Annotated in this window: 55 protein-coding genes (2 of these 55 only partly in view); 22 read left to right on the plus strand and 33 right to left on the minus strand. The window is 64.4% G+C overall.

The genetic code is table 11. The features are described 5' to 3' along the window. The 4 genes from AC04SF_RS00950 to AC04SF_RS00965 all read right to left on the minus strand — a co-directional run. Positions 1–57 carry the start of a hypothetical protein gene (locus AC04SF_RS00950; protein ID WP_488476110.1) on the minus strand. The gene continues 570 nt to the left of window position 1, outside the view, so the window shows 57 of its 627 coding nt (coding positions 1–57); it begins with the start codon at positions 55–57; its stop codon lies beyond the left edge, outside the window. 25 nt (positions 58–82) lie between these two features. Continuing rightward, positions 83–787, minus strand: a complete 705-nt coding sequence (locus AC04SF_RS00955; RefSeq protein ID WP_488476111.1) for an SOS response-associated peptidase — start codon at positions 785–787, stop codon at positions 83–85. 75 nt (positions 788–862) lie between these two features. Next, positions 863–1666 carry a FadR/GntR family transcriptional regulator gene (locus AC04SF_RS00960; RefSeq protein WP_488476112.1) on the minus strand — a complete coding sequence of 268 codons (804 nt, stop codon included), beginning with the start codon at positions 1664–1666 and terminating at the stop codon, positions 863–865. A 3-nt stretch (positions 1667–1669) separates the two neighbouring features. After that, a complete protein-coding gene (locus AC04SF_RS00965) occupies positions 1670–3112 on the minus strand; it encodes an FAD-binding oxidoreductase (protein WP_488476113.1) in 1443 nt (480 codons plus the stop codon). Positions 3113–3273: 161 nt separating this feature from the next. Here AC04SF_RS00965 and gloA point away from each other — a divergent pair, with 161 nt between their 5' ends. Further along, a complete protein-coding gene (gloA, locus tag AC04SF_RS00970; RefSeq protein ID WP_019856614.1) occupies positions 3274–3684 on the plus strand; it encodes a lactoylglutathione lyase in 411 nt (136 codons plus the stop codon). Positions 3685–3755: 71 nt separating this feature from the next. Here gloA and AC04SF_RS00975 read toward each other — a convergent pair whose 3' ends face one another. The 4 genes from AC04SF_RS00975 to AC04SF_RS00990 all read right to left on the minus strand — a co-directional run bounded on the left by AC04SF_RS00975 (position 3756) and on the right by AC04SF_RS00990 (position 8461). Further along, entirely contained in the window at positions 3756–4724 is a 969-nt protein-coding gene (locus AC04SF_RS00975) for an ABC transporter permease (RefSeq protein WP_488476114.1), read from the minus strand. Between the two features lie 4 nt (positions 4725–4728). Further along, entirely contained in the window at positions 4729–6231 is a 1503-nt protein-coding gene (locus AC04SF_RS00980; RefSeq protein WP_488476657.1) for a sugar ABC transporter ATP-binding protein, read from the minus strand. A 5-nt stretch (positions 6232–6236) separates the two neighbouring features. After that, entirely contained in the window at positions 6237–7220 is a 984-nt protein-coding gene (locus AC04SF_RS00985; protein WP_488476115.1) for an ABC transporter permease, read from the minus strand. A 158-nt stretch (positions 7221–7378) separates the two neighbouring features. Continuing rightward, entirely contained in the window at positions 7379–8461 is a 1083-nt protein-coding gene (locus AC04SF_RS00990) for a sugar ABC transporter substrate-binding protein (RefSeq protein ID WP_488476116.1), read from the minus strand. Positions 8462–8676: 215 nt separating this feature from the next. On the opposite strand from AC04SF_RS00990, the gene AC04SF_RS00995 reads away from it, so the two are divergent. Further along, positions 8677–10281, plus strand: a complete 1605-nt coding sequence (locus tag AC04SF_RS00995) for a GMC family oxidoreductase (protein ID WP_488476117.1) — start codon at positions 8677–8679, stop codon at positions 10279–10281. On the opposite strand, the gene AC04SF_RS01000 is transcribed toward AC04SF_RS00995, so the two are convergent. Continuing rightward, the gene (locus tag AC04SF_RS01000; protein ID WP_488476118.1) at positions 10278–11105 is read right to left on the minus strand and encodes an NAD-dependent epimerase/dehydratase family protein; all 828 of its coding nucleotides are present in this window, start codon (positions 11103–11105) and stop codon (positions 10278–10280) included. The genes AC04SF_RS00995 and AC04SF_RS01000 overlap by 4 nt on opposite strands. 155 nt (positions 11106–11260) lie before the next feature. On the opposite strand from AC04SF_RS01000, the gene AC04SF_RS01005 reads away from it, so the two are divergent. Next, on the plus strand, positions 11261–11992 hold the full coding sequence (locus AC04SF_RS01005; protein ID WP_488476119.1) for a FadR/GntR family transcriptional regulator: 732 nt from the start codon (positions 11261–11263) through the stop codon (positions 11990–11992). A 36-nt stretch (positions 11993–12028) separates the two neighbouring features. On the opposite strand, the gene kdgD is transcribed toward AC04SF_RS01005, so the two are convergent. The 4 genes from kdgD to AC04SF_RS01025 all read right to left on the minus strand — a co-directional run bounded on the left by kdgD (position 12029) and on the right by AC04SF_RS01025 (position 16169). After that, positions 12029–12961, minus strand: coding sequence for a 5-dehydro-4-deoxyglucarate dehydratase (gene kdgD, locus AC04SF_RS01010; protein ID WP_488476120.1), 933 nt, complete (start codon positions 12959–12961; stop codon positions 12029–12031). A gap of 82 nt (positions 12962–13043) precedes the next feature. Beyond that, positions 13044–13871 (minus strand): ATP-binding cassette domain-containing protein, encoded by an 828-nt coding sequence (locus AC04SF_RS01015; protein ID WP_488476121.1) that lies wholly within the window; start codon positions 13869–13871, stop codon positions 13044–13046. Continuing rightward, positions 13868–14935 (minus strand): ABC transporter permease, encoded by a 1068-nt coding sequence (locus AC04SF_RS01020; protein ID WP_488476122.1) that lies wholly within the window; start codon positions 14933–14935, stop codon positions 13868–13870. Before AC04SF_RS01020 ends, AC04SF_RS01015 begins: the two co-directional genes overlap by 4 nt. 142 nt (positions 14936–15077) lie before the next feature. Further along, entirely contained in the window at positions 15078–16169 is a 1092-nt protein-coding gene (locus tag AC04SF_RS01025; RefSeq protein ID WP_096455274.1) for a sugar ABC transporter substrate-binding protein, read from the minus strand. A gap of 184 nt (positions 16170–16353) precedes the next feature. Between AC04SF_RS01025 and AC04SF_RS01030 the strand changes: the two genes are divergently transcribed. Continuing rightward, positions 16354–17388, plus strand: coding sequence for an aldo/keto reductase (locus tag AC04SF_RS01030; RefSeq protein ID WP_488476123.1), 1035 nt, complete (start codon positions 16354–16356; stop codon positions 17386–17388). An 18-nt stretch (positions 17389–17406) separates the two neighbouring features. On the opposite strand, the gene AC04SF_RS01035 is transcribed toward AC04SF_RS01030, so the two are convergent. From AC04SF_RS01035 to AC04SF_RS01120, 18 genes are all read right to left on the minus strand, one after another. Beyond that, positions 17407–18219 carry an NAD-dependent epimerase/dehydratase family protein gene (locus AC04SF_RS01035; RefSeq protein WP_488476124.1) on the minus strand — a complete coding sequence of 271 codons (813 nt, stop codon included), beginning with the start codon at positions 18217–18219 and terminating at the stop codon, positions 17407–17409. A 3-nt stretch (positions 18220–18222) separates the two neighbouring features. Then, positions 18223–19425 carry a pyridoxal phosphate-dependent aminotransferase gene (locus AC04SF_RS01040; RefSeq protein ID WP_488476125.1) on the minus strand — a complete coding sequence of 401 codons (1203 nt, stop codon included), beginning with the start codon at positions 19423–19425 and terminating at the stop codon, positions 18223–18225. Continuing rightward, the gene (locus tag AC04SF_RS01045) at positions 19422–21041 is read right to left on the minus strand and encodes a hydantoinase B/oxoprolinase family protein (RefSeq protein ID WP_488476126.1); all 1620 of its coding nucleotides are present in this window, start codon (positions 21039–21041) and stop codon (positions 19422–19424) included. Before AC04SF_RS01045 ends, AC04SF_RS01040 begins: the two co-directional genes overlap by 4 nt. Beyond that, positions 21038–23134 carry a hydantoinase/oxoprolinase family protein gene (locus AC04SF_RS01050; protein WP_488476127.1) on the minus strand — a complete coding sequence of 699 codons (2097 nt, stop codon included), beginning with the start codon at positions 23132–23134 and terminating at the stop codon, positions 21038–21040. Before AC04SF_RS01050 ends, AC04SF_RS01045 begins: the two co-directional genes overlap by 4 nt. Beyond that, complete coding sequence (locus AC04SF_RS01055; RefSeq protein WP_488476128.1) at positions 23131–24801, minus strand: thiamine pyrophosphate-dependent enzyme; 1671 nt, start codon at positions 24799–24801, stop codon at positions 23131–23133. Before AC04SF_RS01055 ends, AC04SF_RS01050 begins: the two co-directional genes overlap by 4 nt. Before the next feature lie 116 nt (positions 24802–24917). Next, positions 24918–26324 carry an FAD-binding oxidoreductase gene (locus AC04SF_RS01060; RefSeq protein WP_488476129.1) on the minus strand — a complete coding sequence of 469 codons (1407 nt, stop codon included), beginning with the start codon at positions 26322–26324 and terminating at the stop codon, positions 24918–24920. Positions 26325–26378: 54 nt separating this feature from the next. Beyond that, on the minus strand, positions 26379–27143 hold the full coding sequence (locus AC04SF_RS01065; RefSeq protein WP_488476130.1) for an amino acid ABC transporter ATP-binding protein: 765 nt from the start codon (positions 27141–27143) through the stop codon (positions 26379–26381). Positions 27144–27155: 12 nt separating this feature from the next. Continuing rightward, positions 27156–28229 (minus strand): amino acid ABC transporter permease, encoded by a 1074-nt coding sequence (locus AC04SF_RS01070; RefSeq protein WP_488476131.1) that lies wholly within the window; start codon positions 28227–28229, stop codon positions 27156–27158. A 3-nt stretch (positions 28230–28232) separates the two neighbouring features. After that, positions 28233–29396: an ABC transporter permease subunit gene (locus AC04SF_RS01075; RefSeq protein WP_488476132.1), complete on the minus strand. Its 1164-nt coding sequence runs from the start codon at positions 29394–29396 to the stop codon at positions 28233–28235. 81 nt (positions 29397–29477) lie between these two features. Then, positions 29478–30512 (minus strand): amino acid ABC transporter substrate-binding protein, encoded by a 1035-nt coding sequence (locus tag AC04SF_RS01080; protein ID WP_488476133.1) that lies wholly within the window; start codon positions 30510–30512, stop codon positions 29478–29480. 88 nt (positions 30513–30600) lie between these two features. Next, complete coding sequence (locus AC04SF_RS01085; protein WP_096455296.1) at positions 30601–31548, minus strand: LysR substrate-binding domain-containing protein; 948 nt, start codon at positions 31546–31548, stop codon at positions 30601–30603. 81 nt (positions 31549–31629) lie between these two features. Then, positions 31630–32379, minus strand: a complete 750-nt coding sequence (locus tag AC04SF_RS01090; protein ID WP_488476134.1) for an SDR family NAD(P)-dependent oxidoreductase — start codon at positions 32377–32379, stop codon at positions 31630–31632. A gap of 12 nt (positions 32380–32391) precedes the next feature. Next, the gene (locus AC04SF_RS01095) at positions 32392–33102 is read right to left on the minus strand and encodes an SDR family oxidoreductase (RefSeq protein WP_488476135.1); all 711 of its coding nucleotides are present in this window, start codon (positions 33100–33102) and stop codon (positions 32392–32394) included. A gap of 306 nt (positions 33103–33408) precedes the next feature. Beyond that, positions 33409–34197, minus strand: coding sequence for a FadR/GntR family transcriptional regulator (locus AC04SF_RS01100; protein ID WP_488476136.1), 789 nt, complete (start codon positions 34195–34197; stop codon positions 33409–33411). A 47-nt stretch (positions 34198–34244) separates the two neighbouring features. Beyond that, positions 34245–34592 (minus strand): RidA family protein, encoded by a 348-nt coding sequence (locus tag AC04SF_RS01105; RefSeq protein WP_244735202.1) that lies wholly within the window; start codon positions 34590–34592, stop codon positions 34245–34247. Between the two features lie 14 nt (positions 34593–34606). After that, a complete protein-coding gene (locus tag AC04SF_RS01110) occupies positions 34607–35413 on the minus strand; it encodes an SDR family NAD(P)-dependent oxidoreductase (protein ID WP_488476137.1) in 807 nt (268 codons plus the stop codon). Next, positions 35406–36218, minus strand: coding sequence for a shikimate dehydrogenase family protein (locus tag AC04SF_RS01115; protein ID WP_488476138.1), 813 nt, complete (start codon positions 36216–36218; stop codon positions 35406–35408). The genes AC04SF_RS01110 and AC04SF_RS01115 overlap by 8 nt, the downstream gene beginning before the upstream one ends. Before the next feature lie 4 nt (positions 36219–36222). Continuing rightward, on the minus strand, positions 36223–36408 hold the full coding sequence (locus tag AC04SF_RS01120; protein ID WP_488476139.1) for an NAD(P)-binding domain-containing protein: 186 nt from the start codon (positions 36406–36408) through the stop codon (positions 36223–36225). A gap of 118 nt (positions 36409–36526) precedes the next feature. On the opposite strand from AC04SF_RS01120, the gene AC04SF_RS01125 reads away from it, so the two are divergent. Continuing rightward, a complete protein-coding gene (locus AC04SF_RS01125; RefSeq protein ID WP_488476140.1) occupies positions 36527–37291 on the plus strand; it encodes an HpcH/HpaI aldolase family protein in 765 nt (254 codons plus the stop codon). Between the two features lie 14 nt (positions 37292–37305). Then, entirely contained in the window at positions 37306–38523 is a 1218-nt protein-coding gene (locus AC04SF_RS01130; RefSeq protein ID WP_488476141.1) for an NAD(P)/FAD-dependent oxidoreductase, read from the plus strand. Between the two features lie 57 nt (positions 38524–38580). On the opposite strand, the gene AC04SF_RS01135 is transcribed toward AC04SF_RS01130, so the two are convergent. Both AC04SF_RS01135 and AC04SF_RS01140 read right to left on the minus strand, forming a co-directional pair. Further along, the gene (locus tag AC04SF_RS01135; RefSeq protein WP_488476142.1) at positions 38581–39081 is read right to left on the minus strand and encodes a peptide deformylase; all 501 of its coding nucleotides are present in this window, start codon (positions 39079–39081) and stop codon (positions 38581–38583) included. A 74-nt stretch (positions 39082–39155) separates the two neighbouring features. Further along, positions 39156–39746, minus strand: coding sequence for an amino acid synthesis family protein (locus AC04SF_RS01140; protein WP_202351067.1), 591 nt, complete (start codon positions 39744–39746; stop codon positions 39156–39158). A gap of 162 nt (positions 39747–39908) precedes the next feature. Between AC04SF_RS01140 and AC04SF_RS01145 the strand changes: the two genes are divergently transcribed. The 16 genes from AC04SF_RS01145 to AC04SF_RS01220 form a co-directional block, all read left to right on the plus strand. Then, complete coding sequence (locus tag AC04SF_RS01145) at positions 39909–41708, plus strand: helix-turn-helix domain-containing protein (protein ID WP_488476143.1); 1800 nt, start codon at positions 39909–39911, stop codon at positions 41706–41708. A gap of 177 nt (positions 41709–41885) precedes the next feature. After that, a complete protein-coding gene (locus AC04SF_RS01150; RefSeq protein ID WP_488476144.1) occupies positions 41886–42863 on the plus strand; it encodes a flavin reductase family protein in 978 nt (325 codons plus the stop codon). 22 nt (positions 42864–42885) lie between these two features. Continuing rightward, entirely contained in the window at positions 42886–44397 is a 1512-nt protein-coding gene (locus tag AC04SF_RS01155; RefSeq protein ID WP_488476145.1) for an aldehyde dehydrogenase, read from the plus strand. Positions 44398–44426: 29 nt separating this feature from the next. Beyond that, positions 44427–45503 carry an LLM class flavin-dependent oxidoreductase gene (locus AC04SF_RS01160; RefSeq protein ID WP_488476146.1) on the plus strand — a complete coding sequence of 359 codons (1077 nt, stop codon included), beginning with the start codon at positions 44427–44429 and terminating at the stop codon, positions 45501–45503. Between the two features lie 2 nt (positions 45504–45505). After that, positions 45506–46333, plus strand: coding sequence for an alpha/beta fold hydrolase (locus AC04SF_RS01165; protein WP_202351062.1), 828 nt, complete (start codon positions 45506–45508; stop codon positions 46331–46333). A 238-nt stretch (positions 46334–46571) separates the two neighbouring features. Beyond that, a complete protein-coding gene (locus tag AC04SF_RS01170) occupies positions 46572–47405 on the plus strand; it encodes a transporter substrate-binding domain-containing protein (RefSeq protein ID WP_202351061.1) in 834 nt (277 codons plus the stop codon). Between the two features lie 56 nt (positions 47406–47461). After that, the gene (locus tag AC04SF_RS01175; RefSeq protein ID WP_488476147.1) at positions 47462–48436 is read left to right on the plus strand and encodes an amino acid ABC transporter permease; all 975 of its coding nucleotides are present in this window, start codon (positions 47462–47464) and stop codon (positions 48434–48436) included. Continuing rightward, positions 48433–49176: an amino acid ABC transporter ATP-binding protein gene (locus tag AC04SF_RS01180; protein WP_488476148.1), complete on the plus strand. Its 744-nt coding sequence runs from the start codon at positions 48433–48435 to the stop codon at positions 49174–49176. The genes AC04SF_RS01175 and AC04SF_RS01180 overlap by 4 nt, the downstream gene beginning before the upstream one ends. A gap of 331 nt (positions 49177–49507) precedes the next feature. Next, a complete protein-coding gene (locus tag AC04SF_RS01185; RefSeq protein WP_488476149.1) occupies positions 49508–50497 on the plus strand; it encodes an ABC transporter substrate-binding protein in 990 nt (329 codons plus the stop codon). Positions 50498–50630: 133 nt separating this feature from the next. Further along, positions 50631–51443: an ABC transporter permease gene (locus AC04SF_RS01190; RefSeq protein WP_488476150.1), complete on the plus strand. Its 813-nt coding sequence runs from the start codon at positions 50631–50633 to the stop codon at positions 51441–51443. A gap of 13 nt (positions 51444–51456) precedes the next feature. Further along, a complete protein-coding gene (locus AC04SF_RS01195) occupies positions 51457–52260 on the plus strand; it encodes an ABC transporter ATP-binding protein (protein ID WP_488476151.1) in 804 nt (267 codons plus the stop codon). A gap of 62 nt (positions 52261–52322) precedes the next feature. Continuing rightward, on the plus strand, positions 52323–53927 hold the full coding sequence (locus AC04SF_RS01200) for a GMC family oxidoreductase (RefSeq protein ID WP_488476658.1): 1605 nt from the start codon (positions 52323–52325) through the stop codon (positions 53925–53927). A gap of 146 nt (positions 53928–54073) precedes the next feature. Further along, positions 54074–55348 carry a flavin-containing monooxygenase gene (locus AC04SF_RS01205; protein WP_488476152.1) on the plus strand — a complete coding sequence of 425 codons (1275 nt, stop codon included), beginning with the start codon at positions 54074–54076 and terminating at the stop codon, positions 55346–55348. A gap of 43 nt (positions 55349–55391) precedes the next feature. After that, complete coding sequence (locus tag AC04SF_RS01210) at positions 55392–55808, plus strand: RidA family protein (protein WP_183456870.1); 417 nt, start codon at positions 55392–55394, stop codon at positions 55806–55808. Positions 55809–55813: 5 nt separating this feature from the next. Beyond that, entirely contained in the window at positions 55814–56488 is a 675-nt protein-coding gene (locus AC04SF_RS01215) for a DUF1028 domain-containing protein (protein WP_488476153.1), read from the plus strand. Positions 56489–56527: 39 nt separating this feature from the next. Next, positions 56528–57671, plus strand: partial view of an aldehyde dehydrogenase gene (locus AC04SF_RS01220; protein WP_488476154.1) — the 5' portion only. It continues 347 nt past the right edge of the window; the window shows 1144 of its 1491 coding nt (coding positions 1–1144); its start codon is at positions 56528–56530; its stop codon lies beyond the right edge, outside the window.

The following is a 57671-nucleotide window of genomic DNA, read 5'->3' on the forward strand; positions in this document are numbered from 1 at the left end:
CGACGCCTCTGATACACCTGACCTCTTCCTGAATTTCTCGAACAAGCCTTTAAACACTTAGCCCTCACGTTCCGCTTCAACCCTAGAAAAGCGATCCTTGCACCGGAGGTTCCTGCGGAAACTTGATCTGTGTGGCCGGCTTCTCGACAACCACAAGAGCATCGTCGGGCGCCGTGCGCTGGAGCCGCTTCGCTTCCGACCAAGGAGCGGTAAGCCACGTCTCGGTCTCCTCTTGCGTCCTCAGGATCACCGGCATGGCCTTCTCGTGGATCGGCTTGATGAGCGCGTTGGGCGCTGTCGTCATGAAGCCGTAGAGCTCGAAGTCGCCGGGGCCGTCCTTGACCTTGCGCACCCCCTGCCACGGCGTCCACAGGCCAGCGAAGAAGAACAGCGGGCGGTCCTCATTGAGCGCGAACCAATAGTTCCGCTGGATGCCTGTCTCAGGGTCCTTGTCGCCGGGGGTCGGGCTGGGCTCAGCAAAACTCGTCACCGGCACCACGCAGCGGTTCTCGACGCCGACATACTGTTGCCAATGGCCATACTGTGGATTGCGTATGTTGGTGGTGCCGTAGTCGGCCTTGCCCTTCATCCGCTCAACGGGTGTCGGCATGCCCCACAGCAGATTGGCCAGTTCCCGCTGCCCGTCCAGCGCATTGCGCACCACCGGGCCGGGCTGGTTGGGATAGATGTCAATGGACGGCTCAAGGTTGCCCAGGATGTCCCGCAACGTCCGGGTCCATTGGCGAACGGCTTCTTGCGACGTGGTGATGTTGTAGAGGTTGCACATGGTCACACTCTGCCGTGAGTGTGCACCGCCGACCAGCAGAAAAATTCGGACAAAATAGCAGCGAGGACGAACCTGCTACCGCGTAGCCTGCCCCCGCACAGCCTTCCGCAGTCGTGAGTGCCGCACCGGAGAAGCCACCTCCTGCGCCGGAGACACCGGCTCAGCCGCCTCCCCATCATGCAGCCCCACCCGCAGAGCCGCGCCCGCCAGATGGTCACGCATCGCCGCTTGCGCGCCCTCGGCGTCGCCGGCGCGGATGGCGGTCAGGATGCGCTCGTGCTCGCCGAGCGTAATGCGCGCCATGTCGTCCGATTTCTGCTGGTTGCCGGCGGCAAGAATGCTTTCGCGCACGCGTTCGGACACGAAGACCAGGAACTGGCCCATATAGGAATTGCGCGTCGCCTCGGCGACGGTGCGGTGGAATTCGAGGTCGCTGCGCAGCCAGGCGACGCTGCCGTAGGGGGCGGCGCGCATGCCGGCCAATGCGTCGCCCATGGCGGCGAGATCGGTTTCCGAGCGCCGCTTGGCGGCAAGGGCGGCGGCCTGCACTTCGAGGATGCCGCGCAGTTCGAACAGATTGCGGAAGGAATCGGCGCGCTGCAGCGCCTCGTAGTCGATGGTCAGCACCGTCGGGTTGGTGCTTTCCACCACGAAGGCGCCGCGCCCTTGCTGCGACCAGATGCGGCCTTCCGAGCGCAGCCTGGCGATCGCCTCGCGCACGACGTTGCGGCTGACCCCAAAAGTGGTCGCCAGCGCCTGCTCGGTCGGCAGCTGGTCGCCGGGCTTCAGCCGCCCTTGCGCGATCTCGCGCGAGATGGAACTGGCCACCAGAGTGGAGAGGTGTGGGCCGCGATTGACCTTGTCGAGTTTCAGCGTCATCGCTCACCTATAGTCGACGGCGGATGCGGACGCCAGAATGCGGCCATTGCTCAGGAGATGGCGCGGATCGAACGCCTCCTTGATGCCCGCGGCAAGGTCCAGCGTCACCGGATCGATGCGTTCGAGGAATGCCTTCTGCTTGACCCGGCCGATACCGTGCTCGGCGCTGATCGAGCCGCCATAGCGGTCGACGACGGCAAAGATCTCGGCTTCAGCCTCCTCGAACAGATGCTCGATCGCTTCAGCGCCCATGCCTTCCGGCGGCACGACGTTGAGATGGATGTTGCCGTCGCCGACATGGCCATAGGTGACGGCCAGGGCGTCCGGGCGCGCCTGCTCCAGCGCGGCCAGTGAGTCGGTGACGAAATCGGCGAGTTTCGAGATCGGCACCGAAACGTCGGTGCGCAGATAGCGGCCGCCGCGGCCCTGCCGCTCGACCATGATTTCGCGGTAGAGCCACAGCCGCTCGGCCTGCGCCCGCGTCGATGCGACGATGCCGTCCTCGACGAGATCGGCGACGCCGCCGAGAAACCCGAGCAGCATGGCCGACAGGTCGATCAGCCCGCCGGAGGACACCTCGATCAGCACATAGGCCGGGTAGGGCCTATCAAGCGGATCGGGAAAATCCTTGCCCTCGCGCATGGTGATCTCGATGCCGCCGCGCAGGATCAGTTCGAAGGCGGTGAGCAGGTCGCTGCAATCGCGCCGGGCGCGGGCATAGAGCGCCATCGCGTCCTCGACGGAGCGCAGGCCGACCAGGGCGGTCTCGATCTGCGTCGGCTTGGGGAACAGCTTCAGTGCCGCCGCGGTGACGATGCCGAGCGTGCCTTCCGAGCCGATGAAGACCTGCTTGAGGTCGTAGCCGCGATTGTCCTTGCGTAGCACCTTCAGCCCGTTCCAGATGCGGCCGTCGGCCAGCACCACTTCGAGCCCAAGCACCAGGTCGCGCGTCATGCCGTAGCGCAGCACGTTGAAGCCGCCGGCATTGGTGGCGACATTGCCGCCGATGCGGCAGCTGCCTTGTGCGCCGAAGGTGATCGGCAGCAGGCAGTCGCTCTCTTCGGCGGCACGCTTGGCGTCCTCGAGGATGCAGCCGGCCTCGACCACCATGGCGAAGTCGATCGGGCTGATCGAGCGGATCCGGTTCATGCGCTCCAGCGAGATGACGATCTCGCCGCCATCGGCAGCCACCGCCGCGCCGACGAGGCCGGTCAGCCCGCCTTGCGGCACGACGGGAATGCGCTCGGCATGGCAGAACCGCATCAACGCCGACATCTCCTCGACCGAAGCCGGACGCGCCACCGCCAGCGGCCGGCCGAAATGGTCGCCCGACCAGTCGCGGCTGTAGCGCGCCAGATCCGCGTCCGCCGTCAGCAGCCCGCCATTCGGCAGCACGCCGGCCAGGGCTGCGATCAGCGATGCGGAGGTGGGCGGCACGGCATTCATGAATTGGCCCTGGACCCCTGGGGAAAACGACTGGACAACCACCATTCTTGTCGTGTTATCATACAACCCTGATTTAGAACATCAAGCGAGGTCACGTTCCAACCAGCTGTTTGATGTGGATGGTCAGACCAGCAAATCCCTGAATTCGGAGGACTTTCCCAATGAGCGACGCCCCGGGCTTTCGCTATATGCACACCATGATCAGGGTGCTCGACCTCGACAAGTCGATCGCCTTCTACACCGAAGTGCTCGGCATGACCTTGCTGCGCCGCGACGACTATCCCGGCGGCAAGTTCACCAACGCCTTTGTCGGCTATGGTCCGGAGGACAAGGAGGCCGTCGTCGAGCTGACGCTGAACTGGGGCAGGGAAGAGCCCTACGAGATCGGTACCGGCTTCGGCCACCTGGCGCTCGGCGTCAACGACATCTACGCCGTCTGCGCCGAACTGGAAAAGCGTGGCGCCAAGATCCCGCGCAAGCCAGGTCCCATGCAGCACGGCACCACCCACATCGCCTTCGTCGAAGACCCGGACGGCTACAAGATCGAACTGATCGGCCTCGACACGATGTGATCCGCCCAAGCGGGGTCGCATCGGACTTCTGATGCGACCCCGTCCTGTCCGCGCTGGCTTGGGAGGCGGGATCACTTGATGACCGCGATCTTGCTGCGGTCGATGGTGATGGCGACGGCGGCGATGAGCACCGCGCCGAACACCATGTTTTCCAGGAAAATGTTGACGCCGACAAAGGTCATGCCGATGCGCACGATCGAGATGATCAGCGCGCCGACGGCGGTGCGCGCCACACCGCCCAGCCCGCCGGTGATCGCCGTGCCGCCGACGATGACGGCGGCGATGGCTGGCAGAAGCAACTGGTTGGCGAGCACCGGCGAGCCGCTCGACAATCGCGCCGCCAGCACGACGCCGGCGATTGCCGCCAGCATGCCCGAGGCGGCGAAGGCGATGATCTTGGTGCGGTCGACATTGATGCCCGCCGCCCAGGCGGCGGGCTCGCCGGCGCCGACCGCGATCGCCTGGCGGCCGAAGCGCGTGTAGCGCAGCGCCAGAAAGGCGGCGATGCCGATGACCGCCGAAATCAGCACCACCACCGGCAGGCCGGCTATGGTGGCATTGATCCAGGCGGTGTTTTCGCGGCCACCTTCCTCGATGGTGATGGCGCGGCCGTCGGACACCCAGAGCGCCAGGCCGGTGACCACGCCACCCGTGGCGAGAGTCGCCACGAAGGAGGGGACGCGCAGCTTGACATGGACGATGCCGCTCAGCGTGCCGAAGGCAAGGCCGGACAGGATCGCCAGGGGAAACGCGGCAAGGCCGAGCGAGGGCAGCAGCTGCGCCAGGATGACGCTGGCCAGCGAGGCGACCGCCTGGATCGACAGGTCGATGCCGCCGAGCAGGATGGCGAAGGTGACGCCGGTCGCCAGGATGAACAGCACGGCGGTGTTGGCAAACAGCAGCGATACGGTCTCGCCGGTCAGGAAGCCGGGCGCGGCGATCTCGATGATCAGCAACAGGGCGACAAGCAGGACCAGCGGAATGGCGCCTTGCGTCCACTTGCCTTCGAACACCTGCCTGAAGGGAAAAGGTTCGTTCATCGGCTCACACCATCGCTCGCAGCAGATCGACCTGTTTCGGCTTCTTGCCGGGGCTGGCGTCGAAGCGCGCGGTGATCTCGCCGTCGCGCATCACCAGCACCTGGTGCGACAGGCCGATCGTCTCTTCCAGCGTGTCGGAGATCAAAAGGATCGCCACGCCTTGCGCGGAGAGATCGCGCACAAGTTCGTAGACCTCCTCCTTGGCGCCGACATCGAGGCCGCGCGTCGGGTGGTCGAGCACCAGGATGCGCGAGCCCGCCGTCATCCAGCGCGCCAGCACCACCTTCTGCTGGTTGCCGCCGCTGAGCTTGCGGCAGGCGGCATCGGGGCCGGGCGCCTTGATACGCAGCCGCTTGATCCAGTCGGCGGCGAGCCGGCGCTCCTTGCCATAGTCGATGGCGCCATGGCGCATGACGCTCGACAGGTCGGCCAGTGAAATATTCTCCGCGATCGACAGGAACATAACCAGCCCTTCGAGCCGGCGCTCGCGTGGCACATAGCCGATGCCCCTGCGCACCGCCGGTTCCGGCGAGCCGAAATGCACGGGATCACCGGCGATCTTCATCTCGCCCGCATCGTGCTGCAGGAAGCCGCCGATGGTGCGCGTCACCTCCTCGCGGCCGGAGCCGACGACGCCGGCAATGCCGACGATCTCGCCGGCCCTGATTTTCAGATCGACGCCGTGATAGGCGCCGTTCGCACCAAGCCCCTTGGCCTCGACCATGACGGTCTCGCGCGGCTGCTGCTGGCGGGCTTCGCGGTAATATTCCGCCTGCAGGCCGCGCCCGACCATGATCTCGTGCAACTCGGGTGCTGTGACATCGGCCGCGCGGTGTTCGGCGACGACAGCGCCATCCTTCATCGTGTAGACGCGATCCGATATCGCCAGCACCTCATCCAGACGGTGCGAGACGAAGACGAAGCTGGCGCGGGATTTGAGTGAGCGCACGCGGGCGAACAGCACTTCGATGTCGGCGGCGTTGAGCACCGAGGTCGGCTCGTCGAGCAGGATGAGCAACTGCCGTTCGACCACTTCCTCCAAGGTCAGCGCCTTGGCCAGTTCGACCATCTGACGCGCCGCGAAGGTGAGTTCGGAGGTGCGCGCGGTGACGTCGATGTCTATGCCGATCTTGGCCAGCTGGCGGCGCGCCGCGGCGTTCATGGCGCGCCAGTTGACGATGCCGAAGCGGGTGAAGCGGTCTTCCTCGCCGAGATAGATGTTTTCGGCGACCGTCAGGTTGAGCACCAGCGACTGTTCCTGGAACACCATGCCGATGCCGTACCGGGCCGCGTCGCGCGGGCTGCGCATGCGCAGCTGCTCGCCGTCGAGCGTCAGGCTGCCGCCATCGGGCCGGTAGCTGCCGGCCAGCACGCGCATCAGCGTCGACTTGCCGGCACCGTTCTCGCCGATCAGCCCGACCACTTCGTTGGGCCGGACCTCGATCGAGACGTCGCGCAAGGCCTGGACGCCGGGAAAGTTCTTGATGATGTGGGACGCGTTCAGCATGGCGCTCACTTGACGATCCGCAGGCGGACGCGGTCGAGCGACAGTGCCACCGCGGCGATGATCATCAGGCCCTGCACCGTCTGCTGGATATAGGGCGAAATGCCGAGCAGGATCATGCCGTTGGCCAGCACGGTGACGATCAGCACGCCGATCAGCGTGTTGACGACGCCGCCTTCGCCACCGGTCAGCGCCGTGCCACCGACGACCACCGCAGTGACCGCTGCGAACAGCCTGCCGTCACCGATGACGGCGTGCGACTGGCCGAGCTGCGCGGCGGCAAGCACGCCTGATATGCCGAAGAAGAAGCCGGCCAGCGCAAAGGCGGTTATGCGCACCCGCACCACGTTGACGCCGGAGAGCTTGGCGACATCCTCGTCACCGCCGATCGCCAATATGTGGCGGCCGAGCTTGGTGTGGTACTGGATGACGGCGGCGAGCAGGAACGCTGCAAACGCGACCCAGACCGCCAGCGGCAGGCCGAAAAAACGATGCAGGGCGAGGTCGCGGATCGAGGCGTCGTTGAGCCGGATCGCCGAGCCGCCGAGCATATAGACCGACAGGCCAAGGCCGATGAACCACATGCCGAGCGTCGCCATGAAGGATGGGATGCGCAGCATGGTCTGGACGAGACCGCTGACGAAACCCATCGCGGTGCCGGCGACGATCGCGGCGAGCACCGCCCACCAGCCATAGTCATTGCCGTTCGCGTCGTTGGCGGCGAGCAGCACCACCACCATCGCCGAGACGGACAGTGTGCCTTCGACCGAAAGGTCGATGCTGCCCATCAGGATGATGAAGGTCAGCCCCATCGCCAGCGTCAGTGGCACGGCGGCGGAGTTGGCAAGCCGCACCAGGTTGCGCAATTCAATGAAATTGGGATTGGCGATGGCGATCAGCACGCAGAGCACGACCAGCACCGCCAGCGGCGCCATGCTGCGCCAGCGCCTGCCACCGAACAGGGTGGCGATGCGGCGAGGGATCAATGTCATAAACGTCGTCCGCTCGATGTCCGAAACGGACTTCAGGGGTTCTGTATGGATTGTCAAGAAACCGCTTCCCGTCAGGTGATGACAGCCATCGCGGACAGGCATCCGCGGTGGCCGTAAAAAGGGAGCGGGCCGCCAGGGAGCAGCGGCCCGCCCGGCGGTCAGGTCCGGATCGCTCCGGTCACCCGGCCCCAGAGGTCGTTCCAGTCGATCTCCGGTTTGGAATCGACATTGGTCTTGTAATATTCCTCGACATTGTCGTGCGAGATCAGCACCGCCTTGCCGTAGAATTCGCGGTGCTCCGGTGGCTCCTTGGTCGGGTCGAACTTGCCGATCTTGGCGTTGTAGCCGATGGCCAGTCCCATGCCGCCCTGCCAGAACGGATCGGAGGTGACGGTACAGGCGAACTCGCCGGTGCGCACGGCGTCGACCGCCGTCTTGATGCCGTCGACGCCGACGATCGGCACCTTGCCGGCAAGGTTTTCGGCGCGCAGCGCTTCCAAGGCGCCGGAGCCCATGTCGTCATTGGCGGCCCAGATGCCCTTGATGTCGTCGCCGAAGCGGGTGAGCAGATTGCCCATCAGGTCGAAGGCCTCGGTCGATTTCCAGTTGGCGACCTGGAAGTCTAGCAGCTTGATGTCGGGGTTGGCGGCAAGCGCGGCGTCGAGCCCCTTCTTGCGTTCGATCGCCGCCGTGGTCGAGATCAGGCCGCCAAGCGCGACGATGCCACCCTTGCCGCCAATGGTCTTGAACAGGATCTCGGCGATGGTCTTGCCGCTGGCGATGCCGTCGAACTCGATATGCGAGACATAGTTCGGGTTGAAGTCCTTCGGATGCAGATCCGCCGGCTTGTTCCACTGCGTCACGACATAGGCGCCGGCCTTGGCGCAGGCCTCGACGATCGGGCGTGCATCCGGCGTGTCGTTGGGATCGGAATTGAGCACCATGTTGCCGCCGGTCTTGGCCAGCATCGCCTTGATGTCGGCAATGCCCTTTTCGCTGTTGCCTTCCGAAACCAGCGTGACGTGTTCCAGCCCGGCCCATTTGGCGTAGGCCTCCGCACCTGTCTTCCACACCGCGTGGTAGGGGTTGGACAACGAGCGGATCGAGGTCACCAGCGTCGGTTTGTCGGCGGCGCGCAACACGTTCGGCATGGCGAGCGCCGCCACGCCGGCGGTGGCGCCCATCATCAGCGTCCGGCGGTTGATCGTGCCGGTAAGCGTAAAATCTGTCCTGTCCTTCATTTATCGAACCTCCCGATTGAATTCTGTTTCCGCCCGGTGGCTTGCGCTGACAGCGCGGCCGGGACCTCCGACGATGGATTGCCAAGCTCCTCCACTTGTACGACAACCCTTCAACACGATAACCATACCCTTTCTCTTGACGCGGCACAAGCGACTTGAGATCGTTGCGTAGAGGAGAGCAGGGCACTGATTTTCGCGCTGCCAAGGGAGTGAGAATGTCGGATTACATCATTGTCGGCGGCGGTTCGGCCGGCTGCATTCTGGCCGCCAGGCTGAGCGAGGATCCGGATGTGTCGGTCACCTTGCTCGAGGCCGGCCCGCCCGACACCGATCGCTACATCCATCTGCCGGTCGGCTTCTTCAAGATGACGGCAGGGCCGCTGATCTGGGGCTATGACACGGCCCCCGGCAGGGCGATCGACGGCCGCATCATGGTCTATCCGCAGGCGCGTGTGCTGGGCGGCGGCTCCTCGATCAACGCCCAGGTCTTCACCCGCGGTTGCCCGCAGGATTACGACGGCTGGGCGGCCGACGATGGCTGTACGGGATGGAGCTACGCCGAGGTGCTGCCCTACTTCATCCGCTCGGAAGGCAATGACACCTTCGCGGGCCGTGAGCACGGCGTCGATGGCCCGCTCGGCGTTTCCAGTGGCGCGCCACACCCGCTGACCCGGGTGTTCGTCAAGGCGGCGCAGCAGGCCGGTCTTCCCTTCCGGGCAGATTTCAACGCTGGCGAGCAGGAGGGTACCGGCTTCTACCAGACGACGACCCGTCGGGGAAAACGCTCGAGCACGGCGGTCGCCTATCTCAAGCCGGCGCTTGGCCGCAAGAATTTGACGGTACGCACCGACGCCACGGTCAGCCGTATCGTCGTCGAGAACGGCCGCGCCATCGGCGTCGAGGTCATCGCCAAGGGCCGCACCGAACTCTTGCGGGCCGAGGGCGAGGTGATCGTCACCGCCGGCGCCATCGGTTCGCCAAAGCTGTTGATGCTGTCGGGCATCGGCCCGGCCGGCCATCTCGGCGCGCATGGCATCAAGGTGGTCCATGACCTCGCCGGCGTCGGGCAGAACCTGCACGATCACATGGATGTCGATGTCGTCGCCGAGCTCAACGGCCCACATGGCATCGACCGCTACAAGAAGAAGCGCTGGCAGGCAGTCGCCGGCCTGGAATACGCGCTGTTCGGCAAGGGGCCGGTGGCGTCCAACATCGTCGAAGCCGGCGGCTTCTGGTGGGGCGACCGCGCGGAGAAAACACCTGACATCCAGTTCCATTTCCTGCCCGGCGCCGGCGTCGAGGAAGGCATCGGCTCGGTGCCCGGCGGCAATGGCTGCACACTGAACAGCTACCATGTCCGCCCCCGCTCGCGCGGCAGTGTTACGCTGCGATCGGCGGATCTGCGCGATGCGCCAATCATCGATCCCAACCCGTTTGCCGAACGTTATGATCTGGAGCGCGCCGTCGACGGCATCGAGATCAGCCGTGCGATCCTGTCGCAGCCGGCCTTCGCCAAATACATCAGCCGCGAGCATCTTCCGGGTTCGGCCATGCAGGGACGCTCAGCACTCGAAGCCTTCGCCCGCGAACATGGCCGCAGCGCATACCACCCGGTCGGCTCATGCCGCATGGGCGGCGATGCCGGGAGCGTGGTCGATCCCGAACTGCGCCTGCGCGGCCTGCAGGGCCTGCGCGTCTGCGACAGTTCGGTCATGCCAAGCATCGTGTCGTCGAACACCAACGCGGCGGTGATCATGATCGCCGAGAAGGCGGCGGATATGATTTCGGGGCGGGGCCTGCTGCCGGCGGTGACGGCCTAGTCGTCAGGAAACATCTCGCGCGGCGGAAAATCCGTACGGCTGTAGTCCACCACGATGAACTTGCCGCCCTGGTAGCGCTCGACCACCGGATTGTCCGTCACCTTGCCGCGCACGCGCTCGGCCTGGCTGTCGGAACTGTCGAGCGGCGTCCAGCCGATCTTCTTGCGAGCGTCGTGTCGCCAGAAGCCGCGGCTGTTGTTGGACTGGCCCCAGATCACCGAGCAATCGACACGCTCCGCCTCGGCGCAACGTTCGATCAGGCGGATAAAATCGTCATGCGATATCCAGGTCGACAGGATCCGTTCGTCGGGAACCTCAGGCAGCACCGAGCCGATGCGGATCAGCACGCTTTCCACCGCATGCTTGTCGAAGTAGAGCCGCGCCAGCATCTCGCCATAGGCCTTCGACAGGCCGTAATAGCCATCGGGACGCAGCAGGCAGTCCTGGTCGAGGATCTCCGTCCGCTCGTAGAGGCCGACCGCATGCACGGAAGATGGAAACACCACGCGCGCTTTCTCTTTGCGCGCCGCCTCATAGATGTGGAAGGCGCCGCGGAAATTGGGGCCGAGCACGGTCTCGAAGGATTGCTCGGTGGAGATGCCGCCGAAATGCAGGATCAGGCCGCAGCCCTCTGCCAGATCGTTTACCGCCTGCTGGTCCTCGAGATCGGCGATGGTGAAGCTTGCGTTTGGCGGCAGCGGGATCGGCAACGGCACGACATCGGTGAGCCGTAACGTCCAGCCGAGCGCCGCCAGCCTGGCTGACAGCAGGCGCCCGATCGTGCCGGAGGCTCCGGTCAACAGCACCGGTTTGTCGGTTCGCATCACATCCTGTCCTTTCGCCGATACCGCCGATATGTTCGCGCTGATATGGCAAGGCCAATGAAGACTGGTCGCCGCGAACAGGCCGCCAATGTCATCATATCACCGTATAAATAATGGGTTGCCAAGGACAGCGGTTCGTTTATTGCTTGGTGGCGATGAAACGTTCCTTTGGCCTTCCCCCGCAGATCAGCCGCACGGCGCAGGTTGCCGACTGGTTTGCGCGCGAAATACGCGCCGGCCATATGACCAGCGGCGAGAAACTGCCGACCGAGCAGGAACTGATCGCGCAATTCGGGGTCAGCCGCACGGTGATCCGCGAAGCCATGGCTTCCCTTCGGTCGGAGGGCCTTGTCGTCAGCCGCCAGGGCTCCGGCGTCTTCGTCGCCGACCATGAGGCGAACACCACGTTTCGTATCGTCTCCGACGAACTGCACTCGCTGGCGGAAGTCCAGAACGTGCTGCAGCTTCGGCTCGCGGTGGAACAGGAAGCCGCCGGCATCGCCGCCGAGAAGCGTGGGGATGACGACCTTGCCCGCATGCGCGACTGCCTCGACGCCATCGACGCTTCGATCGCGGCGGGCGAGAGCGCCATCGAGCCCGATTTCGCCTTCCACCGGGCGATCGCCTCGGCCACCGGCAATCCCTATTTCGAGCGCTTCATGCATTTTCTCGGACCTGTCCTCATTCCGCGTCAGCTGATGCGCCCGCGCGACGAAACGCCGGAGCAGCGGCGGCACTATCTGGAGCAGGTCCAGATGGAGCACCGCCGCATCTATCAGGCCATCGAGCGGCAGAATGTCGAAGCCGCCCGCTTCACCTTGCGCGAGCATCTGGAGGCTGGCCGGGAGCGTTATCGGCGCATGGTCGATGGTCACGCCAGATCGTAGCGCGTCGTCGGTCTTCGATCCGCAAATCATCCCGTCCTACGCCAGCTCCGCGACCGGCATCTTGCAGGACTGCATGAGAGCCGCGAGCTGCCGTTCTTCGTCCTGCGTCAGGTCGAGAAGCGGTGACCTGACCGGCCCGCAGTCAATGCCGGCAATGCGCGCGCCGGCCTTGACGATCGACACGGCATAGCCAGCGCGCCGGTTGCGGATGGCCAGATAGGGCAGGAAGAACGAGCGGATGAGGTCGTCGACTTCCGTCTTATGGCCAGCCCGCAACGCACTGAAGAAGCGCAGCGCGATCTCGGGTGCGAAATTGTAGATCGCCGACGAATAGGTCGTCATGCCGATCGCCGCCGCCGCACTGGCATGGACCTCGGCCGTCGGCATGCCGCCGATGAAGACCAGCCGGTCGCCCATGCGATAGCGCGTGGCAGTAAGCAACTCGACGTCGCCGACACCGTCCTTGAAGCCGATCAAATTCGGGCAATCCTGCGCCACACGCTCGAGCGTCTCGGGCGTCAGAATGGCATTGTCCCTGTTATAGGCGATCACGCCGATGCCGACCGCGCGGCAGATGGCGGTGAGGTGCCGGCGCAAGCCCTCCTGCTCGGACTTGACCAGATAGGGCGGCAGCACCAGCAGCCCGTCGGCGCCATTGGCCTCCGCCGCCTTGGCGAACTCCACCGCCATATGCGTGCCGTAGCCGACGCCGGCGAGCAGCGGCATGTGATCAGGGACTTCGTCCGACGCCGCCCGCACGACGCGCTTGTATTCCTCAAGCGTCAGCGAGAAGAATTCGCCGGTGCCGCCGGCGGCAAAAAGCCCGCTCGCCCCGGCTGTGCCTTGGCTTGCGACATGGGCGCGATAGCCGTCTTCATTGAAGCCGCCGTGCTCATCAAAAAAGGTCAGCGGAAAGGAGAGCAGCCCGCGGCCAAGGGATTGGGTCAGTTCGGTGGGTGAAAACGTCAAGACAAGTACTCCGTGTAGGGGCCGGCAAGTGATGGTCTGTCGGCAAGGATTTTGGGAGCGGTGACTTCTACTGGCGGCTAGCTCATACGAGGCCTGGCCGGACTTCGGCCGCGGCGGCGTCGATCGCCCTGGTGCCCAGGCCCGACTTGACGATGCGGATCAGTTCCTCCTCGCTGGTGTCGGCCGTCGACGCGTCGAGCGCGACCTCGCCCGAATGCAGGAAGTTGATGCGGTCGCAGACCTCGAAAATCTGGTTGTAGTTGTGGACGATCAGGATCACCGAGACCTGGCGCTGCTGGCGCAGATTCTGAATCAGGCCCAGAACATGCGCGCTCTCGCGCACGCCGAGCGCCGCCAGCGGTTCGTCAAGCACCAGGATCTTCGGCGACGAATAGATCGAGCGGGCGACAGCGATGCATTGGCGCTGCCCGCCCGACAGGAGGTCGACTGTGCTGTTGACGCTGGGGATCGTGATGCCCAGTGTATCGAGATAGAGCTGCGCCTGTTCGCGCATCTTCCTGTTGTCGAGCAGGCTCAGGCCGAGGAAGGGCTTGTGGTATTCGCGGCCCAGAAACATGTTGTGGAACACGCTGAGGTCGCCGACAAGCGCCAGGTCCTGATAGACGGTTTCGATGCCTTGCGCGCGGGCGTCGCGCGGCGAGGCGAAACGCACTTCCTTGCCTTGCGAGACGATCATGCCGGTGTCGGGCTGGTGGAAGCCCGACAGGATCTTGATCAACGTCGACTTGCCGGCGCCATTGTCGCCGACCAGCGCCAGCACTTCGCCCTGGCGCAATTTGATCGAGACGTCGACCAGCGCGGTGACGGCGCCGAAGCTCTTGGAGATGTTGGTCATCTCCAGAACGGTTGGAGCATCGGCGGCGAGCGGTGGAATAGCTTGCGTGTTCATACGCGCCTCCGTGTGCGCAGGCGGTCGATCTGGATTGAGAGGATCATCGCGGCGATGATGGCCGCGCCGAGATAGATGTCGGACACGGTGGCCTGGGCGCCGATCATCACCAGGCCGTTGTTGAGCGAGGCGACGACAAAGGCGCCAATCAGCGCGCCGATGACGGTGCCGGAGCCACCGAGCAGCGAGGTGCCGCCGATGACCGCCGCGGCGATCGCCTGCAAGGTGAGGAACGGGCTGCCGGCCTGCGGGTCGGCCGAGGTGAACTGCGCTGTGTTGATGATGCCGGCGAAGGCGGCGAAGCCGCCGGCGATCATGAAATTGTAGATCTTCATGCGGTCGGTGCGCACGCCGATCTCACGCGCGCCGATGATGTTGGAGCCCGTCGCGATGGTGTGTAGGCCGAATGTGGTGCGGGAAAGCACCAGCGCCAACACCAGCACCAGCACCACCGCCCACAGGAAGGGCGTGAAGGCGGTAATGCCGTGCCAGGAGAGCAGCGCATCCGACGGCTGGTAGAGGCTCTGGCCGAAGATGGCGTTGAAGGGTTGCTCGACCGGCGCCACGATCGGCTGGCTGTTGTAGATCGAGACGACGATGCCTTGCAGGAAGAACAGCATGCCGACGGTGGTGATCAGCGACGGCACCTTGAAGCGCACGGTGATGATGCCGTTGATGGCACCGACCAATATGCCGATCAGCACGCCGATCAGCGCACCGACGGCCAGCGGCACGCCGTAGGTGACCGACAGCAGCGCCATGACATAGGGGGCGATCGAGAAGATGGCGCTGAGCGACAGGTCGATCTCGCCGGTGATCATCAGCATGACTTCCGCCGCGGCGATAAGGCCGAGCCGGCCGGTGTCGCGCAGCACCACGCTCATGAATTGCGGCGACAGGAAGCCGCCATCGCTGCCGAGCTGGAAATAGATGACCAGCACGATGGCGACGACGGCGATGCTGGCCTCGCGATAGCGCGACAACAGGATCAGCAGCCTTTCCGTCATCGTGTGCGGAACCTTGACGCCGGTCTTCTTCGCAGGCTTGGTTTCTGTGGGCGGCACTCTTGTCTTCCTGATTGCGAACTTTGGGCGAAGAACCGGATCGGCGACGGGGCGAAAGCCGCCAGGCCGGCAGCCGTCACCACCCCCGCCACATCACGCAAAATGACGCGGCGAGGGCAGGCGTTTCATGGTGGTGACCGTGTCAGGTCGGCTCGACGTCGCTGCGGCCTTCGAAGCGCGACTTGCCGACATAAGCGTCGACATTGTCCTTGGTCACATAGGCCTGGCTGGTGTCGCTGTTGGCCGGACCGACGAGGCCGCCGGACAGTTTGTAGAGATACATCTGCTGCACCGGCAGGAAGCCCTGCAGATAGGCCTGCTGGTCCGTGGTGAAGTTGACGTCGCCGGCCTTGATGAAGTCCAGCGTCTGCGGGAACAGGTCGAAGCCGGCCACCGCGCCGCCTCCCTTCACCAGCCCGTATTTGTTGGACACGAAACCGCAGGCATAGGTGTCGGAACCGCCGGTGCCGAACAGGCCGTTGACGTTTTTGTGGCTGAGATAATAGCTCTCGACGCGCGAGATTTCCGTTGCCGGATCCGGCCCCGTGTTGACGACATCATAGGTGACGCCGCTGTTGGAGTCCTTGATCGCCTGGATGTAGCCGTCGAGGCGCGGCTGCGTGTTGAGCGAGCCGGGCACGCCGATCGACAGCATGACATGGCCACCCTTGGGGATCAGCTTCAGCCACTTCAGCGCCGAATTGTAGCCGGACTGATAGAGCGGCTGGCCGACATAGGACAGCCGCTTGTTGGGGCTGCCGACCGGCACGTCGGCGTTGAAGGCGACAACCGGAATTCCGGCTTGCGCGGCCATGTCGGTGGCGGCGTCGAAGGCCGTCGGATCGACCAGGCACACCGCGATGCCATCCGACTTCTGCGCGATCGCTGTCTGCATGGCGCTGACCATTTCGGAGACGACGTTCTTCTGCGACCCCGTCCACTGATAGCTGCAACCGAAAGCGGCGCAGGCATCCTGGATGCCGTAGACAGTCGGGGTGAAGAACTGGTCGAGCGTCACATGGCAGACGAAGTGGAACTTGTAGGGCTTCTTCGGCAGCCCGGGCGATGAATCGGCTGCCCGAGCCGCGCTGACGCCGCCGGCCAGGCCGGCACCCGCCAGTCCGCTGGCGAGGCCAGCAGCACCCAGGCCGAGCTTCCCAGCCAGCGCGAAAGCGCTGCGCCTGGAGATGGCGGCATTCACCATCTCGATGTGATTTTTCGTTTCGTCGTCCATCCGTTCCTCCCTCTTCGTTTTGTAGGCGTCGCTACATTTGTCGTCTGGTTACATTGTTATATGACAACTTTTGTGTCAATGGTCTTTCGCCGCCGAATTCAGGACGGACGCTCTCGGTCCGAATGGCGCGAAGACGGCCCTTTGGCCGGCACGAATGGACGATCAGGGATTACAGGAAGAGAAAATGGCTGAAATCGAATTCAGGGCTGTCGCGAAGAATGGCCTGAAGGTGACGACGATCGGACTCGGCGGTACCGGCCTGGGCAACATGTATCGCGCAGTCGACACCGACGCGGCGGTGAAGACCGTGCAGGCGGCCTATGACAATGGCATCCGCTATTTCGACACCGCGCCGGTCTATGGCTTTGGCGTCAGCGAGACGCGGCTTGGCCTGGCGATCAAGTCGCTGCCACGCGCCGACATCGTCATCTCGTCGAAGATCGGCTACGACCTCGTGCCCATTCCGCCGGAAGAGCTGAAGCCGGCGCTGTGGGACCAGCCCGGCTCCTTCCGCGCCGAGTTCGACTATTCACGCGATGCGGTGATGCGTTCGCTCGAAGGCACGTTGAAGCGCCTCGACACCGACTATGTCGACATGGTCTCGATCCATGATCCCGATGAGGCCATCCATTTCGCTCCTGGCGAGGACCCCTATGCCCGGAGCCGCTTCAGGGAAGCGATGGACGGCGCCTATCCGGCGCTCGATGAGTTGCGTTCGCAAGGCGTCATCAATGCGGTCGGCGTCGGCATCAACCAGTGGCAGATGCTGTCCGATTTCGTCGTCGCCGGCGCGTTCGACTATTTCCTGCTTGCCGGCCGCTATACGCTGCTCGAACAGGAGCCGCTGGCGACCTTGCTGCCGCTCTGCGAACAGCACGGCACCCGGATCATCATCGGCGGCCCCTACAATTCCGGCATACTGGCGACGGGTGCGGTCAAGGGCGCCACCTTCAACACCAGGCCGGCGCCCGAGCCGGTGCTCGAACGCGTTCGCCGCATCGAGGCGATCTGTGCCAGCCACAAGGTTTCGCTGCCGGCCGCCGCCCTCCAGTTCCCGCTCGGCCATCCCCTGGTGTCGAGCGTCATCCCGGGCGCCCGCTCAGTCGAGGAACTGAAGCAGAATCTGGCCTATCTGCGAGAGGATATTCCGCCGGCGCTGTGGGCTGATCTCAAGCAGGCCGGTCTCATCGAAACCGACGCGCCCGTTCCCACCGTGTGACGGCGCATCGCCCTGCCGTCACGTGGGCTTGTCGTCCGGATGGCCAAGCTCGCAGAACCAGCCGCCGAGATATTTTACCGACGGCCGTTTCGGATCGGGAATGGGGGTCTTGGCCTCCACGGCGGCGCGGAACGGTTCGGCGCTGTCCTGCGGAATGAATCCCAGATGGTTGGCGCCGCTGTTGTCGACCATCTTTAGCTTATTGTCGGAAATACCGAAGGAGATCGTGTGGCCGACGCGCGGCGCGGTGAGCGATGCCTCGACCAGGCGCACGCAATCGGCGAAGGAGAGGTATGACCACAGCATGCGCCGGTCCGCCGGTTCGAGGAAGGACGAGAAGATGCGCAGGCACACCGTCTCGATCCCGAACTTGTCCCAGTAGAGCCGGCTGAGGCTCTCGACGAAATTCTTCGAGACACCATAGAGGCTGTCGGGGCGCACCGGTGCGTCGACGCCGATATGCGCCTCGACCTCGTGATAGCCGATGGCGTGTACGGAGGAGGCGTAGATGACGCGCTTCACGCCGTGTTTCCGGGCGCCTTCATAGATATGGTAGGAGCCGCGGATGCTGGAATCCAGGATCGTCTGCCATTCGCATTCGAGCGGCGCGCCGCCGAAATGCACGATGGCGTCGCAATCCTTGGTCGCCGCGATCGTCGCTTCCATGTCGGCGAGGTCGAACACCGCTTCTTCTTCGTGAGGCGCCAGATCGCTAAACGGCTCACGTCCTGCCAGGCGGATCGTCTTCGCCAGGGGCACCAGCCCCTTGCGCAGCTCCGAGCCGAGACGGCCGGCGGCGCCGGTGATCAGGATACGGTCGTAATGCGGCATCATCTACTCCACTTGCGCGACGGCGGCGTTGATCCGCGCGATCGCCTCGGTCAGCACCTCTTCGCTGGTCGCGGTCGAGATACGAAAATAGGGTGAAAGTCCATAGGCGGCACCCGGTACAGATGCCACGCGGCCTTCGTTCAAGAGATAGTTTGCCACCGCCGCATCGTCCTCAAGCACGACACCGCCGGGCGTCTTGCGGCCGATCAGGCTGGCGCAGCCGATATAGGCATAGAAGGCGCCGTCCGGCGGCGACAGCGTCAGTCCGTTGATCTTTCGGATGCCATCGACAACGAGATCGCGGCGTGCCTCGAACGCTTGCCGGAAACGCGCGACTTCGTCCTGCGGGCCGTTTAGCGCGGCCACCGTCGCCGCCTGCGCGATCGAGCAGACGGAGGTGCAGGACTGGCTCTGGATGGTCGACATCGCCTTCACCAGCGGCGCCGGTCCGGCTGCATAGCCGACACGCCAGCCGGTCATCGCATAGGACTTCGACACGCCATTGACGATCAGCGTGCGATCCCTGAGTTCCGGGCAGGCCTTGCCGAAGGAGACGAATTCGCGCCCGTCGAAGAGGATATGCTCGTAGATCTCGTCGGAGAGGATGAGCACCTGCGGATGCCTTGCCAGAACCGCACCCAGCGCTTGCAGATCCGATTGCGAATAGACGGCACCGGACGGGTTACCCGGCATGTTGAGGAAGAGCCATTTCGTCCTCGGCGTGATGGCCCTCTCCAGCACATCAGGCGTCAGCCGGAAGCCTGATGTCTCCGGGCATTCGACGGTGACGGGCGTGCCGCCGAGCAGCTTCACCATTTCGGGATAGGAGACGAAATAGGGCGCCGGCAGGATGGCCTCGTCGCCAGTCTCGAGTGTCGCCATCAGCGCGTTGAAGATGATCTGCTTGGCGCCGTTGGCCACGACGATGTCGTCGCCCGTGTAATCCAGCCCGTTCTCGCGCCGGAACTTGCCGGCAATGGCTTCGCGCACCTCGGCGGTGCCGGCCGCACCTGTGTACAGCGTCTGTCCCGCCTTCGCCGCGAAATGGGCGGCGTCGATGATGTGGCCGGGTGTTGGGAAATCCGGTTCGCCCAGGCCGAGATCGATCACGTCGACGCCCTTGGCGCGTAGCGCCTTGGCGGCTTGCGAGGCCGCCATGGAAGCCGAAGGCTTCACCGCCGACAGGCGCGAGGCAATGTAGCTCATTTGCCGTTCTCCGAGATGTATTGCTTGGAGCGGTCGTTCGCCCGCGCCTCGGTGCTGCGTTTGGCCGGATCGCCATAGCCGCCGCCGCCCGGCAATTCGAGGATCAGCCGCCGGCCTGCCGGAACGTGCTGCCAGCCCTTGGGCCGCATCTGTGTGCCGTCGTCCAGTCTGACCACGCCGGCGACGCCGGGATCACCGCCATTGCGTCCGTGGGCCGGGTGATTGACGCGGTCGAACATCGCCGAGAAGTCGAATTCGTGGCCTTCCAATGCGGCGATTTCGATGACTTGTCCGAGGCCGCCACGGAATTCGCCGTCGCCGCCGGAGTCCGGCCGCAGCTCCTTGCGCCAGATGACGATCGGCCCGGTATGCTCCGTCGCCTCGATCGGCATCGTGTGCACGCCGGACGGGAAAGCCGTCGCCGACAGGCCATCGAGGCCAGGGCGCGCGCCCATTCCGCCGGAGTTGAACATCAGCACTTCGGCGCGGCGCCCTTGGCCGCCCGCGACCGGGCGCGCCGAGATGTGGATGTTCCACAGCGCACCGGCGCCTTCGGCAAGGATCTTGCCCGGCATGGCCTGCGAGATCGCGCCCAGCACGAGATCGGGGACCATGTGGCCGAAAATGTGCCGCAGCGCCACGGGTGCTGGCCGCACGGCGTTCAGGATGTTGACTGGCGACGTCACGGTGAAGAAAGCGAGCGAGGCGGCGTTGTTGGGAATGTCGGGCGCAACCACGCATTTCAGCGCGTAGCACGCATAGGCCTTGCTGTAGATGATCGGGCAGTTGATGCCCCAGCGGCTCATCGGGTCGGTGCCGGTGAAATCGACCTCGACATGGTCGTCGCGCACCGACACTTTTGCCGCCAGCTTCACTGGCGCGTCATAGCCGTCGGTGACGAGTTCGTTCGACCAGCTGCCTTTCGGCAGCGCCTTGATGCGCTCGAGCATGGCGTTGCGTGTGCGCGAGAAGATGAAATCGCCAAGCCCGTCGAGCGAGGAGAGCCCAATCTCCTTCATCATGTCGACGAGGCGGCGATGGCCGACCTCGTTGCAGGCTGCGAGCGAATAGAAATCGCCGACGACCTGGTTCGGCTCGCGGACATTGGCGCGCAGGATGCGAATGAGGTCGAGATTGACCTTGCCCTTTTCCGCGAACTTCATGATCGGGATCTGGATGCCTTCCTCATAGACCGATTTGCCGTCGGCGCCGAAGCCGCGCCCGCCGACATCGACGACATGCGCCGTGCAGGCGAAGAACGCCACCAGCTCGCCGTTGAGGAAGGACGGCGACACCATGGTGATGTCGTGCAGATGGCCGGTGCCCAGCCAGGGATCGTTGGTGACATAGGTGTCACCCTCGAACATCTCCTCGCGTGGGATCGCGTTCATGAAATGCAGCACGGCCTCGGCCATGGTGTTGACATGGCCGGGCGTGCCGGTCACCGCTTGCGCCAGCATCTGGCCGCGTGGGTCGAACACGCCCGCCGACAGGTCGCCGGATTCGCGCACCGAGGTCGAGAAGGCGGTGCGCAGCAAGGTCAGCGCCTGCTCCTCGACCACCGAGATCAACCGGTTCCACATCACCTGCATGCGGATGTCACCGATGTCGCTCATGACTGGCTGCCTTTGCGGATCAGAAGGATGGCGCCGTCGCTCTGGACGACGGCGTCGAAGCTGGTGGTGACGACGGTGGATGTCTCGCGTTCGACGATGACCACTGGCCCGGCGACGCGATCGCCGGCGCAAAGTGTATCGCGTTCGACGATGCCGTAGGTCTGCGGCTCGCCGCTCGCCGGATCGAACACCGCGCGGGTCGTGACTGGCGTGCTGGTCCGCTTGCCGCCCGTAAGCTCGTGCCTGGCGACATCAGGCCTGATATCCGTCGCCTTGACCGACCAGGTGACGATCTCGATCTCGAGCCCGTCGAGCCCTTCGATGGCGCGGCCGAAGAAGCGCTGGTAGTTCGCCTCGAACAGCTCCTTGAGTTCTGTGACGGCATCGTCGCCGAATGGCTCATCCGGCAGCGGCACCGGGATTTCCCAGCCCTGGCCGGCATAGCGCATGAAGGCAGTGATCTCGCAGGTGATGCTGCCGCTGGCGCCGCTGCGCACGAAGCTTTCGGCTGATGCCTTGAGCTCGCCAAGCAAGGCATTGACCTCGGCCGGCTTGAAGCGCGACAGGCGGGTCAGCTTCGACGCCAGCGCCTCGTAGCCAAACGGTGCCTTGAGGAAGCCGATCGCCGACCCGACTCCCGCACCCTTGGGCACGATGCAGCGTTCGATGCCGAGTTTTTCACAGAGCCTTGCCGCGTGCAGGGGAGCAGCACCGCCAAAGGCGATCATCAGATTGTCGGAAATGTTCTTGCCGTTCTCGACCGCGTGGACGCGGGCGGCATTGGCCATGTTTTCGTCCACCACCTCGCAGATGCCGAAGGCCGTCGACATGGCGTCGAGCGACAGGCGCTCGCCGACATCGCGCAGGATCGCCTGTTCCGACGCTGCCGTGTCGAGCCGGATCGCGCCGCCGGCAAAATTGTCGGGGTCGAGCTTGCCGAGTACCAAATCGGCGTCGGTGATCGCCGGGCGCGTGCCGCCGCGGCCGTAGCAGGCAGGTCCCGGCTCCGATCCGGCACTTTCCGGCCCGGTCTGGATCCGGCCCATGGCGTCGACCCAGGCGATCGAGCCGCCGCCGGCGCCGATCTCGATCATCTCGATCACGGGGATGGAGATCGGCATGCCCGAGCCCTTGCAGAAGCGGTAGGTGCGCGCCACCTCGAAGGTTCTCGCCGTGCGCGGCGCAAAATCCTCGATCAGGCAGATCTTGGCGGTGGTTCCGCCCATGTCGTAGGAGACGACCTTATCCAGGCCGAAGCGCCGGGCGATGTCGGCGGCGAAGATGGCGCCGCCGGCCGGGCCGGACTCGACCAGGCGCACGGGAAATTCGGAAGCCGTCTCCACCGAGATCAGGCCGCCGCCCGAATGGATCATGAAGACCGGGCATTCGGCGCCCATCTCCTTCAGCCGTGTCTGGAAGCGGGCGAGATAGTCGGCCATTTGCGGCCGCACATAGGCATTGGCGCAGACCGTGTTGAAGCGCTCGAACTCGCGCATCTGCGGCGACACTTCGGCGCTGATCGAAATCGGAATGTTCAGCTTGCGGGAGAGAACTTCGCGCGCACGGCGCTCATGCGCCGGATTGGTGTAGGCGTGGATGAAGCCGATCGCCACGGAACCGAAGCCGCCGGCGGCGATCCGTCCGGCAATCTCCTCCAGGGCGGCTTCGTCGAGCGGCTGCAGCTCCTGTCCCTCGGCGCCGATCCGGCCCTTGACCGTGAAGCGGTGCTCGCGTGGGATGAGCGGCGTCGGCAGTTGCAGGTTCAGATCGTACTGCTCGAAGCGGTTCTCGGTCCGCATCTCGATCACATCGCGAAAACCTTCGGTCGTGACCAGCGCGGTCTTGGCGCCGCGCCGCTCGATCAGGGCATTGGTGGCGAGCGTCGTGCCGTGGATGATGATGCCGATCTCGGCAGCCGAAATGCCGGCATCGCGGGTGACGACGGCAATGCCGTCGAGGATCGCCTGCTCGGGCGCCGCGTAATTGGTCAGCACCTTGGTGGAGAACAGCGTCCCCCTGAGCTCGAGGGCGATGTCGGTGAACGTGCCGCCTATATCAGCGCCAAGACGGATGTCGTCGATTCCTGAGGTCATGCCTTGGCCTTCTGCGAAGCGAGCGCGGCTTCGCGCATCTGGGAAAGGGTCTGCCGGGGCGTCAGCGCTTCGGGCGAGATGGCGATGTCGAGAACGGCGCCCGTCGTCGAGCTGAGCGCCCGCCCGAAGGCGGCGGCGAAATCTCCCGTGGATTCGACCCGCTCGGCATGGAAGCCATAGGCCTTGGCCAGCGCCACGAAGTCGGGATTCTCCAGCGAGGTTCCTGAAACGCGGGCCGGATAGTGGCGCTCCTGATGCGCACGGATGGTGCCGTAGATGCCGTTGTTGATGATCAGCACGACCGGCTGCGCGCCCGCCTGCATGGCGGTGCCGAGTTCCTGGCAATTCATCTGGAAATCGCCGTCTCCGGCAAAGCACACCACCGTGCGCCCAGGGAATGCGACCTTGGCGGCGACGGCCGCAGGCAGGCCATAGCCCATCGCGCCGGACTGCGGGGCCAGCAGCCGCGCCTGCGGTCCGAATTTGAAGAACTTGTTCGGCCACACGGTGAAGTTGCCGGCGCCGTTGGTGAGGATGACATCGGCGGGCAAGGTCTCGCGCAGCCAGGCGCTGACCGCCACCATATCCACCGGGCCGGGCTGGACCGGTGCCGCAAATGTCCCTTCATAGGCCTTGCGCGCCGCCGCGCGCCATTCCGCCCATCCACCTTTGATCGGCGTCAACGCCCTGGCGAAGGCGTTCGGGCCGGCATGGATGCCGATCGTGGGCACATAGATCTTGCCGATCTCGCGGTCCGAGCCATGGACATGGATCAGCTTCTGGCGCGGCTGCGGCACCGATAGCAGTGTATAGCCGTCCGTGGTCATCTCGCCGAAGCGCACATTGACGGCCAGGATCACATCGGCGTCGCTGATCAGCTTCTTCACATGCGCCACCATGCCGACGCCAGCCTCGCCGACGAAGGCGGGCGAATGGTTGTCAAACTGGTCCTGGTAGCGGAAGGCCGCCACGACCGGGATGTCGGAGGCCTCGGCGAAAGCCTGCAGCCCCGTGCGTCCATCCTCTGTCCAGTTGGCGCCGCCCATGAGCAGGACCGGCTTTTCCGCGGCCGCCAGCAGCTTGAGCGCCGCAGCCATCGCATCCTGTGCCGGAGCGGCTTCGAAGATTGCGGCTGGCCCGCTAAGCGGGGCGGCTTCGGTCAGTGTGGTCAGCATGTCCTCCGGCAGGGCGACCACCACGGGGCCGGGCCGTCCGGTCAGGGCGGTGGTCCAGGCCCGCGCCACGATCTCCGGCAGGCGCGCGACGTCGTCGATCTCGACCGCCCATTTGGCGACGGTGCCGTAGACGGCGCGGTAGTCGATCTCCTGAAAAGCCTCGCGGCCCTTCATGTCGGTGCCAACCTGACCGACGAAGAGGATCATCGGCGAACTGTCCTGCATGGCCGTGTGGACGCCGATGCTGGCATTGGTGACGCCCGGGCCGCGCGTCACGAAGCAGATGCCGGGCGATCCGGTCAGCTTGCCATAGGCCGATGCCATGAACGCCGCGCCGCCTTCATTGCGGCACAGCACATAGTCCAGCCTTCCCTGCGTGTCGTGCAGCGCGTCGAGAACGGCCAGATAGCTCTCGCCGGGCACACCGAAGCTCTTGGTGGCACCGAGCGCGATCAGGCATTCGACAAGAAGGCGGCCGCCATTGCGGATCATGTTTTCGACATCCTCGGTGTGGCGGCAAGGGGACCGAGCCTGCCTTTCGGATTTATACGTGCACGCTGGCGGGTCGGGGCGAAATCAAGAAATGCCGTCCATTCGAAAGTTCTTCTTTACTGTGATGATCGCAGCAGAACGCCGGGGTTCATCGTGTCCAGTGGATCGAACGCGCTCTTCAGCCGCGCCATCAGATCGCGCTCCACCGCACCCCGATTGCGCTCGGCCAGGGCGATCTTGGCACGGCCAAGCCCATGCTCCGCCGCGAAGCTGCCGCCCATTTGCGTGGCAAGCGCCGACAGCGCCTCGGCAAAAGCGCCGGCCTTGCCGTCGAAATCGCCATGGCCTTCCGGCGGCGACAGATTGTAGTGGATGTTGCCGTCGCCGAGATGGCCGAACGGGTTGATCCGAACGCCAGGCAGAATCTCGTGGCAGACTTTCGCGCCAGCCTCGATGAAACGGGCGATCGCGCCCGGCGGCACGGAGATGTCGTGCTTGAGCTGTTCGCCTTCCAGACGCTGCCCCTCCGGCTGCTCCTCCCGCAGCCGCCAGAACTGCGCCCGGTGCGCGCCCGATGTCGCCAGCGCGCCATCGAGCACCAGCCCTTGCTCCATCCCCCATTCCAACGCCGAATTCAGGATCTCGTCCAGGGGAACGCGGCTGGAGCCGGATGCCAGTTCGACCAGCAGATAGACGTCGCCGCGAGTCTCCAGCTGATAGGCGAGATCGGGCAAGTGCTTGAGCGCCAGAGTGAGGCCGACATCGCTGAAGAATTCGAGGCCGGTCAGGAATTCGCTCGCCTCGCCGCGCAGGTAGGCGCCGAACGAAACCGCGGCGGCGAAGTCGGACATCACCAAGAGCGCGCTTGCTTGCTGCTTGGGCGTCGGATAGAGCCGCAGCACCGCGCGCGTCACGATGCCGAGCGTGCCTTCCGCGCCGCAGAACAGTTTTCGCAGTTGATAGCCGGCGTTGTCCTTCTGCACGGCACGCAGTCCATTCCATACCGTCCCTTCCGGGGTCACCACTTCGAGGCCGAGCACCAGATCCTGCATCATGCCGTAGCGAAATGCCTGGCTGCCGCCGGCATTGGTGCCGATCAGGCCGCCGATCCTGGCGCTGCCTTCCGCGCCGAGATGCATGGGAAACATCAGGCCATGCGGCTCCAGCACCTCGTGCAGCGCGGCGAGCACGACGCCCGCTTCGACGACGATCGAGCCGCTGTCGAGGTCCGGTTCGCCGATCGCCGCCATGCGCGACAGCGAGACGATCACCGCGTTCGGCTGCTCCGCGACGGCACCACCGCAAAGCCCGGTGTTGCCGCCTTGCGGCACCACCGCCAGCCCCGCCTCCCGGCATGCCGCGACGACCGCGGCCACTTCAACGGTTGTCGCGGGCCGCGCAACGCCCAGCGGCGCGACGCCATAGCGGTTGAGCCAATCGCGCTGGTAGGGCTCGGCATCGGCGCCCGAAAGCCAGCCTTTCGGCCCGAGGATCGCGCGCAAGGCGGCTGTGGGGTCAGTCATGGAAATCCCTGGGGGTGTGCATCGTGCTGAACGTTGCATCTTCAAAAATGCCGTTCAATGGCCCAGCACCTGCGACAGGAATTGTCGGGTGCGCTCGTTGCGGGACGCGGTGAAGAATTCTTCGGGCGGTGCCTCCTCGACGATCTCGCCGCCATCCATGAAGACCACGCGGTCGGCGACGCGGCGGGCAAAGCCCATCTCATGCGTGACGCAGATCATCGTCATGCCTTCGGAGGCGAGCGTCACCATGACGTCGAGCACTTCCGAAATCATTTCCGGATCGAGCGCCGAGGTCGGCTCGTCGAACAGCATGATCTGTGGCTGCATGCAAAGGGCGCGGGCGATCGCCACCCGCTGCTGCTGGCCGCCGGAAAGCTGGCCGGGAAACTTCATCGCCTGTTCCGGAATGCGGACCTTCTCCAGATAGCGCCGGGCGGTCGCCTCGGCTTCTGCGCGCGGTTGCTTGCGCACGATCATCGGCGACAGCATGCAGTTCTCAAGTACCGTCATGTGCGGGAACAGGTTGAAGTGCTGGAACACCATGCCGACCTCCCGCCTGATCTCGTCAATGTTGCCGACATCGTCGTTGAGCTCGGTGCCGAGCACGGTGATGCGGCCGCCATTGTGCTGCTCCAGGCGATTGATGCAGCGGATCATGGTCGACTTGCCCGAGCCGGAGGGACCGCAGACGACGATCTTTTCGCCGCGCTCCACCGACAGGTTGACGTTCCGCAGGGCATGGAACGTCCCATAATATTTGTCGAGCTTTTCGATGTGGACTGCGGGTCCGGTCGGTTGCGTCGACTTAGCCGAAATCATGTCCGCGCCTCCCTAGCGTTCGCTGACCGACATGCGGCGCTCGAGGAAGGCGCCGTAGCGGGACAGGCTGAAAACGAAGACGAAGTAGATGAAGGCGATGAAGGCATAGACCTCGACATAGGCGAAGCGCCATTCGCCGGTGCCGTAGGCGGCATTGCCGGAGGCCAGGATCTCGAAGAAACCAACGATGACCACGAGCGAGGTCTCCTTGAACGAGATGACGAACTGGTTGATCGTCGCCGGCAGCGCGTTGCGCATGGCCTGCGGCAGCAGGATGCGGCCGATCCGCTGCCAATAGCGCATGCCAAGCGCCATGGCGGCTTCTTCCTGGCCTTTGGCAACGCCCTGCATGCCGCCGCGCACGATCTCCGCCTGGTAGGCGGAGAAGAACAGGGCCGAACCGAGGATCACCCGGTACAGCTTGTCGCCCTGCAGCCATTGCGGCAGCGCGAACGGCAGCACGATAGCGAATGTGAACAGGATCGAGATCAGCGGCAGCGAACGCACCCCGTCGATGATCAGGCCGGTGGTGCGCGAAATCCAGGGCAGCTCCGAGCGGCGCAGCAAGGCCAGGCAGATCGCCAGCGGGAAGCCGATCAGGCAGGTGGTGACGAAGATGAACAGGGTCAGCGCCAGGCCGCCCCAGGCTTCCTCGCCGACGAAGGGCAGGCCGAGCACGCCGCCTTTCATCAGCACGTAGAAGACGGTGGCGCCGACCCCCCAGACCAAAGCGATACGGCGGCCCGTCCAGAACGCGGGGATACAGCTCAGCACCGTCATCACCACCACGGCCACGCAGGCCAGCGCCGAGCGCCACTGCTCCTCGAAGGGGTAGAGGCCGAAGAAGATGATGCGCCACCTGGCCGCGATCACCGACCAGCAGGCCCCGGCTACAGCCTGGCAGGCCTCGGGGCCGCCGCTTGTGGTGAAGACAGCCGAGAAGACTGCCCAGTTGAGCAGCTTCCAGGTGATGAAAGCCATGATCGCCAGTGAGATCAGCGACATCAGGGCCTGAAGCGGCGTCGCGAAGAAGCGTCGTCTCAGATCCTCGAGCTTTCCGGGGGCGGGTGGGGCGACAATCTCCATGGCTCAGCCCCTCAACTGATTGCCCTTGAGGGCAATGGCCTTGTTGAGGCGGTTGAACAGCGCGGCCAGCGAGAGATTGATGGCGAGGAAGCCTGCCATCAGGATGCCGATCACTTCGAGGGTCTGGCCGGAATGGTTGATGGTCAGCGCCACGATCATGAAGAAATCCGTGAAGCCGACCGCGATGCCCATCGTGGTCGCCTTCATCAGCCAGACATACTGGTTGGCAAGGATCGGCAGCATGGCGCGCAGCGCCAGCGGCAGCCGCACAAGCGTGAACACCCGCCACGGGCTGAGGCCCAGTGAGAGCGCCGCCTCCATCTGGCCCTTGCCGACGGATTTGAAGCCACCGCGCACGATCTCGGCGATGTAGGAGCCGCCATAGATCGCGATGGCGATCGCCAGCGCGGAAAACTCCGGTGGAATGCGCAGGCCGCCCCTGAGGTTCAGGCCTTGCAATGCCGGAAAGTCGATGAACGGCGCATCCGGCAGGCGGCCGATCGCCAGAATGATCGCCGCGCAGGCGAGCGCTGCCGCAGCAGTGCCGAATTGGATGCCACGCCGCTGACCGATTGCCTGGTTCAGCCGCGATGTGCTGCCCAGCCAGAGCGGCAGCGCGATTGCCGCGACCAAAGCCAACAGGGCCATCGCCATTGCCACGCTGCCGACATTCGGGAACGGGACGTAGAGCCCCCGGCTGGTGAGCAGAAAGCCCCAGGCTTCGTGTGCCGCGCGCGGCGTCGGCAAATGCGTGATCAGCGCATACCAGAAGAAGACCTGCAGGATCAGCGGGATGTTGCGGAAGATGTCGACATAGCTGCGGCCGAGCAGCTGCGCCAATTCGTTGCTGGAGGTCCGCGCCAGGCCGACAATCGTTCCGACGATCGTCGCCAGCATCAGGCCGACGGTCCCCAGGAACAGCGTGTTGGTGATGCCGATGAGGAAGAACCACCAATAGGGGTCATTGGCCGTGGCCGGCAGCAGCGTGAAGTTCACGTCCCAGCCTGTCGACTTGAACAGGAAGTCGAAGCCGGAGGTGATGCCTTGCTCGGCTAAATTCCGCCGCGCGATCACGACACCGGTAAGCACCAGCGCCCCGATCGAACCGACATAGAGAACCTGCAACAGCGCGTTGCGGACCTTCTGATTTCTCAGCAGGCTGCTCATGGACCAATCTTTCCCGAATTGTCGCCGGCTCCGCCCGGCAAAGCCGGGCAGAGCCTCGAGTGGGGATGTACTAAGAACGGATCAGTCGATGACCAGCGGGAACAGGACGCCGCCATTGTTCCACAGATTGGTCAGCTCACGGTCCATCTTGTAGGGCGAGCCCTTGCCGAGATCGCGCTCGAAGATTTCGCCGTAATTGCCGACATTCTTGATCACCTTGTAGGCCCAGTCGTCGGAGAGCCCGAGACCCTTGCCCATGCCTGGCGTCACGCCGAGGAATTTGGCCACCTGCGGTGAGGTCGGCTTGGCTTTGATCTCGTCGACGTTCTTGGAGGTGATGCCTTCCTGTTCGGCGAAGATCAGCGTGCTCAGCGTCCAGTTGGCGATGTCGACCCAGTTGTCGTCGCCTTGCCGCATGATCATCACTTCGGGCTCGACCGCCAGCACGTCGGGCAGGATGACATGGTCTTCGACCTTGCCCTTGGCGATGCGCGCAATGGCCAGCGTCGGACCCCACTGCGCATAGAGATCGCAGCGTCCCGAGAAATAGGCCTGCTCGAGCTCCTCGGTCTTTTCGATCAGCACCGGCTCGAGCTTGATGCCGAGCTTGGCCGTATAGGCCGCGACCTGCTGCTCCTGCGAGGTGCCGGCGGGAATGCAGATCGTGCCGCCCGCGGCATCCTTGAGCGACTTCAGATTGAGTTCCTTGTGCGCCATCACCTTGGTCGTGCCGAGGTAGTAGGACATGGAGAACTGCAGCCCGAGTTCGGTGTCGCGGCTGAGTGTGCCGCCCGACGCCTTGATGATGATGTCGACATCGCCCGACTGCAGAGCCGGCCAGCGCTGCGCCCAGCTGATCGGAACGACCTTGAGCTTGGTCGGATCGCCGAACACGGCTGTCGCCACTGCCTTGCAGAGGTCGATGTCCATGCCCTTCCAATTGCCCTTGTCGTCCACCTCGGCAAAGCCGAGATAGGAGCCGTCATGGCCGGTGCAGTTCAGTACGCCGCGTGCCTTGACTGTTTCGAGTGTCTTGCCGCCGGCGGCTTGCGCCGGCGCCGAAAAATGCACGAGGCCAAGGGCCAGGGCCGCAGCCCCCCATTTCATCGTCTTCATATTGTCGTCTCCGCTGTTGAGGTTGTTCCGTTTCTTGTTGTTGGAGCCGCGAAAGACACCTTTCGGGGCTCGGTCTCGAAGCCGCTTCCTAGTCGGAAAGCGGGGTCGGTTTCGGCAAGGGGATCGTGAGGTCGCTTCGCCAATCCTGCTGGGCCAGCCAGCGATGCAGGGCAGCCACCGCCTTCACCCGCAGATGTCCGCGCGGGACGACGAGGTAGAAACCCGGAACTTCCTCCGGCCTCATGTCGGCAATGGCATCGCGGCCGATCGGCGCGACCAGCGTGCCCGCCCGGAAATCTTCCTCGGCGTCGATGACGGAAACCAGGCCCACGCCGATGCCTTGCAAGGTTGCCCGGCGCATCGTCGCTGCGTCATCGAAGCTGATGCTGCGGTCGCCTTTCGTCAGTTCCACGCCAAGGTGGCGCAATATGTCCGGCCACAGGCGCTTCGATTTGACGGTGTCGAGCAGCGTGAACTTCGTCAGGTCGTGCGCCGATTTGATCTTCTCGCCGATCGCTGGCGTGCAGCAGATGATCTTCGGGTCCGGCACCAGCAGCGTGGTCTCATAGTCCGGCCAGTTGCCGTAGCCCCACTGCACCGTCATATCGATGTCGTCGCGCCCGAAATCGGGCAGGTCGACCATTGTCGTCAGGCGCAGATCCGCGCCCGGCAGGATTTCCCGGAACAGCGAGAGCCTGGGCAGCAGATAATGCGTGGCGAAATATGGGCTCGCATTGAGGTTGATGCGGTCGCGGTAGGTCGATTTGGTGACGCGGCGCACACCTTCCGAAAACTCGTCGAAGCCGGCCTTGACGTAGTGCGAAAGAAGGATCGCGGACTCGGTCAATTCGATCGACCGGCCCTTACGCTCGAACAGCGTCACTTGAAGCGTGTCTTCCAGAAGCTTGATCTGCTGGCCGACCGCTTGCGGTGTGACCAGCAATTCATCCGCGGCCTGCCGAAAGCTCTTGTGCTGCGCCACGGCGTGGAAGACGCGAAGCGCGTTCAGCGAGGGTAGGCGCAGCTTGCCGGTCATCGAATATTCCGCTCCTTCCGCTCGAGGCTCCGTTGATCATGCACTGCCGTATTCAGTCACCGCCGGTTGCGGAAAGCCGCCTCAGGCATAGATATAACCACCTGAAACGATTACATTTTCCCCGGTCATGTAGGTGTTCTTCGGGCCGCCCGTCATGAGCACCCATTCGGCGATCTCGGTCGGCTCGGCGCCACGGCCGAGCGGGCTTGCCTTGGCCAGTTCCTCCAGGAAGCCGAGGGCCTTTGCCTTCTCCGTGGCCATTCCGGCCGGTGCCACCGAATTCACCAGGATCCCGTCCTTGGCGACGTGATGGGCGAAGGAGCGCGTCAGGCTGACGACGGCGGCCTTGGTCGCCGCGTAATGGGCGTTCTGCGGATGCGCCTTGAAGGCGTCGACCGAGGTCAGGTTGACGATGCGCCCGCGCACATGCGCCTTCGGCTCCTGCGCCTGCATGTGGCGAACCGCCGCCACCATCATGTGGTACGTGCCCTTGATGTTGATGCCGTTGGAGGCATCCCAATCGGCGTCGCTGATTTCCAGAAGCGGACGGCGCGGATAGATCGCGGCGCAATTGATCAACGTGTCGACACGACCGAGCTCGGAAACGATGGCCTCGAAGGCCGTGTGGCATTGCGGGCCGACCTGGATGTCGCATGCCGCCGCCGCTGTCGGTAGGCCCTTGGCCTTTGCCGGCGCGAGCGCGGATTGGGCCGCCTCCTGGTTGATGTCGATGATGCCGATCTTTGCCGCCCCGGCTTCCACAGCCATCTCGGCCAGGAGGGCGCCAAGGCCGGCGCCGCCGCCAACGATCAGAACGGAAAGATCCTTCATTTAAAATTTTCCTTACTTGGTGCCGCTTGGCGAGGTCGGCCAGGTCGGCATGATGTCGAAACGGGTGACGTCGGCCCATGCAGGCAGCGCAAGCACGGCGACGACCATCAGGGCCACATCCTCCGGCTGCACGACTTTGCTGGCGTACATGGCGGCACGCGCCTTGGCGTCGAGGATGTCCTGGTAGAGTTGCGTCTCGACACGGCCGGCGACGATCTCGGTGACGCGTATGCCTGACGGGGAGAGGTCGGCGCGGAGTGCTGCGGCAAAGCCTGAAATCGCCGCCTTGGTGGCTGCATAGACGGCGATGTTGGAGAAGGCCGCGTGGCCGGCGACGGAGCCGGTGAACAATATATGGCCGGACTGCCGCTCGCGCATCTGCGGCACGACAAGGCGGGTGAGCAGGATCGCCGCGCTGAGGTTCACCTCCAGCGTGGCGTCGATGTCCGATATCTTCATGTCGGCGAAATTGCCGAGCGGCGGCATGATCCCGGCATTGTTGATCAGCACGTCGATGGTGAGATCCGCCAGGACCGCCTCCAGCGCCTCGCGATAGGTGATGTCGACGGCGATCGGCACGATGCCCGGACGCTCGGCCTGCAACGCCTTGAGCGCGGCCTGGCTGCGCCCGACGGCATAGACGTCGTAGCCGGCATCGCTCAACGCGATGGCCATGGCCCGCCCTATGCCGCTCGTCGCTCCTGTGATGAAGGCTGTCGTCACCTGGGCTTCCCCATTTGCGGCTTCCCCATTTGCCCGGATTTCAGTGTGCGGCGCCGGCCGGCGCCGCGAAACCAAGAAAACCAGCAAAAAGGAAAGATAAACTTTCGAATTCTCTTTTCCCGTTCGAAAACCGGGCAGGTGATCACCCCGGTGCCGAGGCTGCAAATCCGGCAAAACGGTGGGAAAACGGCGGTTTAAGCCTGCCAAAAACGGTTTCGGCCAGCCGGCGGCGCAAAAACATGGCTTTCGCAATGTATCGCTAATCTGGTCGCCGCCGAAGGTCGGCGCGATCGATGCCGCCGAGCCTTATCCGCCGGTCGGGGAGGGCCTCTTCATATCGGTGAACAGCGAGGCGGCCGCCGCCTTCTGCTCGGCCTCCGTCGCCTCGACGCCGGAGGCCCGGGCCAGCGCTCGCACGCGCCCGAGGCTGTTGTGCAGATGCTTGCGCATGGCCTGGCGCGCGGCGCGACCGTCCTGCCTTTCGATGGCATCGACGATGGCTTTGTGCTCGTTGTGGATGCGCGTGTAGTAGCTGTCCTTGCGCTCCGACGTGACCACGTAGCCGAGCTGGAAGCGCGGAACGATCATCGGCCTGAGATAGGCGAGGAAGCCGTGGATGAATTCGTTGCGCGCCCCCTTGGCGATCGCCAGGTGGAAATCATAATCGTAGTGGATCTGGACGACGGCCGGATCCGCCTGTTGGGCGTCGACCTGTTCCATCAGCGCGCGGATGCCGCTGGCCTCCGCGTCGGTTCGCCGTTCCGCGCAGAGCCCGGCGGACTCCACTTCGACACTCAACCTCAGCTCGAGCAAGGCGATGGTTTCCGGCAAGGTCCTGAGCGCCTCGTCCGGGATCGAGAAATTGCGCGGCGCCGGTGTTTCGCTGACGAACATGCCGCGGCCCTGCTGCGGCACCACCATGCCGTCGGAGCGCAACCGTGCCACAGCTTCCCGCACAACGGTGCGGCTGACATCGTATTCGGCGCAAAGCTCCGCCTCGGTCGGCAATTGCGCGCCGGGAAGCAGCGATCCGGAAAGGATCTTTTCGGACAGGCTCTCCGCCACGACAGTGGAAAGCGGCTTGCGCTTCGTCATCAGTCTCCCTCTAAGATTCGCGATGATGCCCGAACCGGCAGAACCATTCAAACCGCCGCGGTGACGATCAGCTCGACCAGCATGCCGGGCTTGGCCATCCGTCCTTCGCCGGACGAGCGCGCCGGCGCATGCTCTTTCGGCATCCAGGCATCCCACACGGTGTTGACCTCGTCGAAATCCCTGACGTCATCCAGCCACATCTGGACGTGCAGGATGCGGGTCTTGTCCGTGCCTGCCTTGGCCAGCAGCGCATCGATCTTGCCGAGCACCTCGCGCATCTGGTCGGCGGCGGATTGACCCGGCCTCGCGACCTGGCCGGTGAGATAGAGCGTGCCATTGTGGATGACGCCGTGGTGGATGCGGGTGTCGAAGTCGAAACGCTTGATGTCGCTCACGGATTTCTCCCTCGTCAGATCGCCGGCGTCTGCCGGATGGGATTGCCTTGCAGGTACTGCGCGTAAGGCGCCTGGACGAGCCAGCCGGCATCGACAGGGAGGGTAACACCGGTGATCGACGCGGCACGGTCCGAGCAGAGGAACAGCGCCGCCTCGGCAACGTCGCGCGGCTCGACGAAACGGCGCAAGGCCGTGGTCGCCTGGATCGCTTCGGGGTTGCGCTCGCCCTTGGCGATCCTTGCTTTCAGCCCATCGGACAGCGTGTAGCCAGGCGCCACCGCGTTGACGCGCACGCCGTGCGGGCCAAGCTCGGCTGCGAGGATTTGGGTGAGCGCCAGGACAGCGTGCTTTCCGGGTGTGTAGGCCGGCAGCGACAGCGGTGCGAAGGAGGCGAGCGAGCCGACATTCAGGATGGCGCCGCGTCCGGCCGCCGACATCAGCCGGCCGAACACCTGGCAACCCAGCAGCGTGCCGCGATAATTCACCCGCCACATCTTCTCGTCCTCGTCCAGATCCTGGTCGAGCACATGCTTGCCGCTCTGCAGGATGCCGGCGCAGTTGACGACGACTTCGGGCGTGCCGAACGCAGCGCTGGCGGCCTGCGCCAGCGCCTCCACCGAGGCGGCTTCGGCGACATCGGTCTGGATGAACAGGGCGCGCGGCGCGCCCGCCACCTCGCAGGCGCTGGCTGCCTCCTTGCCTCGGATCGCGTCCCGGCCGGCGACGGCGATCTGATAGCCGTCCTCGGCGAAGCGCAGCGCGATGGCGCGGCCTATGCCGGAAGTGCCGCCGATGACGACGGAGGTCAGTGGCTCAGCCATGGCCGCGATCCCTGCGCTCGATGTCGAAGAATTCGGCCATGGCTTCAACCTGGAAGTCCATCATCGGGCGTCCGGGCTGGATGCGGCAGCCGATCGCTTTCGCTGCCTTCAGCAGAGCGGTCTCGGCAGGTTCCATGATGATGTCGACGACCGTCATGTCGGGCGTCAGCTTGGTCACATCCATGGGCAGCGGATCGCTGGCCTTCAGCCCGGAGGGCGTGGCGTTGATCGCCATGTCCATACCGGACGGATCGGGCTGGCCGATCTCGATACGGCATTTTGGAAAGGACCTGCCGACCAGCGCGGCGAGCTTCTCGGCGCGTCCCCTGTCGAGGTCGGTCAGCCGGATTTCCGCCGCGCCTTCCTCGGCCAGACAGTATGTCAGCGATGCGCCGGCGCCGCCGGCGCCGACCTGGAGAATGCGGCGGCCGGCAATCTCGTGCCCGCCCGCCTTCAGCCCGTCGATGAAGCCGACGCCGTCGAAATTGTCGGCATACCAGCTTCCATCGGGCAGGCGCCGCACGGAATTGGCGCTCTCAACCCGCGCCGCGCGGTCATGCGCGGCGGAACACTTGTGATAGACCGCGACTTTGTACGGCACGGAGATGATGACGCCGCGGATGTTCTCGGCCGCCGTAAGGCCGGCCCAGAAGGTGTCGAAATCCTCGGGACGGCAGCTCAGCGGCACCATAAGGCTGTCGAGACCCTTCTGCTCGAAGATATCGTTGAACATGCCGGGGCTCTTGGCATGGCCCACGGGATGGGCCAGCATGACGAAGACATCGGCCTTGCCGGTTCCGCGCATCGATTTATTCCTTTCCGTTTGACAGTTCATGATCGCTCAGCATCTCGAGCGCCTTGGCGAGGGAGGAGTAGTCGGCCTCCGCGCCGCGCAGGGTGCGGTTCAGCACCGTGACGATCTCATGCCCGGCAGCGGCGAGATGGCGCGCCATCGGCGCTCCCATGACGCCAAGCCCGATGAAGCCGATCTTCATGTCCAAACTCCCTGGGAAACACCGCTGGTGAAACCGGCCTTGCAGCCAAACCAAGCCATATGATATAGGACATCATACAAATTTCAATGCACCTTCTTTCACAGGATACCGATCGCAGATGCAGGAGCGCCGCAACACTTTGAAGGCCGCCGTGGCGGCCGGCCGGGCTCACATCGGCATCTGGTGCTCGCTGGCTTCGACCCTCACCACGGAGATCGTCGCGGGCTCCGGCGCCGGCTGGGTGCTGATCGATGGTGAGCATAGCCCCAACGATCTGCGCAGCATCATGGCGCAGCTTCAGGTCATGGGCGGCTTTGACAGCGAGCCCGTCGTCAGGCTGCCGTCCGACGATTCCAATCTGATCAAGCAGGCGCTCGATATCGGCGCGCGCAGCCTGATGATCCCAAATGTGCGCACGGCCGAGCAGGCCCGCGCCATTGTTGCAGCGATGACCTATGCGCCCGGCGGGTTTCGCGGCTTCTCGGTCGGTCACCGTGCAAACGCCTTCGGCCGCATCGCCGGCTATCACGCCAAGGCGCGCGAGCAGCAGCTTCTCGCCGTGCAGATCGAATGCGAGACGGGCGTGGCCAATGCCGCCGAGATCGCCGCCGTCGACGGCGTCGACGTGCTCTTCGTCGGCCCCGGTGACCTCTCGACCAATATGGGCGCGATGGGCAATCCGGGCGCCGCGCATGTGCAGGAGGCGATTGCCTCGGTGCGCAAGGCCGCCGCCGCTGCAGGCAAGGCCAGCGGCATCCTGGCGCCGGCAAAGGCCGATGCCGACCGCTATCTCGCCGGCGGCTTCACCATGGTTGCCGTTGGCTCGGACCTTGGCCTGTTGGCCCGGGGCTCGGACGCCCTGATCGCTTCATTCAACCAGTAGACCGGAGACAGACCGTGGCAATTCCTCCCTACAAGGCGCCGTCGCGCACTGCCTATGACATCGTCATCGTCGGCGGTGCGGTTGTCGGTTCGTCGACGGCCTATTGGCTCAGCCAGGCGCTGGGCAATGGCGCCTCGATCCTCGTGGTCGAGCGCGACTCGAGCTACACCTACTCTTCCACCGCGCTCTCCACCAGCGCCATCCGCCAGCAATATTCCAATCCGATCAATGTGAAGATCAGCCAGTTCGGCATCGACATCATCCGCGATTTTCCGGAGCGGATGGCGCCCTTCTACAAGGACGAGCCGGCGCCCGATCTCGGCTTCAAGGAACATGGCTATCTCTACTGCTGCTCGCCTGAAGGCGTCGAAGCCGCGCGCGAAAGGGTGGATCTGCAGCGCAGCCTCGGCGCCCACACCGTGTTCCTCGAACCCGGACCGCTGAAGGAACGTTTCCCCTGGCTCAATGTCGAGGATCTCGGCGGCGGCTCCTGGGGCTCGCGCGAAGAGGGCTGGTTCGATTCCATGGGGCTGCTCAGCGGCTTCCGCCGCGCGGCGCGCGCCAGCGGCGTCGAATATATCGACAATGCGGTCACCGGACTGGACCTTGCCGACGGGCGCGTCGTCTCGGCGCGTCTTGCGACCGGCGAGACGATCTCCTGCGGAACCCTGGTCAATGCCGCCGGCCCACGTGCGCAACAGGTCGCCGCCATGGCCGGCCTGTCCATCCCGGTCGCGCCCTACAAGCGCTACAGCTTCGTCTTCGCCAGCGCCACTCCGATCCCCGGCCGCATGCCCAACGTCATCGACCTCTCCGGCACCTTCGTGCGTCCGGAAGGCGAGCTTTTCCTCACCGGCAACACGCCGCAGGGTGATGGTCCGGCCGACTATGACGACTTCGAAATGCACTTTGAAGAGTTCGACGATTACATCTGGCCGGCGCTCTGGCACCGCATTCCGGCCTTCGATGCGCTGAAGGTGCAGACCAGTTGGACCGGCCATTACGAATACAACATGCTCGACCACAACGGCATTGTCGGCTTCCACCCGGAGGTGACCAACTTCATGTTCGCCAACGGTTTCTCCGGGCACGGGCTGCAACAGTCGCCGGCCGTGGGCCGGGCGGTGTCGGAGCTGATCGTTCACGGTGCTTTCCAGACGCTCGATCTGTCGCCGTTCTGCTACGAGCGCATTGCGCGCAACGAGCCCTTCCTGGAAGAAGCGGTGATCTGAGGCGAGGGGGCTGGACTTTGCCCGGCCCGGCGACGGCGGATGCGTGGGCGCCGTCGACTAGAAGCCCCGCTGCTGTTTCTGATATCGTTTGACAAGCCGCTCCCGCTTCAGGCGGGAGAGTCGCTCGATCCAGAAGACACCGTCGAGTTGGTCGATCTCGTGCTGGTGACAGACAGCGAGCAAGCCCTCGGCCTCCTCGACAGCTTCGTCGCCATCAAGGGTCTGGTAGCCGATACGGACACGCGCATGCCTTTCAATCTCGTCCGTGACCCCTGGCATGGATACGCTGCCTTCGACGTGCCGGATCATGTCGGTGGATGCCCAAAGAATGGTCGGGTTGACGTAGCTGCGCAGGCCCGCCGAGGGCGACAGTTCGAGGACCACCAGCCGCTTCAGGATGCCGATGTGAGGTGCGGTGATTCCGATGCCTGGCGCGGCCTGCATTGTGTCGGCGAGATCGCCGGCAAGCCGGCGCAGGTCTTCGTCAAAGACCGATATGGGCTCTGCGACGGAGCGTAGACGAAGGTCGGGAAATCTCACGATTGGCCGTATCGCCACATGTCACTCCCGCGCTCGGCAATCGCAGAGGCTAACGCCAGGCGATCGAGAGGCCAAGCCGGCTGGGCAATATGTCAGGCTTGAACGGCGAGCCGCTCTTGCTCCATCTCGGCCATGTCCTGGAAGCGATCAGCAATCCGCGGGTGGATGCGGCCGCCATCCGCCGCGCCGATGGCGACGACAATCTCGTCCGCGGCCGGACCGTCGGCGATCTGGAAGTTGGCGGTGATGAAATGCGAGCGGCGGCCGTTCTCGCTCTTGTGCATCATCGGCAGCGACAGCAGCGCGCCCGGCGCGTTGCGTGTGTTGCAGAATTCGAGATAGGTCGTGCCGCCGACGGCATCGCGGAACACGTTGCCGAAGCGCAGCGTGTGGATCAGCGCCGAAGCGTGCTCGATCTCGCCTGATGTGCCGACGGCTGCGGCCTTGCCGTAGCTTTCGATGCGCTCGGCCGGCATCATTTCGAGCAGCCGGCGCGTGAGTTCATGTCCCAACCGTGGAGCTATGGCGGTAATCTCCGGCCGCAGGTTCTCAACGAAGCCGCGCCCGGCCCATGGATTGCGGACTATGGCGGCGAGGACGATCGATGTCACCGGCCTGGCGGCTGCCTTGCCGCCTTCGAGATGCACTTCCTCGATAAAGGTGCAGATTTTTCGCAATTCCATGGTTCAGGCCCCTGTTGGTCAAACCCAGCCTAGTCAGTGCCAATCGGCGGGTATTCCTCCGGTTCGTAGGAAGAATCGGCGTGCGCCCCGCTTGGAAGCGGTGTAGCGTTCGTATATCCGCGACGGCTTAAATTCGCCCTTCGCGAGTGGCGGAAAATCACCGTGGACCACGAGTCGCAAATTCTCTCCTTGCGGGACGCCGCCAGCCTCATCAATTCGGGCGGCGATCTCCAGTCCGTGCTGCGCGATCTCGTGCTGGCCGCCTGCCGTCATGCCCAATGGACGTTGGGCTCGATCATGGGCATCGACGCCCCGCACGGCCACGCCTATGTCATCGTGCGCCACGACCCGACGCTCATTCACCGTACGCTGCCGGACCGCTGGGAACTGGCCACCAGTCCTTCGATCGTTGCGCTCAACCGCAATGAGCCGGTCTATATCAGGGACGCGCGGGTGTCGGAGGAGTTTCCGGGCTATCGCCGCGAGGCCTTCGAGCGCGACTACCGCAGCGTGCTGGTCATGCCGATGAACTGCGTCGACGAGGACGGCCGGCCGATGGTGCTGACCGTCGTCTCGCGCGAAATCACCGAAGTGACGGCGCAGGATATCGCCTTCATCGGCATGATCGTGCATCTGGGCGAGATCGCGGTCGAGAAGCAGCATCGGCTGCACCAGGAGAAGCAGGCCGGCGAACGCCTGCAACGCGCGCTTTCGGCGCACACCTCGCTTCTGCAGCAGGCCTTGTCGGACGGGTCGGTGGTCTCGCTCGCCGAGAAGGTCAGCGATCTCCTGCCCAATCCGGTGGTGGTGATCGATTTCCATGCCAATCTGGTCGTGGCCGGCCGTTCCCCAAGCGAGGCGCATTTCGACGCCGCCTCGTGGCAGCAGGCGGTGAGCGGAACGCTCAGCCGGCAGATCTTCAAGATAGCGCGCGGCGCGTCCGACGGACGCCACAGCGAGACGCTGTTCGTCGATGACGGCAAGCGCCAGCTCAAGCTTTCGGTGCGCATCGAGCCGCTTACCATCGATGCCGAAGTGGTTGGCGCGCTGATGATTTTCCCGACGCCGCAGGCATCGGGCCAGCTCGACCAGATGCTGCTCGACAGCACCAAATTCGCGCTCAGCGTGCAGATGATGCGCAGCTTCGTGCGCTTCCGCTTCGAGACGCGTTCGCTGACCGAACTGTTTCTGGAAGTGGTCGAGCGCCGTTGGCGCGACGAGGCCGACATCGTCAATCGCGCACGCCGGCTGGGGCTCGACTTGACGATTGCACACAAGATGATCGTCGTCGATCTCGCCGAGCAGGTGAAGGACGGTGCCATCGGCCTTGCCGATCCGCATCATGCGCTGGTGCGCCTGCTTCAGCAGGCCGGCATTGCCGGCGCCGCGATCGCGGTGGAAGACGGCCTTGTCTGCCTGGTTCCGGCCGATGCCGGGCAGGACGGCGCGCGCTTCGCGAAATTGCCGCATAGGATCGCGGCCGAGCTCGGCCGCTATTTCGAAGGCGAGCCGGTGGTGGTGCTGTCCGAAGCCTGTGCCGCGCTGGCCGACTATCCCATCGCCTGGGAGCGGTGCCGACGCATGATCCGGATCGGCCGTTCCTTCGGGCGCACCGGTGTTTTTGCCGGCCAGGATTTCGGTCCGCTGCCGATATTGGTCGCTGCCGCCGACGCCCCTGACGTGCGCGGCTTCGTCGAGGACAGTGTCGGCGCCCTGATCGCGCATGATCGCGACCACGGCACGCCCTATCTCGACACGCTGTTTGCCTATCTGCGCGAGGGCTGTCGCAGCCAGGCCTGCGCCGACGCCATCGGCCTGCATGTCACCACCTTGCGCTATCGCCTGTCGCGCATGGAGGAACTGTTCGGGATCAAGCTCGACACGCCCGAACAGCGCTTCGCGGTCGAACTTGCGATCCGTCTCAGCGGCATCATCGACAGCCGCGTGCCGGCAGCCCGCTAGAAGCCACTCCATCCCAACACCGCTGCCGCTGCCAAGCATTCGCCGCCGGGCACGGGCTCGCCGTGGCCGTGCTTGCTCTGGATGGCAGCAGCGCGCCACGACGTCTTTCCTACAGACCGGAGGAAGAACGCCGGCCGGCTCCTGCCTAGCTTTCATCCGACACTATGGAGGAAAGCAATGGCGGACGCGGTGGCACAAAGGACGATCGACCCGATCGCCTTGCGTCGTGCCTTCGGCACCTTCGTCACCGGCGTCACCGTCATCACCACACGCGATCGTGACGGCAATCCGCGCGGCATGACCGCCAACTCCTTCACCTCGGTCTCGCTCGACCCGCCGCTGCTCCTGGTCTGCGTCGGCAAGTCGGCGGCGAGCTTTCCGGCCTTCAACCAGACGCAGTCCTTCGCGGTCAATTTCCTGCATGAAGGCCAGGTTGACGTCTCGTCTGTGTTCGCGTCGAAGGCGGCGCACAAGTTCCAGTCGGTCAACCATGATCGCGCCCACACCGGCGCGCCGATCCTCACCGACAGCCTGACATGGTTCGACTGCACCGTTCACGACCGCATCGAAGCCGGCGACCACATCATCCTGATCGGCCAGGTCCAGGCTTTCGGCACCAGCCCATCGGCGCCGCTCGGATTTTGCCGCGGCCGTTACGCCAGCGTCAAGGATCCGCTGCCCGCCGGCTGGCTGGCCTCGCAGGACATGATCATCGGCTATCTGGTCGAAGCGGGGAACCGCATCCTCTTGCGCAGCGATGGCAAGGGAGGCTGGGTGCTGCCGACGGCGCGGCGCCGCAAGGCTGACAGCCAACTTGTGCTGGATGGTGGCGAGGCGCTGAGCCTCGTCCCGGAAAACACCTTCCTCTATTCGGTGTTCGACGTCGCCGACAGCGACCCCGGTTATCTCATCTACCGCGCCGAACTGAGCCGTGAGAGCGCTAAAGCAGCACTTCCGGACGGCCACGCCTTCTTTGCCGTCGATGCGCTGCCCTATGAGCGGATCGCCACGCATGAATTGCGCGCCATGCTGCGCCGCTATGCGCGCGAGCGCCAGGACAAGCGCTTCGGCATCTACATCGACACCGGCGACGGCGGCCGCGTCGCCATGATCGATGGCCAGTCGCAATCGTGGACGCAGGCCGCGTCCGAATGATGTTTCAGGCAGGACAGACAGCATGAAAACGACCGTCGCATCGCTCGAAGGCTCGCGCCAGAACCTGTTCATCAACGGCGCGTTCGTGGCGCCCAGGAACGGGCAGTACATCGACAGTTTCGACCCGACCACCGGCAAGCCCTGGTATCAGTTCGCCGAGGCCGGCGCCGAGGATGTCGGCGCGGCTGTCGAGGCCGCGCGTTCCGCTTTCGCCAATCCAGCCTGGCGACGTATGACCCAGACCGACCGGGGCAAGCTTGTTCGCCGGCTGGCGGAGCTGGTGCTGGAGCACGCCGACGAACTGGCGCTGATCGAGACGCGCGACAATGGCAAGTTGCTGAAGGAAATGCGGGCGCAGATGCGCGCCATGCCCGACAGCTACACCTATTTCGCCGGCATGGCCGACAAGCTGCTCGGCGACACGATTCCCGTCAACAAGCTCGACATGCTCAACTTCAACCTGCGCGAGCCGATCGGCGTCGTCGGCATGATCACACCGTGGAACTCGCCGCTGATGCTGCTTACCGGCACGCTGGCGCCATGCCTGGCGCTCGGCAACACGGTGGTCGTCAAGCCGTCCGAGCATGCCAGTGCGTCCACGCTGGCTCTGGCCGAACTGATCATGGAGGCCGGTTTCCCGGCCGGCGTCGTCAATGTCGTGACCGGCACGGGTGCTGTGGCCGGCGACGCGCTGACGCGCCATCCTGGCATTGCAAAACTCGTCTTCACCGGCTCGACGGTGACCGGTCGGCGGATTGCCGCCAATGCGGCGCAGAATCTCATTCCCTGCTCGATGGAACTTGGTGGCAAATCCCCTCACGTCATCTTCGGTGATGTCGATATCGAGCATGCCGTGAATGGCGTGGTCTCCGGTGTCTTCGCGGCCGCGGGCCAGAGCTGCGTCGCCGGTTCGCGCTGTTTCGTCGAGGCCAGCGTCCATGACCGTTTCGTCGAGGCGCTGGTCGAGCGCACGAGGCGGGTGCGAGTCGGGCTGCCTATGCTGGAGGACACCGACATAGGTCCGCTGGCGCTGTCGGCGCAGCTTGCAAAGGTGGAGGGCTATGTCGCTTCCGGCGTGCGTCAGGGCGCCCGGATCGCGGTCGGCGGCCGGCGGCTTCAGGCGGCCGAGCTTGCCGGCGGCTGGTATTTCGAGCCGACCGTGATGACCGATGCCGACAACGGCATGGAGTTCATGCAGGAGGAATTGTTCGGTCCCGTCGTCGGCGTCATGCCGTTCTCGTCGGAAGACGAAATGATCCGGCTCGCCAACGACACACGCTATGGCCTCGCCTCCGGCATCTGGACACGGGACATCAACCGCGCGCTGCGTTTCGCCAGGAATGTCGAGGCCGGCACGGTCTGGATCAACACCTACCGCGCGTCCTCCTTCATGTCCGCCAATGGCGGCTTCAAGGAGAGCGGTTACGGGCGGCGCGGCGGCTTCGACGCCATGGAGGAGTTCTCGCGCCTGAAGAACGTCGTCATCGACTATTCGGGTGCCATGCAGGACCCGTTCGTTATCCGCCTTCGCTGACCAGAACCCGACATACTGGGGAGACAGACATGAAATTCGCCGTTTCGCTGACCATGGAACGCTTCTCGCCCGACATGCCGATGTCGAAGGTGAAGAGCAATCTGCTCGAGCTGGCGCGCCTGGCCGACGAGGGCGGCTTCGAGACGCTGTGGACGGCGGAGCATCATACGATCGAATGCACGATCTCGCCCAACCCGCTGATGACGCTGACCTGGCTTGCCCAGCATACCGAGCAGATCCGGCTTGGCACCTCGACGCTGGTCGCGCCCTATTGGAGCCCGATCCGGCTGGCGGGGGAGGCGGCACTTTGCGATCACCTGACGGGCGGTCGGCTGGAGTTCGGCATCGCGCGCGGCTCCTATCAGTATGAATTCGACCGCATGGCCGGCTGCATGCCGCAGCAGGAAGGCGTGGCCTATCTGAAGGAACTCGTGCCGGCGGTGAAGAAACTGTGGGCGCAGGATTATGCCCATGACGGCCACTACTGGAAGTTCCCGCTCGCCGCCGGCGTGCCGAAGCCGCTGCAGAAGCCGCATCCGCCGATCTGGGTGGCCGCGCGAGATCCAGGTACTTTCGACTGGGCGGTCGGCATCGGCGCTTCGATCCTGTCGACGCCCTTGTCGGCGCCGGCGGCGGAAATCGCTGTGCTCGGCGAGAAATTCCGCAAGGCCGTTGCCGATCATCCGGAGGTGCCGCGCCCGCGCCTGATGATGCAGCGGCGCACTTGCGTCTACGAACGGGCACAGGATTGGGAGGTCGCGGTCGGTCATGCCATCGACTACGGCCGCGCCTTCGAGAACCTGTTCCAGAACATCGGCACCGTGCAAAACGGCTTTCCCGAAGCCGTCCCCTATGAGAGCGTCAAGGGCAAGGACAATTACAATCCCGAGAACATCCGCCGCAACCTGATGTTCGGCACGCCGGACGAGGTGATCGAGAAGCTGCTCGACTATGAAGCGGCGGGTGTCGACCAATACTGCCTCGGCCTGACGTTCAACCTGCCGTTCGAGCTGCAGAAGAAGACGATCAAGCTTTGGGTCGACGAGGTGATGCCGGTCTTTGCCGCGCGCGAGCGCGACAAGGTGCGTCAGGCGGCGAGGGCGTGATCATGGCGCGCTCCGGCCAGCTCGATGTCGAAGGCGTGCTGCTCAACTGGCGCCTGGACGGCGAGGGCGGCGTGCCGCTGGTCTGCATCCATGGCGTCGGCTCCTACCTCGAAGCCTGGAATGGCGTGGCCGGGCGGCTGAAGGATCGCTTCGCGGTCCTCACCTTCGACCTGCGTGGCCATGGCCGCTCCAGCCGGGTCAAAGGCCGCTACGAGATCGACGATTTCGTCGGCGAGACATTGGCGCTGGCCGACCATGTCGGGTTTGCCACCTTTCATCTGGCCGGGTTTTCGCTGGGTGGCCTGATCGCACAGCGCCTGGCGCTGACGCATGCCGAACGCCTGCAGAAACTGGTGCTGCTGTCGACGGTCGCCGGCCGCACGCCTGAGGAGCGGCACGCGGTGCGCGGCCGGCTGGCGGCGCTGATGGCGAGCGATGCCTCGGCGCATCACGCCGCCTCGCTGTCGCGTTGGTTGACGGAGGATTTTCAGGACAGCAACCCGGAGGTCATCGCCGAGCTGCGCCGGCGGGACGCCGAGAACGATCGTGACTGCTACGCGGCGGCCTATCGCGTTCTCGCCGAGACCGATTTTGGCGGCATTCTCGACCGCATCACCTGCCCGACACTGATCGTAACCGGCGAGGACGACCAGGGTTCCAGCCCGCGCATGGCGCGGCTGATGCACGAGCAGGTGCAGGGCTCCGAGCTCGCCATCCTGCCTGGGCTTCGCCATTCGATCCTTATCGAGGCGCCGGCTCTCGTCGCTGGCACGATGGCCGACTTCCTGCTGGGCGTCGGTCGCACGAGAGGGGCCGTCGCGCATGGGTAGCGGTCTTCGCGGAGCAGGTGAGGGCATCTCGCCGGCAACAGGCCAAAGCTTCCCCGTGAGCGAGGGAATGACCGCTGCAAACATCCTCCGCGGCAGCGGAAGACCAGACCGGCTCGGGCATCGCTAAATCCGCCAGCCGTCCGGAGGATGCCGACCTCGTCGGCAAGGGATTGCGAGTTCATGGCCGGCCGAACGGCCATGAACGTAGGTGAATGAACAACAACAGGGGAATACGCACATGACAATCTGGAACAGACGACAGCTGACGATGGCAGCACTGGCGCTTGCGCTTGGCGCATATCCTGCTCACGCCGGCGCGGTGCTCGATCGCGTGATGGCAGCGGGCACGCTCAAGGTGGCGACCGATGCCAACTGGGCGCCGCAGTCGTTCGTGAATGCCAGCAATGAGCTGGACGGCTTCGATGTCGACGTCGCCAAGGCGATCGGCGAGCACCTCGGCGTCAAGGTCGAATTCATCACGCCCGGCTGGGACATCATCACCGCCGGCAACTGGGCAGGGCGCTGGGACATGCATGCCGGCTCGATGACGCCGACCAAGAAGCGCGCCGAGATCTTCGATTTTCCTGCGGTCTACTACTACACTCCGGCGGCCGTTGCCGTGCACAAGGACAGCAAGGCCAAGACGCTGGCCGATCTCGACGGCAAAGTGGTCGGCGCCACCAGCACCTCCACTTTCGAGGCCTATGCCAAGAAGGATCTGACGCTCGACGCCGCCGGCGCGCCGCCCTTCGAGTACAAGCTCAACCCGAAGGAGGTCCACTCCTACGAGAATTCGACGACCGCCTTTGACGACCTTCGCCTCGGCGACGGCGTGCGTCTCGACGCGGTGGTCTCTTCGCTGCCGTCGATCCTCGATGCTGAGAAGGCAGGCTACCCGATCAAGCAGGTGGGCGATCCGGTCTTCTACGAACCGCTGGCAATCGCCATCGAGCGCGGCGATCCGGAACTGTCCGCCAAGATCGCCGACGCCGTGAAGGCGATGAAGGCGGACGGCACGCTGAGCAAGCTATCGGAAAAGTGGTACGGCCAGGATTATTCGAAGACGAACTAGCTCCCTTCAAAGGCGGCCTGCCTCGGGGCAGGCCGCCGAACAGCCGGTGCTCAAAGATGCTCTATCCCGATACCGTCGAAGCCGAAATCCTCGTCCACAAACCCTGGTTCGTGGCGACTATGTTCGGCGTCGTTCTGGTTCTCTTCATGGCTTTCAACATGGCGGGCACCAGCTTCGCCGAACTGATGCGTCCGGTGATCGGCGAACCGTCGGTGAGTGGCCTCTACGGCCGTTTTGCCATTGCCTTCGCCATAGCGGTGATCTTCACCTTGAACGTCGTGCTGATCGGTTTCGCGCCGATCAAGTTCCAGATCGGCATCGTCTGGCTCGAACTGCTGCTGCTGTTCGTCGCCTTCTTCGAGACGTTCCATCTCAGCCTGCCCTTCATCAGGGAGAAGCTGCCGTTCCTGATCGGCCAGGGCGTCGTCACCACGCTCTATGTCTCGGCGATTTCGATCGTCATCGCTTCGGTCATCGCGGTTGCCGGCGCGGTCGCCAAGCTTTCCAGCAATGGCTTCGCCTACGCCATCGCCAGCTTCTACACCTCCTTCTTCCGTGGCCTTCCGCTGCTCATGCAGGTCTACCTGATCTATCTCGGCCTGCCGCAGCTCGGCTTTGTCATCAATGCGGTGCCTGCGGGCATCCTGGCGCTTTCGCTCTGCTATGGCGCCTACATGACCGAGATCTTCCGCTCCGGCATACAGAGCATCGATCGCGGCCAGTGGGAGGCGTCGCGCTCCATGGGCTTCGGCTTCGCGCTGACCATGCGCCGTATCATCCTGCCGCAGGCGCTGCCGGTCATCATTCCGCCGACCGGCAATCAGTTCATCTCGATGCTGAAGGATTCCTCGCTGGTCTCGGTTATCGGCGTGTGGGAGCTCATGTTCCTGGCGCGCACCCTCGGCCAGAAGACTTTCCAGCACATGGAGATGCTGACTTCGGCCGCGATGATCTACTGGATGCTGTCCATCTGCCTCGAACTGATCCAGGCGCGGATCGAGCGGCACTACCGCAGGAGCAAGGTCAGATGAACGCTCATGTCATCATCGAAGCGCGCAACGTATCGAAGTGGTACGGCGCCTTTCATGTCTTGAAGGACATCAACCTGACCGTCCACAAGGGCGAGCGTATCGTCATCTGCGGGCCTTCGGGTTCCGGCAAATCGACGCTCATCCGCTGCTTCAATCGCCTGGAGGCGCATCAGGAGGGCGATATCACCGTCAACGGCGTCGCCCTGCATGGCAAGATGGGCAACGTCGCCGACGTGCGCTCCAACGTCGGCATGGTGTTCCAGCATTTTAACCTGTTTCCGCACATGACGGTGCTGATGAACTGCATGGCCGGCCCGATGTGGGTGAAGGGCGTGCCGGAAAAGGAGGCGCGCAAGACCGCGCTGAAGTTCCTCGAGCGGGTCCGCATTCCCGAGCAGGCGAACAAGTTCCCTATCCAGCTGTCCGGCGGCCAGCAGCAGCGTGTGGCGATTGCCCGCAGCCTGTGCATGCAACCGGCTGTCATGCTGTTCGACGAACCGACCTCCGCTCTCGACCCGGAAATGGTCTCGGAGGTGCTCGACGCCATGACGGAACTTGCCCGCGACGGCATGACCATGGTGTGCGTGACGCATGAAATGGGCTTTGCCCGCGCGGTGGCCGACCGCGTCATCTTCATGGACGCCGGGCAGATCGTCGAGGCCGGCACGCCGGACGAATTCTTCGGCCAGCCACGCCACGATCGAACCAGATTGTTCCTCAGCCAGATCTTGAAACACTGACCGCGCGTTCCGCCGTCTCATGGAAATGCTCTGTCGGGACGGCCTCCATGGGGCGTTGCGAACGCCCGCTTTCTTCGCCCGACCGCCACGGCATTGAGACGGTCATGCATGCGCCTAAGGCCCGAGCGCGGTCGGCGCCGGCCTGGTTAGGCCCAGCCTAAGCAGAATTATCGAAAATCATTATTTGTGCATCGCACACAGCGTGCTTTGCTCCATCCGCCGGCTGAAAGAGAACAAAAAGAACGTCAGACGGCAGCCTTCGGCGATGCGTCCGAAGCGGGTTGTTTTGGCGCGGGCAGCGCCTGACCTCAGAAAAAGACAGGGGAACGTGATGACGACAATAATCTCGAAGTTTCGCCGTGCCGCGCTGGCGGCCGGCATTGCCTTGAGCGCGCTTTCGGTGAGCCTCCACGCCGAAGCCGGCAGCTTGAAGCTGGGCATGACGACCTGGGTTGGATACGGCCCGCTCTTCCTTGCGCGTGACATGGGCTACTTCAAGGAGGGCGGCCTCGATGTCTCGCTCGAAATCATCGAGGAAGCGTCGATGTACATGGCGGCCGTCGCCGCCGGCGAACTCGACGGCAGCGCCTCGACCATCGACGAAATCATGAAATACCGCTCGAAGGATGTCTGCTTCAAATCGGTCTATGCCCTCGACGACAGCCATGGCGGCGATGGCGTGCTGGCGCCGAGCGGAGTCAAGAGCGTCGCCGACCTCAAGGGCATGGAAGTCGGGCTGAACGAAGGCTCGGTGTCGCAGTTCTGGTTCAACATCCTGCTCAAGCAGGCCGGTCTCAGCCAGACCGACGTAAAGATCACCAATATGACGGCCGATGACGCCGCTGCCGCCTTCATGGCCGATCGTATTCCCGTTGCCGTCACCTGGGAACCCCATCTGACGCTGGCCAAGAAGGAAAACAAGGGCCAGGTCCTGATCGACTCCTCGAAGACGCCCGGCCTGATCGTCGATGTGGTGGCGCTGAACTGCGACTACATCACCAAGAACCCCGGGGATGTCGAGGCGCTGGTGAAGGGCCTCTACAAGGCCAACGAGTTCATCAAGGAAAATCCCGCGAAGGCCTATGAGGTGATGGCCAAGGGCGTCGGCGGCTGGCTCAAGGATCCGAAGGACTTCGCCTCCTCCGCCGCGGGCGTGAACTTCTACGGCAAGGACCGCAATGCAGAGTTCTTCGCCGGTGGCGAGGTTGGCGAAGCCGGCAAGCTGATCAAGCTTGGCGGCGACATCTGGGGCGCCTTCGGCAAGCTCAAGATGGACATCAAATACGACGACCTCGTCGATACGTCCTTCCTCGCGAAGTGATCTGACCTCGTGAAGTGAGCTCGCTGGACCGCGGGCCGAGCCTTGCGCCTGCGGTCCATCCAGCCCAAAGGGTTTCCCTGTGACACTGGCACCGAATGCAACGTCTCCCATCAGCCATATCGTGACCACGAGCGTGGATAAAAATCAGCCCGGTCGATCCGCCTGGAAAGCTGTCACCACGCCTTTTCAGGCCGTGTCGCGGCCTCTCTCCATAACGCTCAGCGTCCTGGTCTGGGGCGCGGTCATCGGCGGCTGGTTCGCCTTGACCTATTCCGGCGCGGTGAAGGAAATGTTCCTGCCTCGCCCGGAATCCGTCCTGTTCACCACCATCAACATGGCGCTTGACGGCTCCTTGTGGGAGCACGTGCTGGCCAGCGTCCAGGTGGTGCTGATCGGTTTCGTCATTTCGAGCATCGTGGCGGTGCCGCTCGGATTGACGATGGGCACCTACCGCATCGTCCAGGCGGCGCTCGACCCGCTCGTCAATTTCATCCGCTATCTGCCGGTGACGTCCTTCGTGCCGCTTTTCATCCTGTGGATCGGCATCGGCATCGAGCAGCGCGTGGCCGTCATCATCTTCGGCATTTTCTTCCAGCAACTGGTGATGATCGCCGACAGCGCCCGCGGCGTTCAGCGAGACCTCGTCAATGCGGCCTACACGCTCGGCACGAAACGCGGCGACACGGTCTTCCATATCGTCTTTCCGGCGACGCTTCCCAACGTGCTCGACGTGCTGCGCGTCACCATGGGCTGGGCCTGGACCTATCTCGTCGTTGCCGAACTCGTCGCCGCGCGCAGCGGACTTGGCTACATTTCGCTGAAGGCGATGCGCGGCTTCCAGGTCGACGTCATCTTCATGGCCATCGCCCTGATCGGCATCCTTGGCCTTTGCACCGACCAATTGTTCCGGGGCATCCGCCGCCTCGTCGCTCCCTGGGCCAATTGAGGAGTTTGCCGACATGGACGCCCTGACACTCGCGACGAAGCCGAAGAGCGCCGACATCGGCATCGACAATGTGGTCCTGCGCTACGGCAAGGGCGACAATGCGGTGCTGGCGCTGGACGGCATCTCCTTCCATGTCGTGCCCAACGAGTTCTGCGTGATCGTCGGCCCATCCGGCTGCGGCAAGTCGAGCCTGCTCTATCTCATCGCCGGGCTGGAGGAGCGCACCGGCGGCATGATCTCCGTCGGCGGCAAGCCTGTCACCGAGCCGGGCCCGGATCGCGGCATGGTGTTTCAGGCCTATACGCTGTTTCCCTGGCTGACCGTGGCGCAGAACGTCGAATACGGCCCGAAGCGGAAAAGCATGCCGGCGGCCGAGCGCAAGGCCATCGTCGAGCATTTCCTGCATGAGGTCGGGCTGGCGAAATTCGCCAACCATTATCCCTCGCAGCTGTCGGGCGGCATGAAGCAGCGCGTGGCGATCGCGCGTGCGCTCGCCAACGATCCGCAGGTGCTGCTGATGGACGAACCTTTCGGCGCGCTCGACAGCCAGACCCGCCACTCCATGCAGAAGCTTCTCCTGAGGATCTGGGACCACTCCAAGAAAACCGTGCTGTTCGTCACCCACGACATTGACGAGGCGATCCTGCTGGCGGACCGGGTGCTCGTTATGTCCGGCCGGCCCGGCCAGATCAAGAAGGAAATCCGCGTCGGCTTCTCGCGCCCGCGCAGCATGGATCTGGTCATGGAGCCGAACTTCATCGCCATGAAGCGGGAAATCCTGGAGCTGTTGAAGAACGACGAAGACGACGAGCACTAATGCATGTCGCCCAAAAGTGACCTCGGTTTTGGGAAGACGACATGCATGAAACGGAAACCGGCATGAGCATCGCGGCCGCGGAATTCGACTATATCGTCATCGGCGCGGGCTCGGCCGGCTGTGTCCTGGCTAACAGGCTGAGCGCGAACCCCGCGGCCCGTGTCTGCCTTATCGAGGCCGGCGGCAGCGACGACCGCACAAGGGTGCGCGTGCCGGCCGGCATCCTCTCGCTCTACGGCAATCCGAATTTCGACTATGGCTACAAAGGCGTGCCGCAGCCGCTGCTCAACAACCGTCGCATACCGGTCAACCGCGGCAAGCTTCTTGGTGGGTCGAGTTCGATCAACTCCATGGTCTACATTCGCGGTGCAGCACAAGACTACGATGAGTGGGCAGCGCTTGGCTGCGCCGGTTGGTCCTATGCCGACGTGCTGCCCGTGTTCAAGAAACTGGAGCGGAACCTCCTGTCGCAGAACCCGGCCTATCACGGCTTCGACGGTGAACTGCTGGTCGACAATCCGCGCGATCCTAACAGCGTATCCCGGCTGTGGGTGGAGGCGGGCCGGAGCATCGGCCTGCCCGAAAACCGCGACTTCAACGGTAATGGCCAACTCGGCCTCGGCATCTACAATGTCACCCAGGACAAGGGCCAGCGCTTCTCGGCCTATTCAGCCTTCGTCCGACCGGTTCTCAGCCGCGCCAACCTGCAGGTTCTGTCGGGCGTCGAGGTGCTTGATCTGGCAGTCGAAAGCGGACGCGTCACCGGCGTCAATGTGATCAGGGACGGCGCGGTCCAAAGGCTGACCTGCCGCGCCGAAGTCGTGCTGAGCGCCGGCGCGATCGGGTCGCCGCGCATCCTGCTTGCGTCCGGCATCGGCCCGGCCGAGGAGCTGAAGGCGGCCGGGATAGAGCCGGTGATGAATGTACCCGGGGTCGGCAAGAATTTGCGCGACCATGTCGACGGCATGATCACCGTGCGATCGAACAGCACCAGGACGCTCGGCCTGTCGCTCGCCAACCTGCCGGCGATGCTGGCCGCGCCCTTTCAGTATTTCGTCCGGCGCAAGGGCATGCTGACGACCAACTATGTCGAGGCCGGCGGCTTCGCCAGGACGAAATATGCCGGCGATATTCCCGATGTCCAATTCCACTTTGTTCCGGGTTACCGCAGCCATCGCGGCCGGCTCGTCGAATATGGCCACGGCTATGCCGTGCACACCTGTGTGTTGAGACCCGGGAGCGTCGGCGAAATCACGCTTGAGCGTGACCGCACCCGCCGCAACGTGCTGATCGATCACCGTTTCTTCAGCGACGAGCGGGATGCGCTGACCCTGGTCGAAGGCATCAAGGTCGCGCGTTCCATTCTTGCTTCGCCGGTCTTTGCCGATATTCGCGGACCGGAAATTCTGCCAGGACCCGATGTCGTCACCGACGACGAAATCCTTGCCTATCTGCGCGCCGAGGCGCTCACCGTCTATCACCCGGTCGGCACGGCCAAGATGGGCAACGACGCCATGGCGGTGGTCGATCCCGCCGGCCTCAAAGTGCGCGGCTTCGACAATCTGCGCGTGGCGGACGCCTCGATCATGCCGACACTGATCGGCGGCAACACCAATGCGCCGTCGATGATGATCGGCGAAAAAGCTGCCAGGGCGATGCTGTCATAATCTCGCATTGGCCCATCTCCTGGCATTTAGGGACAAGCTAACCACTGCCACGCGAAATCGTAATTTTCGCTAATCAGTCCCTCCAGTAAACCAACGAACTGAGCTCCTCGCATCCGCGGAAACTCTTGGGGGGAAAGGACGCAGAAATGCCGGTGGAAAAAATAGACACGCTTGTCGTCGGCGGTGGCCAGGCGGGAGTGGCTATGTCTGAGCATCTGAGCAAATGCGGCGTGCCGCATCTTGTCCTCGAGCGCGGTCGGATTGCCGAGCGCTGGCGCTCGCAGCGATGGGACTCACTCGTTGCCAATGGCCCGGCCTGGCATGACCGTTTCCCGGGCATGGAATTTCCCGTGACGGGTCCCGACGGCTTTCCTTCCAAGGAGGAGGTTGCCGACTATTTCGCCGCCTATGCAAGGCAGATCAATGCGCCGATCCGCTGCGGCGTCGAGGTCAGGCTCGCGCAAAGAAATGTCGGCCGGCCCGGATTCCGCGTCGAGACGTCGGATGGGGTGATCGAAGCCAACAGCATCGTCGCCGCGACCGGACCTTTCCAGGTCCCCGTCATCCCCGCTCTTGTCCCTGCAAATGCAGATCTCCTGCAGATCCATTCCAGCGCATACCGCAACCCCGGGCAGTTGCCGAAGGGAGCGGTGCTGGTGGTCGGGGCGGGATCGTCGGGTGTGCAGATCGCCGATGAGCTTCAGCGCTCTGGGCGGCGCGTCTACCTCTCGGTCGGCCCGCACGATCGCCCGCCGCGCGCCTATCGCGGGCGCGATTTCTGCTGGTGGCTTGGCGTTCTCGGCAAATGGGACCTCGAAACTCCAGGGCCCGGCACGGAGCACGTCACGATCGCGGTGAGCGGCGCGCGTGGCGGCGAGACGATCGATTTCCGTCGGCTGGCCGCGCAGGGGCTTACCCTGGTCGGCATGACCAAGACATATCAGGACGGCGTGCTGACCTTCGCGCCCGACCTGGCGAAGAACATTGCCCGCGGTGACGCCAGCCTGATGTCGTTGCTCGACGAGGCCGACGCCTATGTCGCGCGCAACGGCCTCGACCTTCCGCAGGAGCCCACGGCCCGTCGGATCGACCCGGATCCGGAATGCCTGACCAACCCGCTTCGTGAGCTCGATCTGGCCGAGGCCGGGGTAACGGCGATCATCTGGGCCACCGGCTTTGCCGTCGATTACAGCTGGCTGAAGGTCGATGCCTTTGACGAGAAGGGCCGGCCGAGGCATCAGCGCGGCGTCTCGACCGAGCCCGGCATCTATTTTCTCGGCCTGCCTTGGCAGTCGCGAAGGGGATCGAGTTTCATCTGGGGCGTCTGGCACGATGCCAAGCATGTCGCCGACCGCATTTCGACGCAGCGCAAATATCTGGCCTACCATGCCGCGGCACGGCGCGAGACCGTGGACGCCTGACCGACGCCGACAACAGCCACGAGCCCGATCTGAGGAGACCAGGATGGCGCATACGAGAATCCGCAAGTTCAACACCAAGGACACCTATCCCGAGCAGAAGCTCGACAATGATCTGTGCCAGGCGGTCGTCACGCGGGGCGGCCGCACGGTCTATCTGCGCGGCCAGTGCCCGCAGGATCTCGACACGGCCAAGAATATCGACAGCCACGATCCGGCCGAGCAGACGCACAAGGTGATGCAGAACATCAGGCAACTCATCGAGGAGTGCGGCGGCACCATGGAGCATCTGGTCAAGGTGGTCGTCTACATCACCGACGTGCGCCACCGCGAGGCGGTCTACCGCACCATGGGCGAGTACATCAAAGGCGTGCATCCCGTTTCGACCGGCCTCGTCGTGTCGGCTCTGGCGCGGCCGGACTGGCTGGTCGAGATCGACGGCACCGCCGTCATTCCGGACTGATCCCGATGACGTTTTCCATCGTCGCGCGATGCAGCCGCACCGGCATGTTCGGCGTCGCGGTCTCGTCCTCCTCTCCGGCGGTGGCGGCGCGTTGCGCCTACGCGCAGGCGAGCGTGGGGGCGGTCGCCAGCCAGAACGTCACCGATCCGACGCTCGGCACGAGGGGGCTCGAACTGCTGGCGCGCGGCGCCTCGGCCGCCGAGGCGGTCGCCATCCTGAAGCGCACCGGCGCCTACAGCGAATACCGGCAGGTGCTGGCTGTCGATGCCGCCGGGAGGACGGCGATCCATTCCGGACCCAAGGCGCTCGGCATCTGGGCGGAAGCGCGCTCGGACAATGTCGCGTGCGGCGGCAACATGCTGGCTCACGACGGCGTGCCGCAGGCCATGGTCGAGGCCTTCCTGGCCTCGGAAGGGCATCTCGGCGACCGCCTGATCGCGACCATGCGCGCCGCGCTGAAGGCGGGGGGCGAGGCGGGTCCGGTCCATTCCGCCGGAATGAAGCTGGTGCGCGAGGTTGCATGGCCGGTCGCGGACCTGCGCTGCGACTGGACCGACGACTGCCCGATCGAGGAACTGGCGGCGCTATGGGATCGCTACAAGCCGCAGCTCGATGCCTATGTGACCCGCGCGATCAATCCGTCCGACGCGCCGAGCTACGGCGTGCCGGGCGACGAGTAGCCGGCACGCAAGCAGCCGGCATACAGGGGAGGCATCCGCATGAGCGAACTCAGTCACAAGGACTGGATCGGCAAGGCATCCGCGATCCGTTTTCGCGACAAGGCGTTCATCGACGGCAAGACGGTTCCCGCGCGTTCGGGCCGAACCTTCGCCAGCATCAATCCGGCCACCGGCGAAACGCTGGCCGAGGTGGCGTCATGCGGCGAGGAAGACATCGATCTGGCCGTTGCCGCGGCGCGCCGCAGTTTCGAGGCCGGTGTCTGGTCGCGCACGAGCCCGGCGCACCGCAAGGAGGTGCTGCTGCGGCTGGCAAAACTGCTGCGCGAAAACCTGCAGGAGCTTGCCCTGCTGGAGTCGCTCGACATGGGCAAGCTGGTCACGGATGCAGCGACCGTCGACGTCCCTGGCTCGGCGGCGATCTTCCAGTGGTATGGCGAGGCCATCGACAAGATCTATGACGAAGTGGCGCCGACCGGCGCAAGCGATCTGGTGTTGGTGCGGCGCGAGCCGCTCGGCGTCATCGGCGCTGTGGTGCCATGGAATTTCCCGCTCGACATGGCGACCTGGAAATGCGCGCCCGCGCTTGCCGCGGGCAATTCGGTGGTGCTGAAGCCGGCGGAGCAGTCGCCTTTCTCGGCGCTCAGGCTGGCGGAACTCGCCATGGAGGCGGGCCTGCCCGCCGGCGTGCTCAATGTCGTGCCTGGCCTTGGCGAGACGGCCGGACAGGCGCTCGGCCGCCACATGGATGTCGATTGCCTTGCCTTCACCGGATCGACCTCGGTCGGCAAGATGTTCCTGCAGTATTCGGGTCAGTCGAACATGAAGCAGGTCTGGCTCGAAACAGGCGGCAAGAGCCCGAACCTCGTCTTCGCCGATTGCGGCGATCTCGATGCGGCGGCCGACATGGCGGCATCAGGCATCTTCTTCAACCAGGGCGAGGTCTGTTCGGCCAATTCGCGCCTCCTCGTTGAACGCTCCATCAAGGATGCCTTCGTGGAGAAACTGGCTGAGCGCGCGGCGGCCACCCAACCCGGCGATCCGCTCGACCCGGCTTCGAAAATGGGCGCCATGGTCGATGCACGCCACGCCGCCAACGTCATGCGCTTCGTCGAGGCCGGCAAGAAGACCGCGCGCCTGGTCGCCGGCGGCGATCGGGTCACGGTCAACGGCAGAGGCAGCTTCA

The sequence above is a fragment of the Mesorhizobium sp. CNPSo 4671 genome, from assembly GCF_057784245.1.

Coding starts and splice junctions, on each gene's coding strand:
- AC04SF_RS01205 (WP_488476152.1), top strand. CDS start 54,074: ATGCCGGTGGAAAAAATAGACACGCTTGTCGTCGGCGGTGGCCAGGCG.
- AC04SF_RS01185 (WP_488476149.1), top strand. CDS start 49,508: ATGACGACAATAATCTCGAAGTTTCGCCGTGCCGCGCTGGCGGCCGGC.
- AC04SF_RS01080 (WP_488476133.1), bottom strand. CDS start 30,512: ATGAAGACGATGAAATGGGGGGCTGCGGCCCTGGCCCTTGGCCTCGTG.
- AC04SF_RS01200 (WP_488476658.1), top strand. CDS start 52,323: ATGAGCATCGCGGCCGCGGAATTCGACTATATCGTCATCGGCGCGGGC.
- AC04SF_RS01100 (WP_488476136.1), bottom strand. CDS start 34,197: ATGACGAAGCGCAAGCCGCTTTCCACTGTCGTGGCGGAGAGCCTGTCC.
- AC04SF_RS01040 (WP_488476125.1), bottom strand. CDS start 19,425: ATGAGCTACATTGCCTCGCGCCTGTCGGCGGTGAAGCCTTCGGCTTCC.
- AC04SF_RS01170 (WP_202351061.1), top strand. CDS start 46,572: ATGACAATCTGGAACAGACGACAGCTGACGATGGCAGCACTGGCGCTT.
- AC04SF_RS01140 (WP_202351067.1), bottom strand. CDS start 39,746: ATGGAATTGCGAAAAATCTGCACCTTTATCGAGGAAGTGCATCTCGAA.
- AC04SF_RS01035 (WP_488476124.1), bottom strand. CDS start 18,219: ATGCCGCATTACGACCGTATCCTGATCACCGGCGCCGCCGGCCGTCTC.
- AC04SF_RS01085 (WP_096455296.1), bottom strand. CDS start 31,548: ATGACCGGCAAGCTGCGCCTACCCTCGCTGAACGCGCTTCGCGTCTTC.
- AC04SF_RS01060 (WP_488476129.1), bottom strand. CDS start 26,324: ATGACTGACCCCACAGCCGCCTTGCGCGCGATCCTCGGGCCGAAAGGC.
- AC04SF_RS01070 (WP_488476131.1), bottom strand. CDS start 28,229: ATGGAGATTGTCGCCCCACCCGCCCCCGGAAAGCTCGAGGATCTGAGA.
- AC04SF_RS00995 (WP_488476117.1), top strand. CDS start 8,677: ATGTCGGATTACATCATTGTCGGCGGCGGTTCGGCCGGCTGCATTCTG.
- AC04SF_RS01045 (WP_488476126.1), bottom strand. CDS start 21,041: ATGAGCGACATCGGTGACATCCGCATGCAGGTGATGTGGAACCGGTTG.
- AC04SF_RS01175 (WP_488476147.1), top strand. CDS start 47,462: ATGCTCTATCCCGATACCGTCGAAGCCGAAATCCTCGTCCACAAACCC.
- AC04SF_RS01030 (WP_488476123.1), top strand. CDS start 16,354: ATGGCTGAAATCGAATTCAGGGCTGTCGCGAAGAATGGCCTGAAGGTG.
- AC04SF_RS01155 (WP_488476145.1), top strand. CDS start 42,886: ATGAAAACGACCGTCGCATCGCTCGAAGGCTCGCGCCAGAACCTGTTC.
- AC04SF_RS01150 (WP_488476144.1), top strand. CDS start 41,886: ATGGCGGACGCGGTGGCACAAAGGACGATCGACCCGATCGCCTTGCGT.
- AC04SF_RS01015 (WP_488476121.1), bottom strand. CDS start 13,871: ATGAACACGCAAGCTATTCCACCGCTCGCCGCCGATGCTCCAACCGTT.
- AC04SF_RS01005 (WP_488476119.1), top strand. CDS start 11,261: ATGAAACGTTCCTTTGGCCTTCCCCCGCAGATCAGCCGCACGGCGCAG.
- AC04SF_RS01000 (WP_488476118.1), bottom strand. CDS start 11,105: ATGCGAACCGACAAACCGGTGCTGTTGACCGGAGCCTCCGGCACGATC.
- AC04SF_RS01050 (WP_488476127.1), bottom strand. CDS start 23,134: ATGACCTCAGGAATCGACGACATCCGTCTTGGCGCTGATATAGGCGGC.
- AC04SF_RS01180 (WP_488476148.1), top strand. CDS start 48,433: ATGAACGCTCATGTCATCATCGAAGCGCGCAACGTATCGAAGTGGTAC.
- AC04SF_RS01110 (WP_488476137.1), bottom strand. CDS start 35,413: ATGGCTGAGCCACTGACCTCCGTCGTCATCGGCGGCACTTCCGGCATA.
- AC04SF_RS01120 (WP_488476139.1), bottom strand. CDS start 36,408: ATGAAGATCGGCTTCATCGGGCTTGGCGTCATGGGAGCGCCGATGGCG.
- AC04SF_RS01090 (WP_488476134.1), bottom strand. CDS start 32,379: ATGAAGGATCTTTCCGTTCTGATCGTTGGCGGCGGCGCCGGCCTTGGC.
- AC04SF_RS01165 (WP_202351062.1), top strand. CDS start 45,506: ATGGCGCGCTCCGGCCAGCTCGATGTCGAAGGCGTGCTGCTCAACTGG.
- AC04SF_RS01195 (WP_488476151.1), top strand. CDS start 51,457: ATGGACGCCCTGACACTCGCGACGAAGCCGAAGAGCGCCGACATCGGC.
- AC04SF_RS00960 (WP_488476112.1), bottom strand. CDS start 1,666: ATGACGCTGAAACTCGACAAGGTCAATCGCGGCCCACACCTCTCCACT.
- AC04SF_RS01160 (WP_488476146.1), top strand. CDS start 44,427: ATGAAATTCGCCGTTTCGCTGACCATGGAACGCTTCTCGCCCGACATG.
- AC04SF_RS00990 (WP_488476116.1), bottom strand. CDS start 8,461: ATGAAGGACAGGACAGATTTTACGCTTACCGGCACGATCAACCGCCGG.
- AC04SF_RS00965 (WP_488476113.1), bottom strand. CDS start 3,112: ATGAATGCCGTGCCGCCCACCTCCGCATCGCTGATCGCAGCCCTGGCC.
- AC04SF_RS00985 (WP_488476115.1), bottom strand. CDS start 7,220: ATGACATTGATCCCTCGCCGCATCGCCACCCTGTTCGGTGGCAGGCGC.
- AC04SF_RS01115 (WP_488476138.1), bottom strand. CDS start 36,218: ATGCGCGGAACCGGCAAGGCCGATGTCTTCGTCATGCTGGCCCATCCC.
- AC04SF_RS01215 (WP_488476153.1), top strand. CDS start 55,814: ATGACGTTTTCCATCGTCGCGCGATGCAGCCGCACCGGCATGTTCGGC.
- gloA (WP_019856614.1), top strand. CDS start 3,274: ATGAGCGACGCCCCGGGCTTTCGCTATATGCACACCATGATCAGGGTG.
- AC04SF_RS00980 (WP_488476657.1), bottom strand. CDS start 6,231: ATGCTGAACGCGTCCCACATCATCAAGAACTTTCCCGGCGTCCAGGCC.
- AC04SF_RS01065 (WP_488476130.1), bottom strand. CDS start 27,143: ATGATTTCGGCTAAGTCGACGCAACCGACCGGACCCGCAGTCCACATC.
- AC04SF_RS01055 (WP_488476128.1), bottom strand. CDS start 24,801: ATGATCCGCAATGGCGGCCGCCTTCTTGTCGAATGCCTGATCGCGCTC.
- AC04SF_RS01075 (WP_488476132.1), bottom strand. CDS start 29,396: ATGAGCAGCCTGCTGAGAAATCAGAAGGTCCGCAACGCGCTGTTGCAG.
- AC04SF_RS00955 (WP_488476111.1), bottom strand. CDS start 787: ATGTGCAACCTCTACAACATCACCACGTCGCAAGAAGCCGTTCGCCAA.
- AC04SF_RS01025 (WP_096455274.1), bottom strand. CDS start 16,169: ATGGACGACGAAACGAAAAATCACATCGAGATGGTGAATGCCGCCATC.
- AC04SF_RS01210 (WP_183456870.1), top strand. CDS start 55,392: ATGGCGCATACGAGAATCCGCAAGTTCAACACCAAGGACACCTATCCC.
- AC04SF_RS00975 (WP_488476114.1), bottom strand. CDS start 4,724: ATGAACGAACCTTTTCCCTTCAGGCAGGTGTTCGAAGGCAAGTGGACG.
- AC04SF_RS01125 (WP_488476140.1), top strand. CDS start 36,527: ATGCAGGAGCGCCGCAACACTTTGAAGGCCGCCGTGGCGGCCGGCCGG.